Genomic DNA, 57671 nt, shown 5'->3' with positions numbered 1-57671 from the left:
ACACTCATCGTGTCAGTACAGAGCTGACCTTATCAGCAGATGATTTGGCTGATTTAATGACCATGACGCCCTATGCATACCGTGCCCGTAGCGAAAAAAGAAAAGCATTACTAGCAGCCGTTGAAACAGAAGCGTTCAATACTGAGGCAAAGTTTGTGGTTTATGTGTTGCGAAAATCGTCTGATAAATAGTTTCTTATAACGGTGTGTCTATATAGAGGTACTGTGCTGATGACGAGAATATAGCTAGCATCAATACTCTCCTAATAGCCAACCACTAACGAAAGCAAAATATTCACGAAACCAAGCATTATAGCGAATGGACAAAGGCGTAGAACTGGCGACGGTGATAGGCTGCTGATAGCCTTGATGCTTGGCGATACTGGCTGCGCGGACGGTATGAAAGTCGCTGGTCACGATAGCGATGGGATCAGTGATAGAGAGTCCTTTTTCTTCTAATATATCTCGGCTATTGGCTAAGTTCTCTTCGGTACTGGTACTTTTACCTTCTTGTAAAATACGCTCAAACGCGATGTCATGTGAATCGTGTAAGTACGTTGCCATAATATCAGCCTCGCTACGTGTACGCTGAAAGCCAACGCCACCACTGGTTATCACCAATGCACTAGGCTGTGATTTGATCAGTGGTACAGCGGTATCTAGACGCTTGGCGAGGGTCGGTGTGGGTTTGCCTGCCACTGTCCCCGAGCCCAATATAATAATCGCTGTTACAGTCGGTGCTGGCTGCATGCTAAGCGTAATTTGCTGCTGAAGTGACCAGATGAAAAGCCCAAAGCTGATGAGCCAAATTGTAAACACAGCCCACAGTCCATACCATAAACGATTTAACCAATGGTTTCGGCCAAAAAATCTGCGAATGGCATGCCAAAACAGCCCATGAGCGACAAAGATAATCCCCAATAGCAGTGGTACTACTGAGCCAAAATTAATTTTACCGATAGCCATTAATGCAACACAATCAACGATGATTACGATACCGATGGTGAATAAGATGACACGAGTGCTAGTAAGTAATGCTTTTGACATAGAAATAATACGCTTGTATGTAGATAACCAATATATTGGAGAATGGTTTTAAAAGTGCTGAGTCTAAGATTATCACAGGCGTACATTATGATAGATGGATAGGGTATGGATTTCTCAGACCCAATAAATCTTGTTTGTATAGAACCCTTGCGTATGTACCACCCTTTGAGTTTGCAAAGCAGTAAATGAGTTTTCGATACACTCGGGGAAATCCAGTTTTTTTCTTATTGTTTAAATAGTTAGCAAGGAAGGCTGAGTGCTAGCATTAGGAGTCTCTAATGGTAAGGAGCTAATAATGTACACAATCCTAGCGCTTTCATATCGATCCTTGTCAGTAGCTATCCTATTATTGACTGTTGTAAATTATCTTCTTAATACCGCTATCTGATAGGTAGGTGTCCATAAATTTACCACTCAATAGATCGCCTTGAGCATTGATTAGATGGCAGTCTGAGTTTTTGCTATGAGGATCTCGTGTTACTGGGTTAGCTAAAGTGCTTATACAGAACCATGCGGTATCTGTACTAGCGCGAGATAGTGACCAACTCTGGGTGTAGCTATCGACCAGTACATCTTGCTCGCTACTGTTATAGACATTCTCGGTAATGAGCTCGCTTGACGCTCCTATAGCAGCCATCTTGGGCATATCAGCGGTTTGCTCAGCGATTGAATACAGCCCTAGGCTGTCGGTAAAACCATAGAACTTTACAGGGTTTAGGGTGTAGTAATTGACCGATATGAGCTGCTGATCGATGATGCCATCTGACTTTATAGTATAAGTAGTTTCGGCACTTTGTACCTGATGATTGTTGAATATCATTGACCCTTTGGGAACGACTTTTATCTCAAGCACTGTATTTTGATTGTCATTGGCTGGTATCAGGGTATCAGCACGTGCTTTGGTATAGATATTCAGCAGGGCGGTCTCAACGGGGAATTCAGTCACAGTTTGACTGCCGTTATTACTCGTTATTCCCGTATTCATACTTGTGGCGCATGCTGTTAGCGTTAATGCTGCTGCTATGTATAATCCTAACGTTTTCACTTATGATTCCTTATCACAAAATTTTTGATGTTTGGTCTAGGGCGTGTCCTCATTTTAAAAATGGTAATAAAAATGAGATAAATCGCAGTCAAACAAGGAAAATAGCGCAGATAATATCGAGATATTAGTCAGCTATTTGACACCGTTTGGCAAGATTTAGCCATTTTTAACCCATTTAGATAACTATCGATTGAATTGAGGACACGCCCTAAATCCCTTTGCCACCAACGGTATCTATTGCGTACTGGCTAAAACTTTTACGTAATAATTTATGATCAAGCCCTTTCTCTTCTGCCAATAGTCTTATAACTTTATTTACAGAAGTAGATGATTTTAAAGACATAAAAATAGGATAGATTAAGACACACAGCAATAGTAAGCTTAATCCTATAAATAGTTCTTTGGTCTGCCATGAATTGAATAACGCTTGAGTAAGTCCATACCCTGCCATAACCGTAAATCCAACAATCCGCAGCTGTTTTTCTTTTTCTTGATAGTCTTGGTAGGTACTTAGCCAGACTTCTAACTCTTTTGCGGACATTAATTGTTCCACGTTTATCAGTTTTGCGTTATCTGTAATCATCAATGATCTTCTTTCTATTTTAAAATTATTAATCAACAAATGTTACACTATTTTAAGAAAACCTCATAATGAAATGCCCGCCCGCCACATCCATCAAGACGATATTGAAAGTATAAAAAGGATTGTTTTGATTTAATTGAGGGGGATAGGAGTAATAGACAATGGCGAATAGACCAACACAAGCCAGGGGATAGATGAGTTATGTTCGGATAGATTGGGAAAATAGCAGGCATAAAAAAAACGCTAGAAGCGTTATTTACAAAGGTTTTCAGAGGGGTATAGGAGTGTTTGGGACAAGGTAGGAAAACTAATGCTTTGATAAACAGAATAAGATTGGCGGTGAAGGAGGGATTCGAACCCTCGATACGCTATTAACGCATACACACTTTCCAGGCGTGCGGTTTCAGCCACTCACCCACTTCACCGTTTTTTGACTGGCTCAGTATAGCGGATGCCATTTAAAATGTCACGACTTGCGTGCTATCTTTATTTATTGGTAACCGCCTGCTAGGATAGCAGGTACGTAATGACAAGTATAAATGGTTGAAAGTTGAATGATACGTTTTAGCAGGCTCAAGTACCGATTTAACAATAGTATGCTGATGACAGTTTTGATTGTCACGATGGGCATCACCCAAGCATATGCTGATGACTTTACCCAATGTAGCGAGTCCTTTTATGGTGGTGTCTACCCTGAATTTACCAATACCAAACTAAATAAAGAGGCACAAGCACTGTGCATGGACGGTTTTGCCGTTATGTATTCTGGCGTGTCGCGTACACCGCTTTGGTCGGCAGAGTATTTGGATCGCAAGCGTTTGCAACAAGCCAAGCAAATCGATCGTGAAGACAGCTTTCATGAAGAAAGTAAGCTTCCAGAGTCCGCACGCGCCTCATTATCTGACTACTCAAAGTCTGGCTACGATCGAGGACATCTAGCACCCAATGCCAATATGGCCAATCGAAGCCAACAATATGATAGCTTTAGTCTGGCCAATATTGCCCCGCAGTCCCCTCGTAATAATCGCTATATTTGGCGTAATATCGAGTCTGCCACTCGGTATTTAACGCAGCAATATGGTGAAGTCTATACCATTACAGGGGTAGCATTTACCAATAAAAAACCCAAGCAGCTCGCCAACCGTGTGATTGTGCCTAGCCATTTTTTTAAGGCAGTGTATATCCCAGCGACCAATCAAGCAGGCGTATATTACGCACCAAATGATGAATCGGAACGCATCGACATTATTAGTATCGATGAGCTAACCACTGAGATAGGCATTGACGTCTTACCAATGCTAGATAATCAATCCAAGTCACAAGCCTTTGATTTACCACTAAAGGCGGGTGACAGCTCGGAGCTACCTGATGAGCCAGAAAAAGAGCCTGATTGGATGCTGTTTGTGTGGGCTATTTTGGAGTGGTTAATTGCACAGTTACAGGCATAAACTGTGACCATACCCTAGGACACAGCCTAGTTTTGGAAAAATAAGATGCTATTAATAATAAGGATAAACACATGATTGAACCATTCGCCAACGATCACCAAAGCATGCAGATAGGTGACCTTATTATTGAAAATCAGAAGGACAAAATCATTATATATGGTGATATTGATCTAATGCTGAGTGAATTGGGGTATAAGCAAGCCCAGCAGCTACATGAGCTGTCAGGCAAAATCATAAAAGCATTCGAAGACGAAAATATATATAGCAGCAATGAAGCTAAGTCAAAAGAAAATAATGACCAGCTGGATAAAAATATTGACAACCCTTTTTTGTAACTTATTGATATGGTTTTATTTTTCTAGCAATAAGAAAGTGTAAAAAAACTACTAGGCAAAACCCAAAAATTGCTTATAATGAATTATGACATCGCTTGTGTCGCTCGAATCTTTAATTAAAAGCTTATAAGCCGTTATGGTCGCTATCATTTAAAAGGTTGAAACTGTAAATCTTGTAGTAAAAGGTTCTAGCAAAGGATAAGCATAGGATATCAGAAACATAATGTTTCGAGTAATCATTGTATGAAGGGAGTCAATCTATGAAATTATTTACAAAGACCGCTGTAGCCGTTGCAGGTATTGGTATTGCTAGCATGGCATTCGCCGCTGACCCATTAGCCAATACCACTTGGCAGACATATGATGAAGGTAAGCCAAAAGGTACGGTAAGAATTACTGAGTCAAATGGTGTGCTAACAGGGACGCTTATCGCTACCAACTCATCAACAGGTAAAAAGCACGTTGGTATGAGAGTCATCAAAGGTCTAAAGTCTGACGGTGGTGGTAAATACAGTGGTGGTACGATTACGGATCCTGAGAAAGGTAAAGACTATCGCATGACAGCCAGCCTGAATGGCAGCACATTAAAATTAAAAGGCTATATTGGTCCATTCTCTCGTAGCCAAGAATGGAAAAAGAAATAAGCGATTAAAGCCGACTGAATATCAAGTTTGAATTTGATGCATTAAAATCCCGCACGACCGAAAGGTTGTGCGGGATTTTTATATTTTGGCGGCCAGTGCATATTTTTAAGAAGGGGTATTCTTTCATCACTAAAACCATAACGCTGATACTACAGTAGGTAGTATCAGCGTATTTGGCTAGGGCGTGTCATCAATTAGCACATTGATACATTTAGTGGCCTTAAAAAGGCTAAATTTTGTCAAATATCGTCAGAAATCTTGTCAATATATTCATATTTACGGCGAGTTCTTTCTTGTTTGACTGCAATTTTTCTCATTTTAAGCCCTACAATCTAAATGATGACACGCCCTAGGTCATTTGCTTATTGGCGCAGCGCTTATCTTATAAATTCTGGGTAAGCTTCCATACCACATTCTGCAATATCAGCACCTTCATACTCATCTTCTTCAGAGATACGGAGACCGATAACTACCTTGATAATAGACCAAACAACTAAACTGGCTATGAATACCCAAGCAAAGATTGTTGCAGCACCTACAATCTGGCCAATAAAGGTAGAGGCTGGTTGAGTGATGGGTACGATCAGAAGACCAAACAGACCAACCACGCCATGCACTGAGATTGCCCCAACTGGATCATCAATCTTGATTTTATCTAATGCTAAGATGGATAGCACCACGATGATACCAGCGATAAGACCAAAAATAGTGGCTTGTAATGCGGATGGTGTGGAAGGCTCTGCGGTAATAGCCACTAGACCTGCTAATGCACCGTTTAAGAGCATGGTCAAATCAGCTTTTCCAAAAATAATACGTGCTAGTAATAAAGCGCCTATTGCACCGCCAGCAGCGGCCGCATTGGTGTTTAGGAATACGATAGCAACAGAGTTGGCACTGGCGATGTCGCCCAATTTAAGTACTGAACCACCGTTAAATCCGAACCAACCCATCCATAGGATGAGTGTACCAAGTGCAGCAAGTGGCAGATTGGCACCAGGAATGGCACGTATCTCGCCATTAGGACCATATTTTCCTTTCCGTGACCCTAAGAGTAGCACGCCTGCTAAAGCTGCCGCAGCACCTGCCATATGGACAATGCCAGATCCTGCAAAGTCAGAAAAGCCCATGTCCTTTAGGTTAAACAAACCAAAGACATCATTGCCACCCCATGTCCAGCTGCCTTCTAATGGATAGATGACACCAGTCATAACGACCGCAAACAATAAAAAGGACCACAGTTTCATACGCTCAGCAACTGCCCCTGAGACGATAGACATACAGGTTGCGACAAAGACGACTTGGAAGAAAAAATCAGACGCTGCAGAGTAAACCGCATCGCCACCGAAGCCATTTTCAGCGGATGTTGCTAATGCATCTTCGACTAGCGTTTCACCGCTTGAGATACCGCTCAAGAATAGATCGCCGCCATACATGATGGCATAGCCGCATATCATGTACATAGTACAAGCAGTAGCAAATAGCGCGATATTTTTGGTTAAAATTTCGACAGTGTTTTTTGAACGAACCAGACCGGCTTCTAACATAGTGAAGCCTGCTGCCATCCACATGACTAGTGCCCCACACATCAAAAAATAAAATGTATCAAGTGCGTACTGAAGCTCGAAGATTTGATTTTGCATATTAATTCCCCCTTGAATTGATGCAATACAGCTATCGGTATGATCTATAAATCTGTGTCTATAAGCTGGCCTTGTGCGTTAGATAGCATCGGGGCCAGTCTCACCCGTACGGATACGAATGACTTGCTCAAGTGCAGTGACAAAGATTTTGCCATCACCAATCTTGCCAGTGCTCGCAATGCGAGTGATGGCTTCGATAGCAGGTTCGACCATCTCATCAATAACGGCCACTTCGACTTTTACTTTAGGCAAAAAATCCACCACGTATTCTGCGCCGCGATAGAGTTCTGTGTGACCTTTTTGGCGACCGAAACCTTTGACTTCAGTGACAGTGACACCTTTAACCCCGATGTCAGAAAGCGCTTCACGTACATCATCGAGCTTAAACGGTTTTAAGATCGCAGTGATTAGCTTCATAAAAAATTCCTTATTTGTGTGATGCTGCAGATTGATAGAGGTACTATGGTGCATCATCATATCTCTGCCTTGCTGATGGTAAGTTATTCAAGAACTGTGCCACTCTACTCAAGGGGGGAGGTAGCGTTGGGCGTGTTCATCCTAAAATAACGACAGTAGAGACATAGAATAAGAGCTCTAATGCAATGATTAGAGCCATCGTTACGAGCATAGTAAAAGTGAATCGATCTTTAGCGTTTGGTTAATGAAAACTTTATTATAACCAACTTTTTGAGTGCTTGGGGAGGCTATCCCTTTATTTCATGTGACGATTTGCTAACTTGAGTTTGGCAATCAATTTGGCGTTCTGATTAATAGTCTCTTGCAAAAAAGTAAACGAAAAATAGAAGTAAGCTGCAGAGGCTGACTTAGTAGCCATGACTCTGCGCTCAGTTGTAGATAAAGGTGTTATGGCGTATTCAACTGCGTGCCATTAGGCTTTTGGAAAGAGTAGGTAAGGCGTTTGGGTGCTGACCAGTAGCTTTTTGGTATCGCTACCTCGCAGTAATTCTCGCAGACGAGATTGGCCAAATGCCCCTGTCATGAGTAGACCAATATCATGCTGGTTTTGATAATAGTTCAAAGCTGCAGCGACATCACGGCAGTCCAAAAGTGTTTTTTTGGATTTAATACCCGCTTGCTTTAGTCTGGCATAAGCTTCACGCAGCGCATCGCAATTTTCAGAGGTTTCTTTGCCAACCATTACGATATGAACCGTTAGCGCGCGCACAAGAGGCGTTTTACACAACCAATTTAATAACTTATGACAAGTTGGACTGTTGTCAAAAGCAAATAACGCGCTAGTAGGGGGCAAAAATGGTGCATGTGTCACCAAAATGGGGCAGTGACTGACTCTGATGAGTTGACTCAGTGTGGATTTGCAGGTGACATGATGACCTATAACGATCAATTGTGCTTTATCATCGACATAATCAATACTTTGATTGAGATGCTCATGGCGATGCAAGGTATAGGTTTTCAGCTTATAGTGCTGTTGTTCACAATACGTCGTCGCTTGATGCAGCAATAATCTGCCCTGTGCTTTTAGCTCACAATTGCTTAGATGCTCTTTGGATGTGAATTGCTCAAGCAACGCGTTTTCGTCATCAATATTGAGACAGCCAGAATAATTGACAGCGGCTTTTTGCTGCAAGCTTGGCATTGAATGTAATAATCCAATCGGCGCTCTTAGGCGAATAGAAGCCCACATACTGGCCTCTAATACGGCTTGAACGTGATCAGGACAGTCCAAGCAAGCAATCACACTATCTGGTTTTAAGTTACTCATAAAACGACCACATCATTTCAATAATAAAAATCCGCTATCGCGGTTTAGGGTTAGCGTATAAAGAACCTAACCAACCCTTTTACCCATCCATCAACCATGCTCTAATCTAATAAGCCAATGTCTCGGCGGTCGTGAATAGAGAAGCGATCAATCAGTGTTCGGCTCGCGCTGTTGAGTCCAACCACTTTGACATCAATACCTTCACGTTGCAAGCGCATAACCAGCTTGTCCAAGGTATCTACCGCACTGACATCCCAAAAGTGAGCTTGGCTCACATCGATTTGAATGCTGTCCAAGGCTTCTTTGGTATCAAAGCTATTCAAAAACTGCGTTGTAGAAGCAAAGAATACTTGACCCTGAACATAGTAATAGCGGGTATTGCTGCTGTCGTCATATTCGCTGAATATGGTCAAGAATTGCCCGATTTTATTGGCAAACGCTAAGGCAGATAGCAGTACGCCAACACCAACGCCGTAAGCTAAGTTATGAGTAAAGACGGTGGTCAATACGGTGGCTAGCATCACGATATTAAATGACATGGGGTGTGTCTTGAACTCGCGAATAGATTGCCAATTAAAGGTGCCAATTGAGACCATAATCATTACTGCAACCAAGGCAGCCATAGGAATTTGGCTGACCCATTCGCTCAAGAATACCACCATAATGAGGAGCACAACCCCTGCCATTAAGGTAGATAGACGCGTACGCCCGCCAGATTTGACGTTAATCATCGACTGACCGATCATCGCACAGCCTGCCATACCACCAAAGAAACCTGACACCACATTGGCAATACCTTGACCGCGGCATTCTTTATTTTTATCACTTGGCGTATCAGTCAATTCATCGACAATCGTTGCAGTCATCATAGATTCTAAGAGGCCGACAATGGCAAGCGCAATAGAATAAGGTGCAATAATCAGCAACGTGTTTAGGTTTAATGGAATATCCGGTAATAAAAACATCGGCAATGAATCAGGCAAATCACCCATGCTGCCGACGTTACGAATATCGAGGTTCATGTACATCGCAACAGCCGTCAAGCCCACGATACAAATCAGTGGTGAAGGGATGATGCGACCGATTTTAGGGATAAGTGGAAACAGGTAAATAATCCCCAAGCCCGCTGCCGTCATGATATAAACGGTCATGCCGACACGCTCGGTCATAGGATTTAGTTCTGGTAATTGGGCGACGAAGATCAATATTGCGAGTGCGTTGACGAAGCCGATGACCACTGAACGGGAAACAAAGCGCATCAAATTACCAAGCTTTAGAATGCCCATCACGACCTGAATAGCACCACATAGTAAGGTCGCAGCCAGCAAATACTGCAAGCCATGATCGGCAACCAAATCGACCATGACCAGTGCCATAGCACCCGTCGCTGCCGAAATCATACCAGGGCGGCCACCGACAAAACTGATCACCACGGCGATACAAAATGAGGCATATAAGCCGACTTTTGGATCGACGCCTGCGATGATAGAAAAGGCAATGGCTTCTGGGATTAGGGCTAGTGCTACAACCAAGCCCGATAAAACGTCACCGCGAACATTGGAAAACCACTCGTCACGCAAGTTATCAATAAAAGATGTCATAAGTAAACTACATAGGGTTAGAGGCAAAAAAAGTAATCATTACTCATTTATAAAATGATCGCGTCGCTAATAATAGCTATTCATTTTTCTTTTACTTCAACATGCACTAAGTCATGTTGCTGTGTTGGATTGTTAAAGGTAAATAACACAAGTGTCTACTAATTTTTTTGGTATCAAAAGTACGCTCATCAATAATCAATACGATGATAAGGGCAGTAAAATTACCTAAAAATATTGTTTAAAAAGATTGCTTAAAATAGGCGACTAGATGGATGTACCTAAAATAATGTATAGAGTCAGCAATCACTTGCTGCAGTAGAAGGTGATATATCATTTATCAAACAGTCGCAATTGCCTGATGCACCGTTACGACAACCAGTATCGTTGTGAAAGAGGCGTGACAATAGCGCGATAAATGTGACAACATGCTAAACTAAAATGCTTGGGCGATGTGCCCAGCAAAATACTGATAAATATAATCAAGCTGACTATTATAGCATTAGCCACTTAATATAAAAACAGGCGAATAATAGCATAAAGTCATAAAAAATCAGTACCGAAATCTGAGCGATGGCGGTAAGATGCTTGCCACCTTAACTGCATCAGTTAGAGTCACTGTACATTCAGTTTGCTCGATGCAATTTTCTTGTCCAATAAAAGGAATAGATATGACCACTAATACTGCAACAGACGCCTTGCTTCATAAAGGTAGTGGTCTACAAGTCGTGGTTGGTTTGGGTCAATCTGGGCTGTCAGTCGCGCATTATCTGGCCAAGCAAGGCTATCAAGTCGCGGTGACAGATGCTCAAGTGGCACCTAAATTGGCCGATCAGTTGCCAGTCGCGATAGAGATTCGTCAATTTGGGGCGATTGATGCAGATCTATTGCAGCAAGCAGCACGTATTATTATTAGCCCAGGTATTTCACTCGATACTGCCGCTGTGGCCGCTGCTCGCCAAGCCAATATTCCTGTAGTCAGTGATATTCAGCTGTTTTGTGAAGCCTGTACCGTACCGATAGTGGCAATCACAGGCTCTAATGCCAAAAGTACCGTGACCACACTGGTCGGTCAAATGGCAGTAGAGGCTGGTGTCAATGTTGGCGTTGGTGGCAATATCGGTGTGCCAGCCCTAACGTTACTTGATAACCCTGATATGGAACTGGCAGTGCTCGAATTATCTAGCTTTCAACTAGAAACCGTCACCAATTTGGGTGCAAAAGTAGCGACTGTGCTCAATATGTCGCCTGACCACTTAGATCGTCATGGAGACATGCTTGGCTACCATCAAGCCAAGCATCGTATCTTCCAAGGTGCTAAGTCAGTGATGATTAATCGTGAAGACGCACTTACTCGTCCACTGGTCGCAGACAATCTCCCGAGGATAAGTACAGGCATTCATGCCCCTGATAAAGGCCAATATGGCCTCATTACAGACACAGAAGGCCAGACTTATCTTGCTCGTGGTACAGAACGATTACTGTCGGCAGACAAACTGTTGATTAAAGGACGTCATAATCTACTCAATGCGCAAGCGGCTTTGGCACTCGGTGAGCTTGCAGGATTGCCTCTAGAGAGTATGCTGACCACTTTGCAGCAGTTCACAGGGCTTGAACACCGCTGCCAATATGTGGCCAATGCTGCTGGTATTGATTATTTTAATGATTCTAAAGGCACCAATATTGGTTCGACCATGGCCGCTATCGAAGGCTTGGGCGCAGTCTATGCGCCGAAAGACGGTAAGCTATTATTGATTTTGGGCGGGCAAGGCAAAGGTCAGAAGTTTGGTGAATTGACTCCTTTTATCAATCAATATGTCAGCCAAGTATTGTTTATTGGTGAAGATGGTCGGCAGATAGAAAGTCATTTACGGGCCGCTAAATTGAGTGACGATGTGACATTGTATCAATGCCAAACTCTAGAAAACGCGTTTGCGACCATTCAGCAAGTCACTACCAGTAGTTTATCGCAAGTGCAAGCTGTATTGCTGTCACCCGCTTGTGCCAGCTTTGATCAATACAGTGGTTATGCGGCTCGCGGTGAGCACTTTAGCCAATTGGTCAACCAATTAGACACAGCACAACCAGATGTCTGATAGATAAGCAAACCTTTTAGTCAGCTGTATACGTTTGCATAACGCAGGCATGGTCTCTAGCAACAGACAGTATTTTCTTGATAAATGATTGTTTTGCTTATAGATTGCTGCTACTGTCAACCATATGACTGTGATGACTGAAATAGATGCTAGCCAAAGCGATTGCTGATGGCTAAAGGTTGTCTATTATTATCTATTTAGTACGATTTATTTTATGATTTTTTAAACGGTGGCGTTTCATAGACGCCGTGTTTTTTCGTTTGTTAGTGTATATAAAATTATGGCGCTCTCTTCTTTTTTTCGTTCCTCGCCCCAAACCAAGCAAACCTCTGGCTCAGATGGTGTTCTTTCTATGCCATCAGCGCGCGCAATTTTATTATCAAGCGTCGGCTGTATGATGGTGCTTAGTCTGCTGATGGTGGCATCTGCTTCTATTCCTTTTGCGCTGAGCCGCGGCATGACAGAGCTGTATTTTTTCAAAAATCAGCTGTTGTATATGACGATTGGTTTGATCGTCGCAATCATTCCTTATTATGGCGTGTCTTTACGCACGTTATATAAGACCGAAACCCAGTTTGTCTTATTGGGCATTACGGGGCTGTTGCTCGTTGCCACACTGTTTAGTACGCCTATCAACGGCTCCAAACGCTGGCTCACATTAGGCGGATTTAATTTTCAGGTGGCTGAGTTGGCCAAGCTGGTCATGATTGTGTTTGTATCTGACTTTGTGGTGCGCCGCTCTTTTGAAGTTCGTAATGGCTTAGATGGTTTTTTACGAATCATGCTGGTGGTTGCACTGATAACGATACTGCTATTGTCGCAGCCAGACTTTGGTTCTTTTGTCGTCATTATTGGTACGCTCTTCGCGATATTTTATATCGCTGGGGCACCTTATAAGCACTTCTTAGCATTGGGTGCGGCGGCGATCGGTGGGGCTGTCCTGATGGTTACCACGGCAGAGTACCGATTGGTGCGTGTGATGTCGTTTATGGACCCATTTGATGATGTGCAAGATACTGATTATCAGCTGGCACGCAGTTTAATTGCCTTTGGCCGTGGACAGTTCACGGGTGTTGGCTATGGCGAAAGTGTCCAGAAACTGTCGCATTTGCCTGAGGCGCATACGGATTTCTTATTAGCCATTACGGGTGAAGAGTTAGGGTTTGTCGGTGTCAGCATGGTATTGGTGCTTGAAGCGCTGATTATCGGTAGTGCGATGCGTATCAGTTACAACGCGCTAAAACGCCGCCAAATGCGCATGAGTTATACCGCTTTCGGTATCGGTGTGGTGTTTATTGCCCAGACGATTATCAATGCCGCGATGAATATGGGCGCCATTCCAACCAAAGGTTTGACCATGCCATTCTTTAGTTATGGCGGCTCTTCCATGTTAATTAGTTTGGTTATGGTGGCGCTGTTATTGAAGATATATAAAGAAAGCCCTGAGATAGAAAAAAGCCAATGTCGCTACTATTAATAGGCTCTGCCTATCATTGGCTGGGTGTCATGTAGCTTTAAGGTTTCGGTAAATCATGCCCAGTACGATTGGCATAAAAGCGTCACAAATGGTGGCGCTTTTTGCTATTTGATTTATGGCTTTTTACTGATTATTAAGGTCTGTTGAGCATTCAAATGTGGTTCCCTGAAAGGCTGATGCTAAAATCCCCTCAAACGTTGTTGAAAACCTAGCTAAGGTCTCGATATTATCGTCGGTTTGCGCCTAATTTGGTGCAATTTTAGCCATCAGTAGCCCTAATGTTTGAAGGTTCAACAGACCCTAGTAAGGCGAATTCAACTGCTGTTTACCTTGTAGCGGTATATTATCCCACTGAGCAATCGCTTGTTTGAGCATGTTTTCTGGTGTGTCGATATCGACTTTTGATTGCTGTAATAAGGCTAAAGCCTCAGCGATTAGCTCGCTTGGATTGGTCGTATCAATTGGCTGAGCAAGGTTTTGCTTAGAGAGTTTTTGGCCATCAACATTATTGATCAATGGCAGATGATACCATCGGTCGATAGTCGGTAGATGAGCGGCCTGCATAATAGCGATCTGCGCAGTCGTCATAGGCAAAATATCCAAACCACGCATGATATGAGTGACCTGCTGCAAACCATCATCGAGACTGGCTGCCAGTATATAATTGATCATACCATCTTGGCGACGAGCCACCATATCGCCTAACGTCTGCTGCGGATTGTCCCATTGCAACCCTTGGATACCATCATTAAAGCCAATCTGATAGTCTGGTAGTTGAATACGTAGCTTATGCTGCTGTCTATCAAAATTAGCTGCCACACAGCGACGTGGATAACGCTGTCGATTTGACTGTACTTGGTTGGCTGACGAGGCTAGGTTGGAATGACTGTGATGTTTGCTCAGTTCCTCTTGTGCCCAGTACTGCTCTAAGTCTTTGCGTGAGCATTGACAGCCATAAGTTAGTGGATGCAACGATGATGATAAATAATCATTATAGATATCAATACGTTCAGACTGATAAATGATATCACCATCCCAGTGCAATCCCATTGCTTCGAGATCTATCAAAATCTGCTCAGTAAACTGTCTGTCACAGCGTTCGGTGTCAGTGTCTTCGATCCGCAACAGCCATTGTCCACCCAGTGATTTGATATGGCAAAAGCTAGCAAGCGCAGTGGTTAGAGAGCCAAGGTGCAATTCGCCCGTTGGTGAAGGCGCGAATCGACCGATAGGCTGTGAAGGTACGGTTTGAGTTGGCATGTCGGTAAGAGTCGTCTTCAAAATAAATGGCTGTCTATAAGAGTATAGAGATAGAATAATAAATATGAGTATCAAAAGATATTTATTAAATGAGATTGTTTTGTGAGTTGTGTCACTACTTTACCGATTATATCTTTCGGAATAGAGCGATAGTCGGTGAACTACTAAACCGCTACGGCGTTACCCTCCTTAGATATACTACTTGTACAATCTGCAGTCGGCTGCCTTGTACCCATTTTAGAGTTCTTTGACTCTATTAGATTAGCAAAGTAATGAAAGTCTAAAATGCAAAAAGCGACCCATTATATGGTCGCTTCTGCCTACATTCATATTCGTGATATCTGATTTAAGCGCCTTGGTTTTGACGCTCTTTGATTTCAGACAAAGTCTTGCAGTCGATACATTGTGTGGCAGTTGGGCGTGCCTCAAGGCGACGTAAGCCAATCTCTACACCACAAGTCTCACAAAATCCATAGTCGTCATTTTCAATTTCTAGCATAGATTTGTCAATTTTGCGGATAAGTTTGCGTTCACGATCGCGAGTACGCAATGCCAATGCAAACTCTTCTTCTTGAGTGGCACGGTCATTGATGTCGGGCATGGCGCTTGATTCATCTTGGATGTAGTTTTTAGTACGATCCGCTTCGCCAATCAGTTGGTTTTTCCAATCCAATAAAATAGCCTTAAAGTGCTCCAACTGCGCATCAGACATATACTCTTCGTCTTTGGCCGGCACATAAGGAGTAAATTTAACTTCACTCGGATTCGTGGTCAGGGTGCTCATATGGGTATCCTACTTTTTCAAATTAATTCAATAAAACGACGTATCAAAAGACAAGACGTTACCAATGTTACAAACGCTACAATTTGTCCTTTTATCAAACGTTTCACCACTTGGTAATACAAGTAACACAGCTGATCAAATAATATTTAGACTTTATATACTGACAGTAACAGAGCTATCGTTAGAGATATTATGACGCAAATATCTGTTTAAATAGCACTGTCTAAAGCACGTTACCAGTCATTGATTGTGAAGACTGAGCTTGTGATTAATGGGCCATCCTAGCTATTATGCTGCCGCTTAATATCAGATATTAGGCCACCTTTGCTTCATTTCATAAGTTGTATCATTGTTTCTAACAATAATGAAGTGATTTTTTATGCTGAATGCATATTTTATTGATTAGTGATTCTATATTATATGAATAAATAGTGGCTAAGCCTATAAATATCAAGGGCTCAGGCATCCATCAGTGCCAATAATTCTGGGCATCAAGTATCCAGTCTTTCAACCCAGCTTGCAACCGTTCCATTGTTGGCTAATTGCAACCAGCGATAACCAGGTAAAGCACTTTCGTCATAAGCAAAATCGTATTCATAAGGTTTGAACTGATAGCAAGTAGATGGCGTGCTGTAAACGGTGACGCCTTGACGTTGCCGAACTTGCTCTTGGTGGGTATGCCCACTGATCACCACTTTCAAATGCTCAAAGGGCAGCATATGCTCCCAAAAGCGCTCAGTGTTTTTTGCCATATGGGTATCAATCCAGTCAGAATCTAACGGTATGATGTGATGGTGTAGGGCGATTAGTGCTGGCTTTTTACAGCGACTAAGTCTCTTACATAACCAATCGATATCGGTAGGTGTGATTTCGCCTGCGATTTTACCCGTAATAGATGAATCTAATAACAGCAGCTGCCAGTACTCAGTTTCAATCACATGACGGCTTAGTAAACGTGAGTCAGCAGGTCGAGCAATGAGCTTTCGCTGAGAAAACGGCAAGTCTTTACCACTCTCGTCAGTCACGTCATGGTTACCAGCAATACAAGCAAAAGGAATGTGTGTCGCTTGCAATACATCAAAGATATGATCGTAAATAGTCGATGTTACTTGACTGACCAAATCACCCGTCACAATAATCAAGTCACAGCGAATATCTTTACTAAGCGCTTGCTGAAGTATGCTTTCAAAACTACGTTGGCAAACCATACCATCGCTATACATGCTACTACTATCGTCAGCAGTGACAGGTGTTGATAAGTGTAAGTCAGTGATTTGTAATATATTTATTTGTTCATCGGGCGTATTGATTTTATTGGCAGGATAGCTTGGCATTGGGTCAGTCCCTTATCGAATCACAACAATGGGTATTGTCAGAGCGAGTATGGATAAATGAGCTACTATTTTTCACTGAGTATTTATAAACTATCGTCAATCCATTTGACAGCATAACAGCGTTAACCTTTTTTAAATTGAGTCAACGTTAAAGCAAGCCTATAGCATGTATTGAACTAAAACTTGAATACTATTGATAAAATAAAGTTGAGCAAAAAGGTCGCGAAAAACAGACATAATCTAGTTATTATAACGTAGTTCAGGGTGTGCTGACTAAAGTTTTATCTTTATTAACTTCGAAAAAATCAGCGCGGTAAAAAATAAAGCTGCTAATATCAAGACGATAGAGAGGCCAGTTTGAATGTCTAGCCAGATACTGCCCCACACGCCAAGCGTGACACCCAGTTGAGCGATGACCAACGCTATAATCACCATTTGTTTTGGCGATGCCGACCATAAGCGGGCGGTTAGTGCAGGCAGTACCAATAATCCGCTAATCAACAAGCTGCCGACGGCCTGTAGCGCAATTGCACAGAACCCTGCTAGCACACCCATGAAAAACAATCGCTGGCGTGTTGGGTTCATACCTTGAATACGGGCCAACGCCTCATGCGTCGCAAGCTTGATTTGAGCGGGCCAAATATAAATGAGCAACCCCAATCCAGCCAATACGCTACCAGCGAGCAAGGGCAAATCTGCCCAATCCAGATCTAGCAAATTTCCGAATAAAAATCCTAGCACATTGGCTTGCTGATCAGTCAGTTGAGTCAATGCCAGTAAACCTAAGCACAAGAGCGACACCGATACGACTGCCAATACGGCATCAACTGGTAGGCGCTCATCATCAATCAAGACCAGCCCTAACACGACCATGATACTAACCAATGCAATGCCGATACCCATTGGCAATTGCCACCACACCGCCAAAGCCACACCCAGTAAGGTGCCGTGAGCTAAGGCATCAGCAAAAAAAGCCATGCGCCGCCATAAGACCAAGCAACCCAATGGCGCGGACAATAACGCTAATATACTGCCAGCGATCCAAGCAGGTGCAATGATGGCTAACCAAGCGGTCATAATAAGTATCCGTAAAGTTTTTATAAAGAAGATAAAGCCATATCTATTTATGATTTTGGCTTCCATCAGTTTGATAGTGGTCATTTTGGGAGTGGTTGCCAACGTTACAGATCACTTGGTGCGTGGTGTTCACAGGCATGAGGCTGATGTACATAAGGCTGCTCATAGTGATGGCCAAACAACTTTTGAAACTCAGTGCTGATCGCCAGCTCGCTCGGTTGACCCTCACAGCAAATGTGCTTATTCAAACAAATCACGCGACGGCTGCCTTTCATGACCCAGTGTAAATCATGAGACACCACGAGCATCGCACAACGTAAAAAATCCGGTAGCTCATCGATGAATTGATATAGCCAAACTTCAGTATCAGGATCAAGCCCTTGCATTGGCTCATCCAAAATAAGCAGATTTGGCTTGTCTAATAAGGCTCGCGCCAACAGTACTCGTTGCGTCTCACCACCCGATAAGTGCAACATTTGTCGCGACAGTAAATGCGTCAATGACAAATTATCAAAGATAAACTGTCGTTGTTCCGCAGTGAGACGTCCTTTATTTGCTTGTGCTAATAAGTCGCAGACTCGCAACGGCAATATCGGCGGCACAGAAAATCGCTGCGGCACATAGCCAAGCTGTAAGGGCTGATGGGCAGTGATAGCACCTTCAGTTGATTCAATCAGACCTAAGATAAGTTTGACCAGTGTTGATTTACCAGCGCCATTGGGACCGATCAGACTGACGGTTTCATTGACCGCAATATCGATATCAATATGAGAGAGCAGACGTTGATGCCCAATATGGTAACTGACATTATTTAAGCTCAGTAATTTGTCAGTACCTTTTGTGGCACTGCTATTCGCAATAGTCGTAGTCGACTGATTAGAAGGTAAGGTGGGCAGGCTCATAGTATGACAACGAATAGGTGAATAGGTAATACAGATAGACAGTCAAAGCGCTATTATTCAGGCGCTAATAAGGACTGAATAGTCCTACTGGCAAACTTGGCAACGACCGCTAAGCTCAATAACACTACGCTTAACCACAAAACCAACATCTTGCTCAGCAAAGCTCATCATTTCTTGTACGGGCAGACTGCTGCATTCTTGAACTCGTTGGCACTGGTCACAGATCAAAAAAGCGGCCGTGTGCTGGGCGCGAGGATGACAGCAAGGAACATAAGCATTGATAGACGTTAATTGATGAATTAAGCCTTCACTTAATAAGAACTCTAAACTGCGATAAACCGTTGGTGGCGCAACGTTTTTTGATGCCCGTTTTTTGGCTGTTTTTGTTTCTGAGGGCTGTTTTTGTGAGTCAGACGCTGCTAGCGTATCGCTATCATCAGATGTGGATAATCGCACTTGCTGCAATTGAGTGATCAAATCATAAGCACCAACTGGTTGATCTGCCTCTAAGACCAGCTGATATATTTGCTGACGCAAAGGGGTAAATCGTGCCCCACTCAAATGACAATGCTCTTTTGCTGCGGCTAAGCGTTCAGTGACATCACGCGGAGTCAAATCTTGCACATCATGTAAATGTTCGCAGATTAATGAAGTAGTAGACATGGTACAAGCTCCTAAAAATAGCATGGTAATCGCATGACGTTTTTTATGATAGCGTTTTTTATTGTTATAGTATAACATACTAAAATAAAAACTGAATCACTTGCTACATGGTAGTCACGTATATTTGTCATTTTTATCAAAGACTGTGGCAAGGCGACCTACTTATATTTCATTATCTACTAATAAAAGAGCTTATTATGAACGCTGTTTTTAACGACTTTCTACGCTCACTCATCGCATTACCGCGCTTGCTAATCACAGGGCTGATAATGTTAGGGTCTGTTACATTGGGTGCACAAGCTGCAACAGTCAGTGTTAGCAATTACCCATTGTTTTTATTAAGTGAGGCAGTCACTGAAGGAGCACCTTCAGCCAATCGATTATTGCAAGCAGGGGAGGTGGGGCATCATGGTAGTATCAGCCCTGGTGATATCAAGGCGATCAAGGACAGTAAGTTTGTTGTATGGTTTGGTGAGCCGCTAGAAAACAACCTAGCAGCAAACTTAAAGACGGCGCCTAATGCCATTGCTTTATTTGAGTTCGATGCATTTAATCGCCATCCATTACGTGATGTACAGGGCGCTGCTATCGCGGATACTTTAGATCCGCATATTTGGTTAGATCCTGAGAATGCCAAAGCGATCACTCGTGCATTGGCCGTGATTCATAGTCATGCAAATCCACAGCATAAAGACCTCTATCAAGCCAATGCGAAAAAATTCGCGCAGCAATTAGATAAAGAAATTGCCGCATTCAAGCAACAATCTATCCAAAGTCAGCCGAAAATTCGACCTTACTGGGCTTACCACGATGCTTATCAATATATCGAAGACAGCTTAAATTTAACGCTTATCGGTAGCCTTAGCACGGATCATCATTTATCACCCAAAGCAAGTCAGTTACGCTGGCTTAACGAACAGCGCCCAGCCAAGCAAATGTGTCTAGTCAGCCCAAGCCAACCTGCAAAAGGTCTATTGGCCAAGTTGCAACCAGTAAAAACCACTGTCCAAGCTGAGGACATGAGTGCTAGCGATGATTTTATCAGTGGTTGGCAAAGTATGGCTCAACAGATATATCAATGTATCTCATAATGTCGGTAGGAGATAGCCATTCGCTAGGATTATACAAGTTGGTTGTATAGCTTTGCTTCAAATATTTATTACAGACCAAATAATATAATAATCCTAGCAGCATGCGTTAGGTGACTGATAAAAGTCATATTTTACTTGCTTAATAGTCACGGCCTACCTATAATAAGTAGCGTTTTATTTTGGCCGAAAGGTAATGCCTGTAGAGTAAGTCATTCACGGATAAAATTATCATAAGTATGATATATTGTCCCAATGCTGTAAGGGCTATAGGAATACCGATGACCAAGCCTGCCAAACGCACGCAAAAAGACAAGATTGGCATCTATATCAAACGACAAGCATGGATATTATTTATCCTAATTATCATTGCTTGGACAGTAGATACTATTTGGCTACGCAGTGAACTCACGATAGCAAAAAGCGCCGCCATTGGTGCGCTACTGAGTTTTGCGACCCAAGCAGTATTTGCTTTTTTTATCTTTTGGTATACCGGATATCGCGCGCGCCAACATATTGTTAGCCAGCTATATCGCGGTCAGATGGCAAAATGGTTATTGACTGTGTTTGGTTTTGCACTAATTTTTATTACCGTACAACCCCTATCTGCGCTGGCGCTGTTTATCGGTTTTATGGTAATGCAAATTAGTCACAGTTGGATGTTGTGGCATATACGCTAGCGCTAATAAATAATCGCTACACAGATAATTTATTAATAGTACTGGCACGTCACCCTGCCGTCCAGCTTCTCTATGACTAATTCGAAAAGTCGAAGCACAATGCTGTCTGAGGATAGCACCAGTGATTGTAAAGACCGTAGTATGAGTCTCTATATTAGAGGTAATATACAGTGAGAGGGTAGTGCTGATATGACTATCGATATTGCTGATGACGAAACTATTACAATATAACTGCGGATAGAAGTTATATTAACAAGTATTGCTGGTGGCTAACTTATTCATACAGTGGATAAAAAAATCACAATTGACTTTACACGAATACAACGCTGCATTAATATAGGCGGCTAAATATTTTGCTTATAAGCGCTACATTGAGCGCCGACCGTAAAGACACGGTCAGTAGGCAAGCACATATATAATAATTTTGCGTATACATGCAAGGGCTATTACTGAGTTATCATAAGCCCTTTTTTGCTAGCTAAAATTTATCTTAAGTTATCAAATTGCGCACTAGTAATAGAACTATGGGTTGGATGTTATTGATTACATGAGCGCTTTAGCATGGTTCATCGGCTTGCTAGCAGGTCAAATAGGATCGTTAAAACCTCATCAGATGACAACCATATTTTTGGTAGTTGATTAAATCGTTGATTAATAAGAAGCTGACATTATGGCAGGCGAGCAAACAACAACAGACTATATCTCTCACCACTTAACGAACTGGACGTACGGCTATCTGCCGGGCGAAGGCTGGAAAGTTGCCTATACTGCTGAAGAAGCTAGTGCAATGGGCTTTAAAGCCATCCACCTTGATTCTATGCTTTGGTCAATTGGTCTGGGCATTTTATTTTGCGCCATCTTCTGGATGGTCGCTAGAAAAGTCACTTCAGGCGTGCCGGGTAAAACTCAGGCTGCGGTTGAGATGATCGTTGAGTTCGTTGATAACAACGTTCGTGATTCGTATAGTGGTACCTCAAAGCTGATTGCGCCTTTGGCGTTGACTATCTTTGTATGGATATTCTTAATGAACTTGATGGATTTACTACCCGTTGACTTTATTCCTATGATTGCTGGCCAAATCGGCGCAATGATGGGACATGATCCACATCATGTGTTCTTTAAGATCGTTCCAACGACGGATCCTAATATTACGCTTGGCATGTCTTTTTCTGTCTTTATGCTGATTCTGTTTTATAGTATCAAAGAAAAAGGTTTGGGCGGCTTTGTTGGCGAGCTAACACTGCATCCGTTTAGTGCCAAAAACCCTATCGTACAAATTATTTTAATACCCATCAACTTTATCTTAGAGTTTGTTACTTTGATAGCGAAACCTATCTCTTTAGGTTTACGACTATTCGGTAACATGTATGCTGGTGAGTTGATTTTCATACTGATTGCTCTAATGCCGTTTTGGATTCAATGGGCGTTATCAGTACCGTGGGCTATTTTCCACATCTTAATTATTACACTTCAAGCGTTCGTATTTATGATGCTGACGATAGTTTATATGTCACTTGCATCATCAACTGAACATTAATTAGACATTCAATAGGTAAATGAGGATACATCCATGGATCCAGTATTAGGTGGTTACACAGTTATCGCAGTAGCACTACTTATCGGTTTAGGTGCACTAGGTACAGGTATTGGTTTTGCTATTCTAGGTGGTAAATTCCTAGAAGGCGTAGCACGTCAGCCAGAACTAGGCTCACAGCTACAAACTCGTATGTTCATCGTAGCAGGTCTTCTTGATGCTATTCCGATGATCGGTGTTGGTATTGCTATGCTATTGTTATTCGCTAACCCTCTAGCAGGTTAATCAGAAAGCTCAGTTGTAAATGTTTGGTAGTCAAAGTTTGTATCTTAACCATAGCCAAATTTTGGCTATCAAATATGATCAATGAAACTGATTTTTCATTAACAAAGAGGTGATCACGTGAATATCAATTCTACCCTCATCGGTCAAGCCATTGCTTTTGCAATCTTTGTGATGTTCTGCATGAAATTCGTGTGGCCACCACTTATTGGTGCCATCAATGAGCGTCAGCGTAAAATTGCTGAAGGCCTGAATGCCGCAGAAAAAGCAAAAGCAGATCTGGCGACCGCGGAGCAAGATGTCCAGCAGGAGCTTACTCTTGCAAAGACTAAAGCTGCTGCTCTAATCGAGCAAGCGAACAAGAGTGCCAACCAGCTTGTCGAAGATGCAAAAACGCAGGCCCAAGTGGAAGGCGAGCGCATTCGTCAACAAGCGCAAGCATCTATCGACCAAGAAATCAATCAGGCACGTGAGTCATTACGTGCTCAAGTTGCTGAACTGGCTGTACTTGGTGCAGAAAAGATTTTGCAAGACAAAGTCGATGTGCAAAAACATGCCAGTATGCTAGACCAACTGGCGGCGAAGCTGTAACTGTGAGGATATAATGGCTGACTTATCAACCTTAGCACGACCCTACGCTAGAGCCGCGTTTGACTATGCCAATGAAAACGGGGCCGTAGACGAGTGGGAAAATTTCTTGTTTATCGCTGGTGCAATTGTCAATGACAAAGCGTTCCGTACTTGGCTAGAAAATCCAGCCGTTACGGCTGAGCATAAGTCAGCTGCTTTGGTTGATTTTTATGACTCACAAGTGGCTGGTGATAACGACTCTGCTTTTAAACAGCTATTAGGTGAGAACAAAGGTTCTCGCTACGGTAATAGTATTAGCTATCCTAAAGTATCACCAGCGCTCAATAATTTTATTAAGCAGCTGGCAGAACAAGAGCGTCTGGCGCTGCTTCCTGAAGTTTATGAGCATTATCGTCATCACAAGGCAGTAAGCTTAAAGCAGCTTGACGCATATGTGACTTCTGCTTATCCATTAACGGATGACCAACGTCAAATGATTCAAACACGTCTCGCCGCTTCGCTAAATGCTAGTGTGGTGATTCACGAATCAGTTGATCCAAGTTTATTGGCAGGTGCTACGATCAAAGTCGGTGACAAAATCATTGATGATTCGATGCGCGGCAAGTTACAACAGTTAAAAACACAGCTAACTGCCTAATGCCATTCATCAACGCAGTCATTTAATATCTGCGTGATAGTAAGAGCATTTAAGTCAGTGGGCGGGTTATCATAAATTAAAGGAAACAAGGCAATGCAACAATTGAATCCAGCGGAAATCAGTAACCTGATTAAGCAGCGTATTCAAGACCTTGATGCGGGTGCAACTGCAAAGAATGAAGGCACGATTGTCAAAGTATCTGACGGTATCGTGCAGATTCATGGTCTTGAAGATGCCATGTACGGCGAAATGATTGAGTTTGAAGGTGAAGTCTATGGAATGGCGCTTAACTTAGAGCGTGATTCTGTTGGTGCGGTAGTACTAGGTGACTTCCTAAAGTTACAAGAAGGTCAAAAAGCCTATTGTACTGGTCGCATTCTTGAAGTACCCGTAGGTCCTGAGCTGCTAGGCCGTGTTGTTGATGCTTTGGGTAATCCTATCGATGGCAAAGGTCCTATCGATGCCAAGATGACTGACAAAGTCGAAAAGATCGCCCCAGGCGTTATCGATCGTCAGTCAGTAGATCAGCCAGTAATGACTGGTTATAAAGCCGTTGATACTATGATCCCAATTGGTCGTGGTCAGCGTGAGCTTATCATTGGTGACCGTCAGACGGGTAAAACCGCAATGGCTATCGATGCGATTATTGCACAGAAATCATCTGGCATTAAGTGTGTGTACGTAGCTATCGGTCAGAAACGTTCGACCATCGCCAACGTCGTACGTAAGCTTGAGCAAACTGGTGCATTAGAATATACCACGGTTGTGGTTGCATCAGCATCAGAGCCAGCAGCACTACAGTATATCGCACCGTACTCAGGTTGTACGATGGGCGAATATTTCCGTGATCGCGGCGAAGATGCTCTGATTGTCTTTGATGATTTATCAAAACAAGCTGTTGCTTATCGTCAGATTTCACTATTGCTACGTCGTCCGCCAGGCCGTGAAGCATATCCTGGTGACGTATTCTATTTACACTCACGTTTACTTGAGCGTGCATCACGTGTAAATGCTGCTTATGTAGAAAAGTTCACTAATGGTGAAGTTGTTGGTAAAACAGGTTCTTTAACTGCATTGCCAATCATTGAGACCCAAGCTGGTGACGTTTCTGCATTCGTACCGACTAACGTAATCTCAATTACTGATGGTCAGATCTTCCTAGAGTCTAGTTTATTCGCATCAGGTCTCCGTCCAGCAGTCAACGCTGGTATTTCGGTATCTCGTGTTGGTGGTGCTGCACAGACTAAGATCATTAAGAAACTGTCTGGTGGTATCCGTACCGCACTAGCTCAGTATCGTGAACTAGCAGCATTTGCTCAGTTTGCCTCAGATCTTGATGACGCAACTCGCGAACAGCTTGATCATGGTGAGCGTGTTACCGAATTGATGAAGCAGAAGCAGTATCAGCCAATGTCTATCTCTGAGCAAGCAGCCGTTATCTATGCTTCGAATGAAGGATTTTTATCTGACGTGCCTGTTGAAAAAATTGGTTCTTTCGAAGAAGCTTACTTACGCTATATGCATGATGAGCAGAGTGAATTGATGCGTGAGATTGATGACACTGCGAACTACAACGATGATATCGCAGGTCGTTTAAAGTCAGCTCTAGAGACATTTAAACAAAATCACAGTTATTAATTTAACGGGTTAAGCCGAATTTGGTTATGGCTATCTTTGATAGCTGATAAAGTGGCGCATTGTCTGATCAGATTTTTGCCAAGACAGAGCGCCACTGTTTTAACCATTGACGGTATTAGAACGCGTAATGCACAAGATATAAAATATTACTCTGTCAGATTAATGTTGTATATCAAATGATTGTCGCTTGCGCCAATGCTTTTTAACCCTCTTATATTGGAATCATTATGGCAAGCTTAAAAGAGATACGTGCCAAAGTCACCAGTATTAAAAGCACCCAAAAAATTACTCGTGCGATGCAAATGGTTGCAGCGAGTAAAATGCGCCGTGCACAAGAGCGCATGGAAGTGGGTCGCCCGTATGCTGATAGTATGCGCCGGGTTATCTCACATTTGGTGCATGCTTCATCAGACTACAAACATCCGTATATGGTATCGCGCCCAGTCAATAAGGTTGGCTATATTGTCATTACCTCTGACCGTGGTCTAGCGGGTGGTTTGAACGTCAACCTATTTAAAGCTTTAACTAAAAGTATCCAGCAATACCAAGACCAGTCTGTACAGACTGAGTTTGCAGCTATTGGCGCTAAAGGTGTGAGTTTTTTCAAAAACTTTGGTGGTAAAGTTACCTCGGCCGTGACCGATTATGGTGATAAGCCAACGTTTGAGCAATTGAATGCACCTGTTCAGGCGATGCTTGAGGACTATAGTAACGGTAATTTAGACCGTATCTATGTGGTATATAACCAGTTTATCAATGCCATGACTCAAAAGCCGACAGTTAGTCAGTTAGTACCTCTTCCAGAGGGATCGCTTATTGATGAAGACAGTGGTATGCAGACTGAGCTTAGCTGGGATTATATCTACGAGCCTGACATCAAGACTTTGATTGATGAATTGCTTGGCCGTTATATTGAGTCGATTGTTTATCAAGCAGTAATGGAAAACATTGCCTCTGAGCAGTCGTCGCGTATGGTTGCGATGAAAGCGGCTACAGATAATGCTGGTGACCTTATTAACGATTTACAGTTGGTTTATAACAAGCTGCGTCAAGCGGCGATTACTCGAGAAATCTCGGAAATCGTTGGCGGTGCTGCTGCTGTTTCATAATTGACTACACCTATATATAGAAGTTCAAGGAGAACGCAATGAGTAGCGGTCGTATTGTACAGATTATTGGCGCGGTTCTTGACGTTGAGTTCAACCGTAACGAAGTTCCTAAAATTTTTGATGCCTTGCAAGTAGACGGTACCGAAACCACCCTAGAAGTACAGCAACAGCTAGGTGATGGCATCGTACGTACTATCGCAATGGGTTCAACTGAAGGCCTAAAGCGTAACCTACCAGTTACTAACACTGGCGCACCTATTTCTGTACCTGTCGGTATTGGTACACTAGGTCGCATCATGGATGTTCTTGGTCGTCCTATCGATGAAGAAGGTCCTGTTGCTGCTGATGAAAAATGGTCTATCCATCGTGAAGCCCCAAGCTATGCAGAGCAGTCAAACAGTACTGAGCTATTAGAAACAGGCATCAAGGTTATTGATTTACTTTGCCCGTTTGCAAAAGGTGGTAAAGTTGGTCTGTTTGGTGGTGCTGGTGTTGGTAAAACCGTCAACATGATGGAATTGATCAACAACATCGCGCTTAAGCATGAAGGCTTGTCAGTATTTGCTGGTGTTGGTGAACGTACTCGTGAAGGTAACGATTTTTATCACGAAATGCAAGAAGCTGGCGTTGTAAACACTGAAGACTTTAGCAAATCTAAAGTAGCAATGGTATATGGCCAGATGAATGAGCCACCGGGTAACCGTTTACGTGTTGCACTGTCTGGTTTGACCATGGCTGAGTACTTCCGTGATACGAAAGATCCTGCTACTGGCAAAGGTCGTGACGTATTGCTGTTTGTTGATAACATCTATCGCTATACACTAGCTGGTACTGAAGTATCAGCACTACTAGGCCGTATGCCATCAGCAGTTGGTTATCAGCCAACACTAGCTGAAGAGATGGGTATGCTGCAAGAGCGTATCACGTCAACTCAGTCAGGCTCTATTACTTCAGTTCAAGCTGTTTACGTACCTGCGGATGATTTGACCGATCCATCACCTGCTACGACGTTTGCTCACTTGGATGCAACCGTTGTACTAAGCCGTGATATCGCTTCACAAGGTATCTATCCTGCGGTTGATCCATTGGATTCAACGTCACGTCAGCTAGATCCACAAGTGATCGGCGAAGAGCATTACAATGTTGCTCGTGGCGTACAGGAAATCCTACAGCGCTATAAAGAGCTTAAAGATATCATCGCAATTTTGGGTATGGATGAGTTATCAGAAGAAGATAAACTGGTTGTTTATCGCGCTCGTAAGATTCAGCGCTTCTTATCACAGCCATTCCACGTTGCTGAAATCTTTACTGGTGCACCTGGTAAATATGTACCACTACGCGATACCATTGCTAGCTTTAAAGCAATCATCGCTGGTGAATACGATGACTTGCCAGAGCAGGCATTCTATATGGCTGGTGGCATCGATGAAGTTGTTGCCAAAGCAGAAAAAATGAAATCTTCTGCAGCGTAAGTTGCTTAAGCATTGGCTAACGAGTAGATAGGCTATAATACGTTTATCTACTCATCAGTAACGCATCGCAGTTTTTGATCGCGTTTTGATAGTAAGGAGTTAAGTATGGCAACGTTACAATGTCGCGTCGTAAGTGCTCGTGAAGAGTTGTATTCAGGCGAAATTAGCATGTTAATAGCTACGGGTACCGAAGGCGAGATTGGTGTATTGCCAGGTCACACACCGCTTATTACTTTGTTAAAACCGGGTGCGATGCGAGTGCAAACACCAAACGGTGAAGAAGAAATAATTTATGTATCAGGCGGTGTATTAGAAGTACAGCCGAAGATGGTTACCGTATTGGCTGATATAGCCATGCGTGCACACAACCTTGATGAAAGCAAAATTGTTGAAGCCCGTAAAAAGGCTGAGCAAATGCTTGTCAATCAATCGGACACTGTACAGACTAATGCAGCTTTAGCATCATTAGCAGAGTCTGTGGCACAGCTACAGACTATCCGTAAGTACAAAAACCGTGCTTAAAATCTTTGTTTGAAAGGCTAGGCTTTGTTCTTAGTCTTTCGACGATAAAAAAACAGTCCATTATGGGCTGTTTTTTTATGCCTGTTTTTAGAGTGATCATACTAAATATATATGAATCAAAGAATATTAGACAATTTCTAAAAAGTCACTGGCGACAACAATAATATGTCGCTATATTATATGTCATAGAGAGTAAGTTTTGAGTGAGAGTAAAGCGATTAGAAGTTCCTTGAAAAGCTAATTTGGTTAGTTTACTTACCAATATTTAGACATTCAAAGAGTGATAAAACCAACTTGTCTGCTGTTATTTGCGTAAATCACGTATTTTTTGGACGTAAACTAACGTTTTAATAGGTGTAGTTTATAGGTTTTGTTAACGACTATAAGCTATAGTATAGGAAGCTGTATATTTAATAGTATACTGTGCTACCAAGTTTGTAACAGCTATACGAACATCAATTGTGCCATGTGATGGTGCTATTAATTTACCGCTCTTACTTTTACTACTTTTAAATTAGATGTATTAGAGGATATAACAATGACAACGAATGAAGAAGACAACACCCCCCGAATCTTGATTGTTGAAGATGATGAGCGTCTGGCCATGTTGACTCAAGATTACTTGGTCAAAAATGGTTTAGAAGTAGCGATTGAAACAGATGGTAACCGTGCTATTCGCCGTATCGTCAATGAACAACCAGATTTGGTTGTCCTTGATGTCATGCTGCCTGGTAGCGATGGCCTGACGGTATGCCGTGAAGTTCGCCCGCATTATCAAAACCCGATTTTGATGTTGACGGCGCGTACTGAAGATATGGATCAAGTACTAGGTCTTGAGATGGGCGCTGATGATTATGTTGCCAAGCCTGCTCAGCCACGTGTATTGCTTGCACGTATTCGTGCGCTACTGCGCCGCTCAGAAAATGCACCATCAGAAGATGTGCCACAGCGTCTAGAGTTTGGTGAGTTAGTCATCGACAACGGTGGCCGTTCAGTTAACTTAGGTGATGAGTTAGTTGATTTCACTAGTGCTGAATATGATCTACTATGGTTGCTTGCTTCTAATGCAGGTCGTATTTTATCTCGTGAAGATATCTTTGAGCGTCTACGCGGTATCGAGTATGACGGTCAGGATCGTTCAATCGATGTACGTATCTCACGTATTCGTCCAAAAATTGGTGATGATCCAGAAAATCCAAAGCGTATTAAAACAGTACGTAGTAAGGGCTATCTGTTTGTAAAAGAAGGCAACTAAGATCATCATGCCAATGCAATGATTGCTATTCGAAAAAAACCAGCAACGATGCTGGTTTTTTTGTGGCTAAATTTTAATTTTTGAACTTAAATATGGCGTTATGTGGTTTAATTAACGCATATTATAGACGCTAACTGGATACATGTACTTTACATAAGTCTTGGGATGATTGTTGTATATGAATTAAAATGTAGTGATTCACGTCTATCTCTATTCAATAACGCTCGATATCAGCGTATAGCATTACCTATATACTGAACAATATTAGCACTTTTTATTTACTAAGTTGGTCACGGCACCTATGTCATTAGTCTCTTCTCTAAAACACAGTATTTTTGTTCGTATCTATGCTGGACTACTCATAGTCTGTTTGTGTGTGGCGCTGTTTGCGCAGTTATTGATGGATACTATCAATAAAGAGCGTGTTCAGTCCTACCGTGAAAACATGGCAAAGGGCGCTTTCCATCTGGTGAGCGAAGGTATCTCTCATCAAGACAGTAAAGAAGGGCGCGAATATTGGTTGTCAGATGCCAGTAGCTTGTTTGGTGCTACTTTTAAGGTTTTGCCTATTGATAAAGTGGATTTTAGCGCCAGTGAGCTGCGCCGCTTTAAAAATGATAATACCGTTGTACGTTATGTCAGTCAGCCTGTTTATGCAGATGTCTATTACCGCCTACCCGATAATAAGAGTGTTTTAACAGCGAGGATCTCGCAGGTTACTGAGCAGCAAGTACGGGCGATTGCGGTCTTTTTGTTAGATGATTTGTCTTACCACATGACCCTATCGGACAAGCGAGCACGTTTGGCTGAATTGGAAGAAAAGTTTTCTTTCCCGCTTGCTTTTAAAGCAGTCAACACCCTTGAGTTGGATTCAGATCAGCTAGCACGTTTGCGCCGTGATGAAGTGGTCATCTCGTTGCAAGATACCAATAGTAGCAAAAGTAACTCTGCCATCAGGATAGTGGTTCCATCTGAAATCAATGATATGGCAATTTTGATTGGCCCTGTACCATTATTTAATTGGTTCCCGCTCAATTTGATTGTCAGTATGATTCTGATCAGTATGTTCTTGATCAGCTTGGGTGTGTATGCACTAATTTTCCCGCTTGAACGTAAACTTCAATTGATTCAAGTGGGTGTTAATGAGGTTAGTCAAGGTAACCTTGATATTCAAGTGCAGGTAATCGGTCAGGACGAAATAGCACGCCTGTCAGCAACTTTCAATGCGATGACCTCACATATAAAGCGTTTGATTGAGTCACAGCGAGAGCTGACACGGGCGGTATCACATGAACTCCGTACGCCAGTGGCGCGTATTCGATTTGCAGTAGATATGCTTGCTGATACTGATGACGAAGACTCTCGTTTTATGCAGCGGGACTATATTGATGAAGATATTGAATCGCTTAATGGTCTGATTGACGAGATTTTGACTTATGCCAAGCTCGAAGAAGGTTCACCAAAGTTAGATTTAGAGCCAGTCAATCTAAGAGAGTTGTTGGAACAAATCGAACGTGAGACCAATGCGCTCGGCAAACCTATTAAAATAGTGACCAGTTTGCCAAATGCAAAAGTGACCGCAGTCGCAGATAGACGTTACTTGCATCGCGTGATTCAGAATCTTGCAGGCAATGCATTACGCTATGCAGAGACGACCATTATCATTAGTGCTGGCGTCAAAAAAGGCAATGCTTTCGTCAGTGTTGAAGATGATGGACATGGTATTCCAGAAGCTGATCGCGAAAAAGTCTTTATACCCTTTTCACGTTTGGATGACAGTCGCACGCGTGCATCAGGCGGCTATGGTCTAGGCTTATCTATTGTATCGCGCATCGCTTTTTGGTTTAATGGTAGTATGAAGGTCGATGAAAGCCGAGAGCTTGGTGGCGCACGATTTGTCATGACATGGCCTATTAAGCCACTGACTCAAATTCTTGCCGCTGATGAATTGACGCAAGAGAAAAGTGAACGTGATTTTGATACCAAATCATGACAATGAGGCATAATACTAGGGTCTGTTGAACATCCAAATATTAGGGCTGTTGATTGCTAAAATTGCACCAAATTTGAATGTTCAACAGACCCTAAACACGATAAATATCATTGTTAATCGCACAAAGTTATACAGTCTTTATGATTAGATGCTGCACTTGTGGTAGCTGTTTTTAAAATAGTTTGACAATATTATAGGAGAGCAGGGGATGCCGTATTTATTTGGTGGTTTGGTCGTGTTAAATGCGATCACGCTGGGCTATTATTTATTTTTGCAGCAGCCATCGACCACGCAGACGCTAAAAACAGCGAAAGAAAGTATTACTCAGCCATTAACTTTCACCAATAGCGCTAAATATATTCCGCCAATTATTGGTAGCAAAGATTAGAGCTAGAGTCTGTCATTAGTTAAAACAGTGATGCATTTTATGGCCTTAAAATGGCGAAATCTTGCCAAACATCGTCAAATAACTGATTAATATCCCGATATTATCTGCGCTATTTTTCTTGTTTGACGGCAATTTTTCTCATGTTTAGCCTCACAATCTAAATGTTGTGACATATCTCAGATTTTATATAAATACGTCAAATGATGAAAAAGTATTTAACGTATTTAACGTATTTATAGTTCTGGTTAAGTGCTGTGCCGCTGTTATCAGGCTTTTTTATGCTATGGCAGGTTATCAGAATCGGGTGTTTTTTCTGTGTCAGCGGCCAATGTTGTATCTCCCGCTACTTTAGAGAGTAGGGGAATACGTACGCATACTTGCAGTCCGCCCTCAGGATGATTGATGGCTTCGACGGTGCCATGATGTAATCGTGCAATACGGTCTACGATGGCCAACCCTAACCCGCTACCTTGCGTGGTTCGTGCTGTCTCTCCACGTTCAAACGGCTGCATGATTCGCTCCAACTGATCGTCAGCGACCCCATCACCGCAGTCTCGCACGCAAATCATTAATTGCTCCTGTGCTTCTTTGTTGACCACATTTTCACTCACCACATCAGTATCTTCGTCTTCAATGGTTTCGAGGAATGTCGGTATCACCGTTGCCGATAAATAAATGGGGGGCTTTCCATAACGATTGGCATTATTCACCAAGTTAATAACCAAACGTTTGATAGACAATGGACGTACTGGAACCACCTTGTTGCATTCTGACTCATACACAAACTTCATGGGGGCAAATTGCACCATGATTTCATTAAATATCGTATCTAAATTGGTCAGACTGACTGGCTCATCAGAACCGTCTTTCATAAACGAGATGAACTGCTCCAAAATAGCATCCATATCTTCAATATCATAAATCAGTCCTTCACGAAAAAAATCTTCTGGCAGCATCTCAGCAGTCAATCGCATACGAGTCAGCGGTGTTCGTAGGTCATGTGAGATGCCTGCGAGCATAATCGTGCGCTCTTTTTGGGCTTGGTTTAATGTCGTGAATAGGCGGTTGAATGCCATATTAACCTGACGTATCTCTGTAGGGCCTTTTTGTGTGGGTAGTGTGGTTGCGTGACCAAGACGAATATAATTGGTGGCGGCACGCTGCAAATAGCGTAGGGGGCGGTTCAATTGACGCGCTAATAGAATAATCGTGAGTAGCGATAGGATAGGCAGTCCAATCAAGAACAATATCAATAGTGTTGGGCTATATTGTGAGTAATAAACCACAGGCTCACGAACCCAAAAGCTATGATCACGGCTGTCTTGTACCCATAACTGAGGCGTTGGTTTAAATTTGAAATAAACCTCAACAGGACGACCCAACTGTGCGCCTATTTCACGTTGTAATACATCGGTAAAGAGACTGACAAAGGCCTTGTCGGCAACTTCAGGGAAATCATTAGGGTTATTCACCACCACCACATGTGAGTGCTGATAAATCCATAGACGTATTTCGGGACGATCTTGCCAGTCTTTATTGACACTATTGATCAATTGCAGCTCGCTCGTCAAATAGCGCGCATGGTTTTTTAGCTCTGGTAGATAAAGGCTGCGCCAAAAGAACAAAATTGACAAACTCACACTGATAAGCACGATAAACGCCACCATCAAGGTCGTCAGCCAAGTATTGGAATAAGAACGTGGTAGCCAACCTTTACGACGTGGCTTCGGGTTTGGAGAGATCATATGAATCCAACAGAGCAAAAGAAAAGTTATTATGATATAGCGCTTAGTTTTCTAAACATAGTCGTCTTAAGGCTAGTACGTGCATCAATCTACTGCGGTATATCATAGAATAGCATAATCAATAAAGAGTACTGATACAGTATGCAATTGATGAATGGGCTATATCGTGATTGGTATATCAAATCAAGCTTGGGATGAGTATGTTCTGTGGAAGCCAAAATAATATGATGGAAAATAGCTGATTTTCATCAGTTATATTTTACATAGACTGACATTTAAGCTATTGTTAATAAATAATTAAATATGCACAGTTTATGTTTTCAATAAATCAAGACTGTGATATAATTATGCCCTTTTTGGTATACCTGCGAAAGAGAGAATTCACATGGTTGTTATTCGTTTAGCACGGGGCGGTGCCAAGAAACGCCCATTTTATCAAGTAGTTGTTGCTGATCAACGCCGCGCGCGTGACGGTCGCTATATTGAAAACATCGGCTTTTTTAACCCACTCGCAAAAGAGTCTGAAGAAGCAGTACGCCTAAACATGGAAGCGTACAACGCGTGGATCGCAAAAGGTGCACAACCTTCAGATCGCGTTGCTTCATTAGTAAAATCTTACAACAAGTCTGCAGCTCAAACTGAAGCAACTGCTTAAGTTTTTGTTGTTACTGAGCCGATCATAGCAAAACCATGATATGACTCAGTAGACTTTAGAATACATAGCGTAACTGGTCTGACCAGGGTGCGCCATTAACTGTTTATCGCTTTTGACACAATTGTTTTTGCAATTGCTGTTTTAATCATTGTTAGGTTAGCTGCTATGTCATCTGTTCCAAACGCTAGTGCCCTTATGAAAATTGGTCAGCTTAAGAAGCCTTACGGTATCAAAGGTTGGCTTTGGGTATTCAGTGAGACGGATGATCGTACAGCGATATTCGATATGAAGCCGTGGTGGATGAAAACTGCTACTGGCATGCAACCTTTGACTGTGAAGGCTTGGCGTGAGCAAGGAACAGGAATTGTGGCTCAGTTTGAGCAGATTCCTGATCGTAACGTTGCTGAGACCATGAACGGTGTAACCGTTTGGGTCGAACAAAACATCCTGCCTGAAACAGCTGAAGACGAGTATTATTGGTCGGATTTGGTCAGTCTGCGCGTGATGAACGAGCAGAATGAGTATCTAGGTAATATCACCGAAATGTTTGAAACCGGTGCCCATGACATCATGCGTGTAGCGACAAATTCAGACAGTTTGGATAATGAAGAGCGCCTGATTCCATGGCATAAAGACACTGTGCTAGAGGTCAATATGACTGAAAAAACAGTGCTTGTGGCATGGCCAAGTGATTATTGATAGCGTTTCTGGCTTTTTAGTCAAACGTTATTCGTATTTACACCGATTGTTTTAGCCTCAATGTAAGTAGACATCAGATGTATTTTGCCGTAATTAGTATTTTCCCTGAGATGTTTGCCACGATTCGTGAGTTTGGAATCACGGGACGGGCAGTCACTCAAGGGCAAGTTACGATTGAATGCATTAATCCACGTGATTATACCACTGATAACTATCGCCGTATTGATGAGCGCCCTTATGGTGGCGGTCCTGGGATGGTGATGATGGCTGAGCCATTGTCGAAAGCCATTGAGGATGCACGCTTGCGTGCCAGTCAGCACGGCTGCCGTGTCGATAGTGAGCATTGTCCGGTGATTTATATGTCACCGCAAGGACAGACGCTTAGTGAGAGTAGTGTGGTCAATATGACGGATTACGATGGCATGATTTTATTATGCGGTCGTTATGAAGGCATTGATGAGCGCTTACTGTCACAGTATGTCGATAGGGAAGTATCACTGGGTGATTATGTGTTGACTGGTGGTGAGCTACCAGCAATGGTGCTGATGGATAGTGTGATACGTCGTTTGCCTGATATTATGGGTGATGACAAGTCAGCGGAGCAAGACTCTTTTGTCGATGGCTTGCTTGACTGTCCACACTATACTAAGCCGCATGAGTTTGCGGGTATGGCGGTTCCTGAGGTATTACTTTCAGGCCATCATGCCAATATCGCCAAGTGGCGCTTTAGTCAACAAGTCAGTCGTACGCAAACGCGTCGTCCAGACTTATGGCAAGCGTTCACACCAACGGTAGAGCAAGCGAAGTGGCTAAAAGCACTGGCAAAAGCAGATAAAAAATAGATTGTTAAAATCGAACTTTATTATCATCAAATTTGATAAACCGTTAAGAAACAGAATTTTGAGCAATAATAAAACGAGTCATCGCATAGTGGCCGTTGGTTATAACCCATTTACGTTGTGTCTCACTATAAAGAGATGCGATTAATTATTACAAACAGGTGATATGCGTTAAGCCTCTATTATCTAATGTGAGGAGATAACTCTCATGAGCAACAAGCATCCATTGGTTCAGGTCATCGAAAACGCTCAATTGCTTGAGCGCCCAAGCTTTGCACCCGGCGATACCGTTGTGGTACAAGTAAAAGTACGTGAAGGTGAGCGTGAGCGTTTACAGGCTTTTGAAGGCGTTGTAATTGCTAAGCGTAACCGCGGTCTAAACTCAGCGTTTACCGTACGTAAAATCTCAAGCGGCGTTGGCGTTGAGCGTGCATTCCAGTTGCACTCACCAATCATCGAGAGCATCGAAGTGAAACGTCGCGGTGCTGTTCGCCGTGCGAAACTATACTACTTACGTGAGCGCTCTGGTAAATCAGCACGTATCCGCGAAAAACTTGCTCCGCGTGCAGCTGCTCCAAAGAAAACTGTCGCTAAAGCATAAGTTTGAGCATATGCTTAAACTTGCTGAGCTGCTAATTAAGTGGCAAAGCAACTAAGTAAAAGTAGATACAAGCCCTTATTCATAGGTTTATCATATAAATAAGCGGGCCATACCAAAAAAGACGAAACCCCAATCTATGCGAATGCTGGATTGGGGTTTTTGTATGTGTGCCTTTATAAATTTGAGTCTCGTGAGCTCTATCACCCGTTAAAAACCAAAGCTTATTAAGTATCAGGTGTGTCAATTCGGCTAGCTTGTTTCTTAGATTTACTATGCTTGCGTAGTCTAATGTACAAGGTCTTGGTGACGGTGGCGATTAGCTTTTGCTGTTCATCAACGATGTCGACTTTGTATTCACGAAATACGGCTTCACCGTCTTTGGCCAGTTCTTGGATAGTGATAATTTCAGAACTGGGTATTTTCATGCGTGCGGTGACTTTGCTATCACCAGGCGCAACAAAGTCAATTTGCGAGCTTTTGTCCCACACCACATAATTGCTACCCAATTGATGCATCAGCATGAGCATGTAAAAAGGGTCAACCATTGAGTATAAGCTACCACCAAACTGAGTACCGACGATATTTTTGTTTAAAGTGTTTAGTCCCATGCTTACCACGCACAAACCCTGATCGAGACTGATATGGTCGATTTTGATGCCTGCACCGATATATGGTGCATAGGTGTTGAGACGCAGTTTCAGCAGATGTGGTGTCAGTAATGGCATGAGGCTCTGCTTGGCCCGACGCTTTAAGGTCTCAAAGTTGGTAGGTAATACACTCATAAACTTGTCCTGTTGCCTTTTCTTAATCTTTTGATTGTATCAATAATATATATTTCAAATAGTGTTGCTGAGGAATCAATCGGTAAAAAGTATTTATCATAATTAAAAATCACCCAGCTCGCTAGCTTTAAAGCGTAACCGAAATAGAGGTGCTATAGTCACTGAAAAGCAACAGTCACTATTTATTATAACTATCTTCGCTATTCAGCTGTGTAATAAAAAATGCACAGATATAAACAATTATCAAGAAAAATGTCATTTATTCTCCTTTAAAGCTCATATTAGAGCCATTTTTTACTGATAGTTTCCTATTAAGTTTGATTTTTTTATAAAAACAAACTTTAAGTTATATAGTATAACGATATACATAGTATCTTTAAAAGGCTTTAAGGTCGCATTCAATCACCTCATAACATACAATGGTTTGCCGTTTATAATGACCGCTTGGGTTTTGAGCTAGGGCATCTCATCCAAGCAAGTAGGAAATTGCCGTAAATATGAATATATTGACAACATTTCTGAGGATATTTGACACAATTTAGTCATTTTGAGACCACTAAATGTATCAATGTGCTAATTGATGACACGCCCTAATAGCAAATCAAAAAGTGATCAGTTAATCAAAGACGTAATCGACACAAGGAAATGTGATGAGTAATTCTCAGATCCCCTCTTCAGGGTCTAATCCGCCGCCATCGAATCTATCTAGTCATGACAGTCACCCACAGGGTAGTTATGTAGATTTACATAAACCAAGCTCAAGTTTTGACAGTCGTGATGCTTATCTAAACCATGAACTACAAATCATGCAGCCCAAACGCTGGCGTCCCAATTTGCCGTTTCGTGATTATCGCTTTGAGTATGAAGACACCATTCCAGCAATGGCCGCCACCATCGGTAAAGTGGTTATGGTGGGTGCGATTGCTGCAACATTTGCAGGTCCACTTGGTTTGGGCGATGCGTTTGTTTTAGAAAACGTTCGTTATGAGCTATTAATCGTTTCATTCTTCATCATCTTATTTTCAGGATTGCTACTCCCGACAGCCAACCTTGCAGGTACTCACGGCCCCCTTATTCCCCTTATTCCTATTGTTGTAGCCGCTGGTGGCCATCCAATGGCGTTTGGTCTGCTCATCGGTGCCTTTGGCTTGCTATTGGCAATCAGTAAAGGAGGCAGTCTGCTGGCAAATCTGACCAGTAAAGGTGTGTGCGGTGGCCTCTTGATTTACTTAGGGTTTATCGGTACGACCTCACAGGTCAAAAACCTCTTTGCTTGGGCAGAAGGTATTGGCATGTCGCATATTGCCTTTTTTATTATTTTGGCAACTATCCTGCTATATGCATTACTTGAGCACTGGCAAAAACGCTGGCTTGCGGTGCCGCTAAGCTGTGTATTAGGTGGCGGTCTCGCTTTTGCATTAGGCGCTCCTTTTGAGTTCAAAACCGCACCAGGCTTGCCGAATATGAACCCGATGTATTGGTGGGGTGAAAATACTGGTTGGATGCTAGGATTACCTACGGTTGAAAGCTTTATTGTCGTACTGCCATTTGCTATTTTGGCGGTTGCGATGTGGTCACCAGATTTCTTGGGTCATCAGGTCTTTCAAAAAATCAGCTATCCTAAACGTACTGAAAAGGTACTCATGGATATCGATGACACAATGACCAGCGCTTCGTTTCGTCAGGTAGTAGGCTCTGTATTGGGCGGTGCTAACTTTGCGTCATCGTGGGGCACCTATATTGTGCCAGCAGCGATTGCCAAACGTCCGATTCCTGCCGGTGCCTTATTGACGGCATTGTTTTGTATTATCGCAGGGGTTTGGGGCTATCCAATGGATTTGGCTATCTGGCAGCCAGTGATGTGTGTGGCATTGATCGTTGGGGTGTTTATTCCACTGCTTGAAGCTGGCATGGAGATGACTCGCGAAGGAAAAACGACCCAGTCTGCTGCGATTGTGGTGTTTGCCTCTGCATTGGTAAACCCTGCCTTTGGTTGGTCACTCACGCTATTACTGGATAATCTAGGCTTGATTGGCTCTAAAGAACGTAGTGCCAATTTGACTAAGATGAGCCGCTGGATCATACCAGGTATTATGTTTGTGGTACTGACAGGCGTGATGGCTATCGTTGGTATGCTGCCAGGCATCCCAGCATTGATGGCAAACTTCCGTCATTAGTAGTAGGTTGCTGAATAAACGATAATAGAACAAACTAAGTCAGCGAAAGCTGGCTTTTTTATGGGTGAAGCTATGATAATAATTAGCTTGTAAAACAATGACTCCCGCCCCATAACTAGCAGTATTATAAGACTTTTAAGAGCAGTAAATTCTATGGTTCATGTCTCAGAATCTAGCCCTATCGATGATAAAAAAGCCCGTCTTAAGCATTTAATTCAGCGCTTACCCAATTTGCCTGGTGTGTATAAAATGCTGGGTAAAAACGGTGATATCTTATACGTTGGCAAGGCTAAGTCCTTTAAAAGTCGTGTAAACAGCTACTTCGCAAAGACGATCGATCATCCAAAAACTCGAGCGTTAGTGGCGCGTATCCATGATATCGAAACCATTATCACGCGTAGTGAGACTGAAGCCCTGCTGCTTGAGCAAAATCTGATTAAAGAATATCGTCCTCCCTATAACGTGCTGCTACGGGATGATAAATCTTACCTCTATGTGTTTATCTCAGCCGACAAGCCTTATCCAAGATTGGCGTATGGTCGTGGTAAAGGCAATCATCAAAAAGGTCGATTCTTTGGACCGTTTCCATCTGCTCATGCGGCAAAAGAAACGCTAGTGCTGATGCAAAAAATGTTTCAAATGCGCCAATGTACCAATACCTTCTTCAATCAACGTAAGCGCCCATGTCTTGAGTATCAAATCAAACGCTGCCGTGCACCCTGTGTTGGCTTGGTGTCAGCAGAAGAGTATGCAGAGGACGTCAACAATACCATTCGTTTTTTAAAGGGTGACTCTAGTGATATTCATACCACGCTGATTGAAAAAATGGAAGCATCAGCTGAAGCGTTAGATTTTGAGAAAGCAGTATTTTATCGCGATCAGCTTTCTATGCTGCGTGAAGTGCAAGCCAAGCAAGCGGTCTATACTGTGCAAGGTGAGGCCGATGTGATTGCTATTGCCAGTCAGGCAGGCATGACGTGTGTCAACGTACTGACTGTCCGTGGCGGTCGTGTGCTGGGTGGTAAGAACTATTTCCCTGACGTCGACAGCAGCGAATCGCTCGCGGATAATTTATCTGCTTTTATTACTTCTTTCTATTTTCAGGTGACGGATGATCTGCCTGCAGAAATCATGCTAACTCATGAGCTTCCTGATCAGCTGGCAGTGAGTGAGGCATTGGCGACGCACTTTGGTAGCAAAGTCGTTATCAAAACCAATGTACGTGAACATCGTGCAGAGTGGCTAGATTTGGCAAAACTGAACACCAATAACGCGCTAAAAACCAAGCTGGGCGATTATTTAGAATTGCATGCGCGTTTTGGTGCATTAAAAGATGTATTGGCCGATGTCACCGAGCGAACCATTGATCGGATTGAGTGTTTTGATATCTCACATACGATGGGTGAAGCGACCATTGGTAGCTGTGTAGTATTTGACCAAGGTGGCTCGCGTCGCCGTGATTATCGTCAGTATGCTATCCATGACATCGTAGGCGGTGATGACTATGCGGCGATGAAGCAAGTGCTGACACGGCGTTATAAGAAGCAGCCGCTGCCTGATTTACTACTGATTGATGGTGGTAAAGGTCAGCTTGGTATTGCTAAAGAAGTATTGACTGAGTTGGGTATTCTTGGTGATACTTTGCTCATTAGTGTGGCGAAAGGGGAAGGGCGCAAGGCTGGGCTTGAAGTATTGCATTTTATTGACCATGAGCCGCTAGATCTACCGATGGATAGTAAAGCGCTGCATTTATTGATGCATATTCGAGATGAGGCACATCGTTTTGCGATTACGGCGCACCGTAAAAAACGTGACAAGCGCCGTTCATCGTCAGTACTAGAAGTCATACCGGGGCTGGGCGAAAAACGCCGCCGTGACCTGCTGAATCACTTTGGTGGTATGCAGCAACTGCTTGGCGCATCGCAGCAAGAGCTGGCAGGCGTGCAAGGTATTGGGCCTGTGCTTGCGAAAACCGTTTATAAGGTTTTGCATGAGTAAACAGCTATAGTTTAGCGGTACCTAACATCTTCAGGTATTTCGTAAGTAATAGGTAGGGTGGCGGTTGATTTTACAAATTTACCGTCTTCAGTGGCCGCATGAAATATGATTCTTTGGGCTCTTCTTGTGCTATGTTTATCTAGAAGTTCGTTACCTGATGACTCTTTAATACGAATATTGTCAACTTTGCCGTATTTATCAATATTCAGGTATAAAGATACTTGATAAGTTCCTGCGGGCTCAATTTTCTTTAATGTGCGACTACTTGGCTTGAAACTTACGGATCGCATAACTTTAGGAGGAACTATAACAGGCTCTCGTTGAGGCAGACTTTGGCAGCCTGTCATAAATGCGAAGAGAAGTACGAGTAGTAAATTTCTTTTCGCCATTTTTTAGTTCGCTATACTTTTATAAGTCACAAATTTAAAATCTAATGCACTCTTTTCATCGTGCATCTGCTCAGATTCTTCTGCCACTTCAAATTCACTTGGCAATTCAGGGTAGAATGCATCACCATCGGTAATTTCGGTGTCTACATGGGTCAGCTCAATACGGTCGGTGTACAGTAAGGCATCGCTAAAGACGCGCTCGCCACCAATCACCCAAATGGTATCTAGATGCGCGCCATGTGCCAGACTGGCTGCTTGTGTCAAAGCATCGTCTAGGTTGTGTACTACGTAAGCATTGTCTTTTCCAACGAGGCCTTTTTGCTCAGCATAATCCAATTGGCTGCTGATGATAAAGCTAACGCGCTTTGGCAAAGGCTTACTGCCCATCGATTCAAACGTCTTACGACCCATAATGACGATGCCTTGTATGCCACCATTATTTTGTTTGGTCGTCATCTTTTTGAAGTGCTGCAAGTCTGCTGAGATATGCCACGGCAGCTCATTATCCTTACCGATACAACGGTTGCTACTGATAGCAGCGATTTGGGCAACTTCGGTGTGGGCATAACTCATAATCTATCCTTTTTATTATCTTTTACAATTTTAAGCTTATTTAAATCAGTCAATCAGACCAATGCTATACCGCAACCTTGGCTTTGATAGCGGGATGTGATTCGTAACCTTCAACGCTAATATCGTCGTAATTGAAGGCAAAAATGTCATTAACATCAGGGTTAAGTGTCAACGTTGGCAGTGTATATAGCGAACGCGTCAACTGTAACTCAACTTGCTCACGATGGTTTTGATAAATATGGCAATCACCACCTGTCCAGATGAATTCACCCACTTCTAGACCACAAATTTGCGCAACCATATGGGTAAGCAGGGCATAGCTGGCAATGTTAAACGGCACACCTAGAAATAAATCTGCTGAACGCTGATAGAGCTGGCATGACAGTTTATTGTCCGCGACGAAGAATTGAAACATGGTATGACAAGGCGGTAAGGCAACTTGATCTGCTTCGCCAGGATTCCAACCAGACACGATCAAACGGCGTGAATTAGGATTGGTCTTTATCTGTTCGATGACTTGGGTGATTTGATCGACGCCATCAGCATGGTAATTGTCGTCTTCATCTTTGGTTGCGCCATAATTGCGCCATTGATGACCATAGACAGGGCCCAAATCGCCAGCAGGTCGATTAAAGCGCGCCGTCTGCTCTGCAGTAGCCCATTCGTTCCAAATTCGTACGCCATTGGCTTGCAAATAATCAACGTGAGTACTACCACTTAAAAACCAAAATAGCTCATAGGCGATGGATTTAAAATGGACTTTTTTGGTGGTCAATAGCGGAAACCCTGACGCTAAGTCAAAACGCAGCTGCGCGCCAAAGTGGCTGAGCGTACCAGTGCCAGTACGATCGCCTTTTTCAGTACCTGTGGTCAAAACGTGTTTGAGCAAGTCTAAATAGCCCTGCTCGTTATTGCTGTTAATCATAAAAATGCTCGTCGGTATTGTTTAGTACACTGATGGATATATGGCTTAATAAGCAGCTTGCTTACCCCAGTCATAGATGCCGCGTTTGTAAGCATAGACTAGTAGAATAAAGCCAATAATAATCATTGGGGCGCTGAGTATTTGCCCTTTGGTCATCCAGCCTAATAGGATGAATCCTTGGTCGACGTCTGGCTGACGGAAGAACTCAATGATAAAGCGGCTGATACCGTATCCTAATAAAAACACAGCGGATGCTGCCATACGCGGGCGCGGTTTTGATGAATACCACCATAGGAAAAGGAATAGCAATAAACCTTCAGCAAGCGCTTCATACAATTGTGAAGGATGACGAGGTAGCAAATACTGCCCATTCACTTCGACCATCAACTCTTGTAGCTCAGGGTTGGTTTGCAATTGTTGCATATCAAACCCAGCTGCTTGCGGAAAGTAAGTGAGCCAATTGTAGCCACCGTCAGAGACACGGCCCCATAGCTCACCATTGATATAATTGCCAATACGACCAAATAACAAGCCCGTTGGGACACAGGGAACGACAAAATCCAGCACTTGAAACGCGGTTTTTTTGTACTTACGGGCAAAATATAACATGCCAAGTAAGACGCCAATCATGCCGCCATGGAAAGACATACCACCTTCCCAGACTTTAAAGAGATAGGCTGGATTTTGTAAAAATTCACCGAATTGATAAAACAACACATAGCCGACACGGCCACCTAAAATAACGCCCAGTGCACCAAAAAACACCAAGTCGGACACCATGTCAGTGGTCCAATTGTCGCGTTTGGTGCTGCGATACCACGCTAGGCCATAAGCGGCGGCGAATGCCAACAAATACATCAGCCCATACCAATGGACTTCGACGGGTCCAAGTGCTAATGCTACAGGATCGTACTGAGGATGAATCATCATAAGGGCATCATAAATTTGGTAATAGAATGCCGCTCATAATAGCAAATTTCATTCGTCGAGCATACACAATTGCTATGATGCCAATCAGTTAGCATCGAGAAGTTGAACGGTTGATACAGTGCGGAACACATAGGGTAGGAAGTAGGTAAGATGCTGAATGAAACAGAACTAGGGCGTGTCATCATGAAAATATTTCATGATGACACGCCCTAGTTCTGACAGAGACATTTGTTGCTAAAAAGTTTCAAAAACGCTACGGTAATATCTTTGAGAGATACTATTTTTGATAAAAATTGTCTGGCGCGCTGATCTGATAGCCAAGCTGATAGAAAGGGTGCGCTGCTGCCATGATGGATTTTACTTCTAAGGAATGATGTATGAACGCACATGTAATACAGTCGTCTGTTTCAACAGACCATGGCAGCGCATTACCGCCGCTTAATAAAATGACTAGATGTCTTGCTTTGCCGCTTATGTTTGGTGGTAGTGCCATATTGGGGCTGTCTTCCGCGCAAGCGGCAACGAGCAGTGTCGAGCAAGTGACCATCTATCAAGGATTGGCAAGCGTGACACGGGCGCTGCCCATCGCAGGTAACGGTGAGCAAACCGTTGTATTTTCGTGCTTGTCACCTCAAACGGACAAAGAGAGCTTGAGTGTACAAGCGGTGGGTAACGTCAACGTCGGTGAAATCAGTATTGAAGAATTGACTGGAGAGCAAGCAGCGCAATGCCAATATCAAGGTGATGCTAAGGTACAGACGCAGCAACATACGTTAGCCAATATCAATGCAGAATTGGAAGCAGCACGCTTAGCAAAAGCATACTTGCAGAATTTGACCAAAGCCACGCAGGTTAATACGGATAGTACGATTGCCAATAATGCGCGCGATATAGAGACCCAAGCGACCAGTATTAACCAAAGAATTTTAGAGATTCAGCAACGTCAGGCACGTGCTCAAGACGCACTTAATCAGCTTATGTCAGGCAGCGCGACATCAACCTTTAATAATGTGACACAGGTGAGTGTACGTGCCGCCAGTAGCTCGCCAAGTAATATTAAGTTGCACTACCAAGTGCGCGGCGCAGGTTGGGAGCCGGCGTATCAAGCCCGCCTAAATACGACTAGTGAGCAGTTAAGTATCACCGCCTCTGCGATTATCGCTCAGCAAACCGGTGAGAATTGGACAAACGTACCGGTGACCCTCAGTACCGTTAATCCCAATCAAAGTACGACAGGGCAACTGCCTTATGTGCAGCGTCTGTCATTATATGAAGAGAATCAAGATGCTAAGGTTAGGCGTGAGTCACCTATGATGGATGCTGCTCCTGTGATGGCGGCAGGAATGGCTTACATCAAAAGATCAAGAGTCAGTAAGGCACCGCTACCTAATTTCAGCGTGAGTAGTCAAAACAAAAACGGTATCATCGAGTATCGTTTACCGCAGTTAGTGAGCATTCCTAGCGATGGCCGACGGGTACGTACAGTGATTGGAGAGCAGGTTGGTAGCAGTAAGCTATGGGTTCGCAGCACACCAAGCGTTGAGACTGCCGCCTATTGGTATGCCTCAGCGCCATTTCTAACACCAGACTGGGTCGATGGGTCGCTACAGCTGTACCGTGATGACAACTATGTGGGTCAATCACGTTATAGCTACCAAATGCTAAAAGAGCAAGGCATTGGCTTTGGTAGTGATCCAAATATGAAGGTCAAAGAGCTGACCAATGAAGACAAGCAAGGCGAGAAAGGCGTGCTGAACCGTACGCAATCTATAACGACCACCAACGCCTATCAATTTACCAATCAGCATAATCGCAGTGTACGCTTGCAGGTACTGGGCAGTGAGCCTATCAGCCGTGATGACAGTCTAAAGGTTACGGTCACTCATACGCCGCCTGTAACCGAACGAGATTGGAATGACAATCAAGGCATAGTAGCATGGGAGTTTGACTTACCAAGTAAGCAGTCACAAGTAATACGCTCAACGTCTCAGGTTAGCTATCCCGCCAATAAACTGTTGGCTGGCAATCAATAAGTAAAACCTTAGACTGTGCTCTTTATTTTTGCTAAAAAGCATTGGTATAACAGAAAATTATTATAAAAGGAATGCTATGTGTATCGTCGCCATTGCTTGGCAGTTATTTGATGAGCTGCCATTGGTATTATTGTCCAATCGTGATGAGTTTCTAGAGCGTCCAACTGAGTCGTTAAATCAGTGGTCTGATCAGCCTATTTATGCTGGACGTGATAAGCAAAGCGGTGGCACGTGGTTAGGCATTCATCAAGAAAAACAGACAGGTTTTTTTGAGCAGAATGGTCGTTGGGCTGCGGTACTAAACTTTCGTGATGGCGTGCAGGCAGGGACGGACGAGCGTTCACGCGGTGCGCTCGTGACTGACTTTTTGACAAGTATTATTAGCCCGATGAATTTTGCCCGAAAGATTAATCTGCAAGATTATGCTGGGTTTAATCTTATTATTGGCGATACAGCACAAGCCGTCATCGTTAATAATCGCGGTCATGCGCCAACGCCATTATATGCAGGTTTGCATGTGCTCTCTAACGGTCAGCCAGAGGACAGTTGGTTTAAGACGGAACGTTTACGTGGCAGGTTACGGCAAGAAGTATTGCCGCTCATTGCTGAAGACAGCTCGCCTGAGTACTGGCACGAGGCAGCTTTCGATGTGTTATCTGACAATACGCCAGCGCCAGCAGATAAGCTGCCTGATACTGGCGTGGCGTTTGAGGTGGAGCAGATGCTGTCTTCTGTTTATATTGAGCCAGTGGCTTTTGGCAATACAGAAAAAAATGTACCCACTTATGGGACTCGTACCCAAAGTATTTTGACGTTGCGCAAAGAGGGCGATACGGGCGAAAAATTCACCGCGAATATTATCAGTCGAGAGTTTGATCATCACTCAAAATAACTGAAAACAATAGCTGGAAACCAATAGCTGGAAACCAATAGCTGGAAAACAATAAAAAACACCCTCGGTAATTGCTAGAACTTTAGCCATTACCGAGGGTGTTTTTTATTACACTATCAAATGATTTTCTTGTTCGGGGATAATCAGTTCTTGCTTTAAGGGAAGCTCGCGCACCAGTTCTTGCAAGGCACGGCGATAAACGCCTCGTTTAAAATGAATCACTTGTCCGAGTGGATACCAGTAACTGACCCATTGCCAATGGTCAAATTCTGGTTTTCCTTCATCAAAGCGAATATGTTGAGTGTTTGCCTCATCTAAGCGCAGCAAAAACCATTTTTGTTTTTGCCCAATACACAAAGGGTGTTGTCCATGTCGCACATAGCGTTTTGGCAGTCGATAACGCAACCAATCTTGCGTCACTGCCAACAAGTCTACATGACGCGGATGTAGGCCGACCTCTTCCCAGAGCTCGCGATACATCGCATCCATCGGCGTCTCTCCGCGGTCGATACCGCCTTGCGGAAACTGCCAAGCGTTGTGACCAATACGTTTTGCCCACAGAACCTGCCCTTGTGTATTTGCCAAGATGATGCCGACATTGGCGCGAAAGCCGTCTGCATCTATCATGACTAAACCTTTTTAATTTATTTAAAATAGCTCATTTCGACTTAATGTTGTGACAACAATCATAATTATTATAGGGTGACTGTCGTCGATATTAAGTCAAAATAAGATTCATTACCGTTATTAAACCAAGAAACAAGCAAAATGTGTAACAGTATTTTGCTATAAAATGTTTCACGAGTTTAGCTGTTTAAAATCAAGTAGTTATAAATAGACTTTTGTAGGTTTTTCAGACAAGGTTTTAATGAATATAGCGATGAGTCCTGACAGTCATTCTGCTGCATACTTATTAAGTAGTAGATCGGGGATCGTAAATAGACAAAATGCCTTTGCTTTTTATGGCACGATATCAAAACAATGGCTCTATAAAATCTCGCTTTGGCTTATGCTACACTAGCAATATGAGTAACTGCCAATACGGTATTAAGGTATTAAAGCAACGTGTATTTTTAAAAATAAAAAGCAGAGAACCTGCTCATTGAAATCTAATAATTGAAATAAGGAATAGGTAAAATGTCAGAATCAAAAGCAAGTGTTACGTGGCAAGAAAACAAAGCATTTATGGGGGTGTCACCGTCAGGACATAACGTACAGATCGATGCAGACAAAGAAAAAGGCGCCAGTCCAATGGAGCTGATTCTATTAGGGCTTGGTGGTTGCGCTAGCTATGATGTCGTAGAGATTTTACAAAAATCACGCCAAGCAGTGACAGATGTACGTTGTGAGCTAACCGCACAACGTGCTGAAACCGTACCAGCGGTATATACCGATATCCATATGCATTTCGTGGTGACGGGTCAAGATGTCAAAGAAAAACAAGTTGAAAAAGCTATTCACTTGTCAGCAGAAAAATACTGCTCAGCCAGTAGAATGTTGGTACAAGGCGGCGTGAATGTCACTCATGATTTTGAAGTTATAGCAGGGTAGAGGCGAATATATTAATGAATGCACTTTTGGAGTTGGTCTCTAATACCGCAGCATCTGCCATTTCGGCAATGGTGGTGGCAAGCTTACTACCATGGTTAGTATCAATCGTTGCAAAAGCATCTGGCGGTTTTAAGCTCAGAAATAACGCACATCCTCGCGATTTTTTTCAAAATGCGACAGGAATGGCAGCACGTGCTAATGCGGCACAGCAAAACAGCTATGAGACGTTGCCTATATTTTTGGCGGCCGTCCTGACGGCGATGCTGTTCTTCGTTCCACAGGCGATTATCAATGTATTGGCTTGGCTATATGTGCTGATTCGTATTGGCTTTTGTGTGGCTTATATCACCAATTTGTCAGCTTTTCGCTCGATACTTTGGGCGTTATCGATGGCTTGTTCTTTGATGCTATTTTATTTAGCGATTCGAGTGAGTGTATAACGCTTGGCGTTAATTTTTATAGGGTCTAGATCAACCAAATATGAGCAGGTGATTATTGTTGTATGCTAGATTGTAGCGCACTGATAATCACTGCTTTGTTTTTTTCTCGTTTGATACGGTCCCATAATACCTGCGCCTCAGCATAGCCTTTGGTGAGCATCGCGAGCCACTGCTTATAACGACCGATCAATATCACTTCAGTTTTAGCCTGACCTTCCAAAAATTTTATCTGATGGGTGACCATCGCTTTCCACGACAACGTTGCCGCACTTAGCATGGCATCATCTGAACCGCAATCCACACGAGCAACTAAATCTGGACGGGTAACCGCACCGCGACCTAACATTAAATGTTCTGTACCAGCTTGCGTCATGCAGTTCTGTGCATGTTCTGCGTTCCATATTTCACCATTGGCAATGACTGGAATATCGAGCGCGTTAAAACTTTGAATCTTGTCCCAGTAGGCGGGTGGCTTATAGCCTTGGGTTTTGGTTCGAGCATGAATGGTCAGCCAATCAGTACCACTGTCATTAATCGCGCCACGAATATCATCCATTCTACTGGTGTCGGTATAGCCTAAACGTATCTTGGCCGAGACTGGAATGTCGGCAGGTACTGCTTGACGCACCGCGCTGATAATCTGATACATGGTTTCGGGTTCATCCAATAAGACCGAACCACCACGATGGCTGTTTACCGTTTTAGCAGGGCAACCAAAATTGATATCAATGGCAGGTGCACCAAGCTCGGCAGCATATGCTGCGTTATCTGCCATCAGCTGCGCTTCGCTGCCTAAAAGTTGCAAATGAATCGGTGTGCCACAGGCAGTCTTGGCATCATGACGCAATTCTGGAACGTATTTATAAAATACATGCGCGGGTAAGACATGCTGGGTCACGCGAATAAACTCGCTAACTGACCAGTCATAGGGACGACCTAAATCTGCCGCAATTTGCGTGAGAATTTGTCGCATCAATGGATCGGTCAAGCCTTCCATTGGCGCAAGTAAGCGGACGGGGTTGGCAAATAACTGACGGATGGTGTTTTGACGTGCTTGAAGTTGCTGACTATTATTCATGCTTGTTGTTCACTGCTAAAAGGTTGCTATAACGAAAGATAGAATGAAACTTGAGATTGGCAGAGATAGAGGATGATTAAGTCTTACCAAAAATAACTTTCTTGCCTGTCTGCAATCCTGATATCAAGTCTTTAATATTATGAATGTCTAAGTTAGTCTGGGCACGCGTGCAAGCGACATATAGTAAGCGCAACTCTTCTGGACTTATCTTGACCGCGTTGGTAGTGACATCATAATAAAAGTCATCATCTAACTGTACCTTTCCCCATTCAAGCCCTTTGGCTTTGTGAGCAGTTGAGATGACATAGTCGGCATTTTCGATACTGGTCAAACTATTGACCGCTTGACTCAATACGTTGGTACCATGATCGTCGACCAATTTCACCAGAGTTTTGAGATCGCTGCCTTCATTGGTTTCGGCGTATTCTTGCACATCGCCCCAATTATAAAAATATGCCAGCTCGGGCACGCCATAAGCAGACTTACCATTTTTTAAGTTTTCGGCGGCCTGACAGAATTTAAGCATACGATCAGTATCGGCTTGCAGTGCCACTCTATGACCGAGTTTAAGTCCAGTCAATAGTTGCGACATCGCAGCGGCATTGGTGCGACATAGGATAGCGTCTTTTTTACTGTGTACCATGCCTTTGTCGGTAGAGGATTGTTTATTAGGATTGCCCTTGAGCGGTACGTCTTCTTGCAGTGCTTTCAGCAGTGTATTGGCAACTTCTGCAATTGGCTCGCCAAAACGAAAAGACTGCGTCAATAAGGTTTGCGGCAGTGGTAATTTTTTCATGGCATTGACCGCACCGCGCCACTCGTAAATCTGCTGATGCGCATCGCCCACATAGATGACCTGTCTCGGTTGCTGAGTCAAAATCCCCATCATCAATGGATCTGCATCTTGTGCTTCATCAAATAAGATAAAATCCGCTGGAATGCTTGGCTTAGACAATGCCCAAAGCTTCAGATAAATATCATGCCCGATGCCAGCAGGATGACGCGCATCAATCGACTGTAACCAACGATGTTCTACGGCAGGGTAGAGCATCTCACGTAATTGCTCTGCATCTGACTCATCGAGCCAACTTGGAAATAATATATGTCTGGGTGCAGGGTAGCTGGCATGAGTACTACAAAAATTGCTCACGGCGTCACTAACGAAACGTGATAATCGAGCTGGCGTGAGCGTAATATATTTGTTTATGCCATCCATTTGCCGACGCACTTGGACAGGTTGCAAGCCCAAATCATCGCCAAGCCGCTTGGGTGAAAAGCGTGGCAAGGATAGTTTGGCCGTGATATCACGTGCGACATGACGATAGGCAAGTGAGTGAAAGGTGCGACATTCCACATGCGGTGGAAACTTTGAACGAGCATCATTGGCAATCGTTTTATTAAAGGCTAAATATAAGCCGCGTCCGCGCAGGCGCTCACCGATGAGCTTTAACGTCGTGGTTTTACCAGCACCCGCATAAGCCACCACTTTGAATGACTTGTGATCCATCGCCATATTGAGCGCATTTAATTGCTCGTCAGTGGGATCGCTCATATAAGCTGGCATAGATGCGGACATAACAAAGTTACCTAAAAGAGTAAAACATGGTCAAAAATGATGGGGGTAAAAAAAGCCACTGCATAGACAATGGCTGATTAGTGATAATATAGTCAAAAGAGGTATCGACGATTACTTGAGGCTTAAGTAACCATATTAACAGATTAGCGCGTTGGCCTGTTTTGAATTAACTGGTAAGTTTATTCTTTGTGCGAGGCCGTCTTAGTAGCTAAAGCAGCACGAGGCTCTTCTTTAATTAAAATTTTGGCTAAAAATAAACCAAGCTCAAACAATAACCACATCGGAATGGCAAGCATCAGCATCGATACCCCATCAGGCGGTGTGACGACTGCCGCCACGGCAAAACAGCCGACAATGATATAGCGGCGCTTATCTTCTAGACTTTTAATGGAGACAATGCCAGTCAATATCAATAGCAAGGTGACGACTGGAATCTCAAAGGTCAGTCCAAATACCATAAACAGTTTGAGTGCAAAGCTTAGATAACTGTCAATATCTGTCATTGGTAGGACGTTTTGCGGGGCAAACATGATAAAGAATTTTAGAACCCCTTTGAGCACAATAAAGTAAGCAAACGCTACGCCAGAATAAAATAAGAATATCGAAGATAGTAGTACTGGAATCGCGATTTTCTTCTCTTTCTTATATAAGCCTGGGGCAACAAATGACCAGATTTGATACAAAATATAAGGCATGGCAAAGAATGCAGCGACAAAAACGGTCAGGCGTATCGGTGCCATAAAGTTGGAGGTGATGTCTGTCGCAATCATGGTTGAATTGGCTGGCAGTTGTGCAACCAGTGGGTCAGACAACAAGTTATATAGCTCGCGCGAATAGCCTACCAAAGCCAAAAATATGACCAGTACCGCAACACATATTTTGATCAAGTGTCTACGTAGCTCGATTAAATGCTCAGTGATGGGCATATCGGCTAATGAGCTTAAAACATCCGCTGACGCTTCGTTTTGAGTGGCATTTGTCGTTGCTTTTATAGTTGGGTCAGCGCTATCTGAAACAGCGAGTTTTTCTTGACGGCTTTTTTTGCGTTTGAATAATTGCATCAATCAGTCTCCTGCTTATTGACAGAAGTCTGGGTGCTTACAGGGCTGTTTAGTAAGACATCGGCTTGATAGTTTGGTACGTACGGTGGCATAGGCAGACGGCGAGCTTTGTCATAAGCACCAAGACGGAACCACATATTTTCCCAAGGTTTGGTTGTGAGGGTTTGAGTAACGATGTTTGGACTGTCATTAGATACAGCAGGCACGTTATTTATACTGCTACCGTCACAGTCTGCTGCCGAGTCTTGCTGCGAATCATTTGGATTGTCAGTAGTATCATAGGCGTAATCAAACTCTTTTGGAGCAGGGGCTTGGTTACTGTTTACTCTGCTATCAACTTCGTTGTTTACAGTATTTTTATGACCATCGACGGTCTCACGGCTCGCTCTCAGCGTTTGGTTTTGTGAAGACTCAAATTCTTTCATATTACCGCGCATCTCTGCCATCTCGCGCCTCATATCCGCCTCGGTCTGACGAATTTTGGCAAGCTCTTTTTGCATTTGCTGCCGTGTTTCAGCCAAGTCTAGCTCTGCCTCTATTTCGGACTGCAACGTTGAGACCGTACGGCGAATTTTGGCATACCATTGCCCAGCCGTACGCGCTGCCTGTGGCAGTTTTTCTGGTCCCAAAACAATGAGGGCGATAACGCCAAAAAGGAGTAATTCAGAAAACCCAATATCAAACATAATGGTTGAGTGTCACTATCTAGATGCTATACATTGTGCGTATCATCAACCTTGGTGGTTGCTGGGCGTTCTTCGGTATGAGCTGTGCCATCATGATCAAGCACCGCATGTTTTTTGGCATGTTCTGTATTTTCATCTTTGACGGCTTCTTTAAAACCTTTGACCGCACCGCCCAAATCTTTACCAGCATTTCTCAGTTTGGAGGTGCCAAATACGACCACTACCACCACCAATAATATCAGCCAATGCGTAATAGAAAAACTGCCCATAAAGCTATCCTTATGTCTTGGTTTTCAGTCTGTACATGAGTAATACTTTTCATTTCTAAAAGGCTTGTACATGAGACAACCTGAAATAAAAAGTATCGACATATAATGCGACGTTAAAAGAGCTGCCATTATAACCTGCACTTATGACAAAAAGGTGAAAGCAACAATAATCAAACAGGGCAACGGTCTGGCTTATAAAAGCTATCGAGGCTGCCAAGTGATGTCATCATTGTAGGATATGGTATTGAGTGGCGATGTTAAGGCGTGTTATGGCCTCTATCGAGCAGCCTTTTCATCAATACCAGATAACCCAAAACGTCTTCCTAGTTCATTCAACACGGCCTCTGACTCTATGTCAAACCATGCCAGTCCGACCAATGTATGAAACCAAACATCCGCGACTTCATAGATGAGTTCACGACGTGCGTCATCATAATGTGCTTTGTCTTTATTTTCATCACAATTAGCAAAATCTTTGGCTGCGATAATACTTTCTGTACTCTCTTCACCGACTTTTTCTAATATTTTATTTAACCCTTTAGCATACAAGCTGGCTACATAAGAGCTATCGGCGTCGGCGTTTTTGCGTTCGGCCAGCACTTGATCGAGCTGCTGCAAAATAGAGGCGTTCTCTTTTTGGCTGTCATTGTTTGAGGTATTCTCATCGACAGCATTATCATCTACAACAATGTCATCTACAGTAATGTCATGTGTATCAGCTTCATTATCTTGATGAGTAGAAATCGCTGCATCTGAATGGTAGATATCAGCAGGATCTTTTAGCACCTTATCCACGGTTTCCCACTCAGGTGTTTGTCCAGATAAATCTAAACGCTGATAAAAACAAGACTCTCGGCCAGTATGGCAAGCAATGCCGCCAGCCTGAGTCACACTAAGTACAATCACATCTGCGTCACAGTCCAAGCGAATATCGTGCACGGTTTGCGTATGACCTGACGACTCGCCTTTGTGCCACAGTTTGGCACGTGAGCGCGAAAAATAAACCGCTGTTTGGGTTTGCGCGGTTAGCTGCAATGCTTCTGCATTCATCCAAGCCATCATTAAAATTCGACCTGACTGATGATCTTGAGCAATTGCAGGAATCAAACCATCAGTATTGAAATTTACGGCAGTCAGCCAAGCAGGTAAAGTCATCATGTATCTATCGTCTTATAAGTAGAAAGTAAAAAGGGTCAGTAAGTAATGATACTACTTACGATTCAATCAAGTTGTGATTTGAGCGAGATAGTTGTTTGAAGTGCTATGTCAGCTGATAGGCTATTTACGACCAGCTATTTTACAGCCTAAATAAATGCGGATATAGAGCTTCTTTGATTGTATTATCAAGCTTGGTCACTTTATTAAGGTGAAAGTCATAATTCACAAAATGCTGCCGTGATTTTGCCACCGTTTCACCAGTGTGTATACGTATGACTTTGATCACTATATTGCCGCCATTATCGTATATTGGCTCAACACCGACTTCTATCAACAGCTCTTCACGTACTCGTATACGGCTAATAATATCCAATTGTAATGTATCAACAATCAAGCCTTGATGGTCTGCATTAATATGTTTAATGCCTTTCGAAAATAAAAATCTTAACCGCGCTTCAGACAGTAGGGATGTCAAAGCCTCTATGGTTATGTGTTGCCCTGTATCGGCTTCAGTATGGCGCACCCGCATCACTGTCTCAAAAACAAATAAGTTGTCGTCAAATACTAACGCTTGTTTTGACACACTATCTCCTAGAGTGAGAGCGATTGTTTTGCTTACTATGGTGTGGGCTGGTAGCAATCATAACGATTATAAACACAGCGTAAGGCTGAATACATGTGGTGAATAGTCTTGTGCTATGGGCGCTTATATTGTGATGATGTTAAGTATCTACTTAAGCACAGCTTACGCTGACATTCAATCTATTTGGCAAAAAATACGCCATTTTATGAAGGTTCTCAGAGGCCACGCTGTCACGTAATTTATGCCACTTGTTGCAGGATATTGTCTACCAAAGGCCAGCCAAAACTTTTCTTGGCAAAACAGCGCACTATCTGCTAAAATACGGCCTCCCACCTCAAGGCAAATAGAGGTTTAGTGGTTGTTTTTAAAGCCACTATTCGTTATGTACTATTTGACGACCAGGTTCTATCAAAGACAAAGAGGCAAATCATCATGAAAGTTAAGATGAAAACCAGAAGCGGTGCAGCTAAACGCTTCAAAAAAACAGCAAACGGCTTCAAGCGTAAGCAAGCAAACAAAAGCCATATCTTGACCAAGAAATCAGCTAAGCGTATTCGCCAGTTGCGCGGTCTTAAGATGGTGGACAAGTCTGACGAAGCAGCAGTTCGTCGTATGTGCCCATACATCTAATAGCCTATCGTCATATGCATTTAATCAAGCGCTGTTTAATTAATAGCCACTTAATTAAAAATATTTGACCTTGCAATCTGATAACGATGTCTACTATTCGATGACATCGTGATTCGTTTAATAATGATTTAAAATATCTTGGAGTAATTTATGGCCCGTGTAAAACGTGGTGTACAGGCGAATCGTCGTCACAAAAAAATCCTAAAACGCGCAAAAGGCTACTACGGTGCCCGTTCACGTGTTTACCGTGTAGCGGTACAAGCAGTGACCAAAGCTGGTCAATATGCTTATCGTGACCGTCGCAACAAAAAACGTACTTTCCGTCGTCTTTGGATTGCACGTATCAATGCTGGTGCACGCTTAAACGGCTTAAGCTATAGCCGCTTTATCAATGGCATGAAAAAAGCTAACATCGCAATCGATCGTCGCGTACTTGCTGACATCGCTATGCATGATGCAGCGACTTTCACAGCATTGGTCGAAAAAGCAAAAGCGGAACTAGCATAAATATTAGCTACTCTTTAGATATTAAGTAG

58 protein-coding genes and 1 tRNA gene (1 of these 59 running past the window's edge) are annotated in these 57671 nt (G+C 43.1%); 31 read left to right on the top strand and 28 right to left on the bottom strand.

Features of this window, described 5'->3' with window-relative positions; all coding sequences use genetic code 11:
• Nucleotides 1-191, top strand: partial view of a putative RNA methyltransferase gene (locus QL982_RS03640; protein WP_290164116.1) — the 3' portion only. It extends 760 nt beyond the left edge of the window; 191 of the gene's 951 nt are visible here — the last part of the coding sequence; its start codon lies beyond the left edge, outside the window; it ends in the stop codon at nt 189-191.
• 60 nt (nt 192-251) lie between these two features.
• Here QL982_RS03640 and QL982_RS03635 read toward each other — a convergent pair whose 3' ends face one another.
• From QL982_RS03635 to QL982_RS03620, 4 genes are all read right to left on the bottom strand, one after another.
• Nucleotides 252-1046, bottom strand: coding sequence for an ElyC/SanA/YdcF family protein (locus QL982_RS03635; RefSeq protein ID WP_290164117.1), 795 nt, complete (start codon nt 1044-1046; stop codon nt 252-254).
• 346 nt (nt 1047-1392) lie between these two features.
• Complete coding sequence (locus QL982_RS03630; RefSeq protein WP_290164118.1) at nt 1393-2091, bottom strand: hypothetical protein; 699 nt, start codon at nt 2089-2091, stop codon at nt 1393-1395.
• 208 nt (nt 2092-2299) lie between these two features.
• Nucleotides 2300-2674 carry a hypothetical protein gene (locus tag QL982_RS03625; protein ID WP_290164870.1) on the bottom strand — a complete coding sequence of 125 codons (375 nt, stop codon included), beginning with the start codon at nt 2672-2674 and terminating at the stop codon, nt 2300-2302.
• Between the two features lie 334 nt (nt 2675-3008).
• Nucleotides 3009-3099: transfer RNA gene (locus QL982_RS03620), tRNA-Ser, on the bottom strand.
• A gap of 177 nt (nt 3100-3276) precedes the next feature.
• Here QL982_RS03620 and QL982_RS03615 point away from each other — a divergent pair.
• The 3 genes from QL982_RS03615 (at nt 3277) to QL982_RS03605 (ending at nt 5101) form a co-directional block, all read left to right on the top strand.
• Nucleotides 3277-4122 (top strand): DNA/RNA non-specific endonuclease, encoded by an 846-nt coding sequence (locus tag QL982_RS03615; protein ID WP_290164869.1) that lies wholly within the window; start codon nt 3277-3279, stop codon nt 4120-4122.
• Nucleotides 4123-4193: 71 nt separating this feature from the next.
• Nucleotides 4194-4457: a hypothetical protein gene (locus tag QL982_RS03610; protein WP_290164868.1), complete on the top strand. Its 264-nt coding sequence runs from the start codon at nt 4194-4196 to the stop codon at nt 4455-4457.
• A 260-nt stretch (nt 4458-4717) separates the two neighbouring features.
• Complete coding sequence (locus QL982_RS03605; protein WP_290164866.1) at nt 4718-5101, top strand: DUF2147 domain-containing protein; 384 nt, start codon at nt 4718-4720, stop codon at nt 5099-5101.
• Between the two features lie 377 nt (nt 5102-5478).
• Here QL982_RS03605 and QL982_RS03600 read toward each other — a convergent pair whose 3' ends face one another.
• The 4 genes from QL982_RS03600 to QL982_RS03585 all read right to left on the bottom strand — a co-directional run bounded on the left by QL982_RS03600 (nt 5479) and on the right by QL982_RS03585 (nt 10086).
• Nucleotides 5479-6741, bottom strand: a complete 1263-nt coding sequence (locus QL982_RS03600; RefSeq protein ID WP_290164865.1) for an ammonium transporter — start codon at nt 6739-6741, stop codon at nt 5479-5481.
• 78 nt (nt 6742-6819) lie between these two features.
• Entirely contained in the window at nt 6820-7158 is a 339-nt protein-coding gene (locus QL982_RS03595; RefSeq protein WP_010197981.1) for a P-II family nitrogen regulator, read from the bottom strand.
• A 472-nt stretch (nt 7159-7630) separates the two neighbouring features.
• The gene (locus QL982_RS03590) at nt 7631-8485 is read right to left on the bottom strand and encodes a universal stress protein (RefSeq protein WP_290164864.1); all 855 of its coding nucleotides are present in this window, start codon (nt 8483-8485) and stop codon (nt 7631-7633) included.
• Nucleotides 8486-8586: 101 nt separating this feature from the next.
• Nucleotides 8587-10086, bottom strand: a complete 1500-nt coding sequence (locus QL982_RS03585; protein ID WP_290164863.1) for a SulP family inorganic anion transporter — start codon at nt 10084-10086, stop codon at nt 8587-8589.
• Between the two features lie 668 nt (nt 10087-10754).
• On the opposite strand from QL982_RS03585, the gene murD reads away from it, so the two are divergent.
• Nucleotides 10755-12179: a UDP-N-acetylmuramoyl-L-alanine--D-glutamate ligase gene (gene murD, locus QL982_RS03580; protein WP_290164862.1), complete on the top strand. Its 1425-nt coding sequence runs from the start codon at nt 10755-10757 to the stop codon at nt 12177-12179.
• Between the two features lie 352 nt (nt 12180-12531).
• Nucleotides 12532-13656 carry a putative lipid II flippase FtsW gene (ftsW, locus tag QL982_RS03575; protein ID WP_290164871.1) on the top strand — a complete coding sequence of 375 codons (1125 nt, stop codon included), beginning with the start codon at nt 12532-12534 and terminating at the stop codon, nt 13654-13656.
• 300 nt (nt 13657-13956) lie between these two features.
• On the opposite strand, the gene gluQRS is transcribed toward ftsW, so the two are convergent.
• The 6 genes from gluQRS to QL982_RS03545 form a co-directional block, all read right to left on the bottom strand.
• Complete coding sequence (gluQRS, locus tag QL982_RS03570; protein WP_290164861.1) at nt 13957-14916, bottom strand: tRNA glutamyl-Q(34) synthetase GluQRS; 960 nt, start codon at nt 14914-14916, stop codon at nt 13957-13959.
• Between the two features lie 346 nt (nt 14917-15262).
• Complete coding sequence (gene dksA / locus QL982_RS03565) at nt 15263-15700, bottom strand: RNA polymerase-binding protein DksA (protein ID WP_057762021.1); 438 nt, start codon at nt 15698-15700, stop codon at nt 15263-15265.
• Between the two features lie 491 nt (nt 15701-16191).
• The gene (locus QL982_RS03560; RefSeq protein WP_290164169.1) at nt 16192-17034 is read right to left on the bottom strand and encodes a metallophosphoesterase; all 843 of its coding nucleotides are present in this window, start codon (nt 17032-17034) and stop codon (nt 16192-16194) included.
• A 273-nt stretch (nt 17035-17307) separates the two neighbouring features.
• Nucleotides 17308-18111 (bottom strand): metal ABC transporter permease, encoded by an 804-nt coding sequence (locus QL982_RS03555; RefSeq protein ID WP_290164168.1) that lies wholly within the window; start codon nt 18109-18111, stop codon nt 17308-17310.
• 104 nt (nt 18112-18215) lie between these two features.
• Nucleotides 18216-19013 (bottom strand): metal ABC transporter ATP-binding protein, encoded by a 798-nt coding sequence (locus QL982_RS03550; protein ID WP_290164167.1) that lies wholly within the window; start codon nt 19011-19013, stop codon nt 18216-18218.
• 84 nt (nt 19014-19097) lie between these two features.
• Nucleotides 19098-19676 carry a transcriptional repressor gene (locus QL982_RS03545; RefSeq protein ID WP_290164166.1) on the bottom strand — a complete coding sequence of 193 codons (579 nt, stop codon included), beginning with the start codon at nt 19674-19676 and terminating at the stop codon, nt 19098-19100.
• Between the two features lie 197 nt (nt 19677-19873).
• Between QL982_RS03545 and QL982_RS03540 the strand changes: the two genes are divergently transcribed.
• From QL982_RS03540 to QL982_RS03480, 13 genes are all read left to right on the top strand, one after another.
• Nucleotides 19874-20767: a metal ABC transporter substrate-binding protein gene (locus QL982_RS03540; RefSeq protein ID WP_290164165.1), complete on the top strand. Its 894-nt coding sequence runs from the start codon at nt 19874-19876 to the stop codon at nt 20765-20767.
• 278 nt (nt 20768-21045) lie between these two features.
• Nucleotides 21046-21444: an ATP synthase subunit I gene (locus QL982_RS03535; protein WP_290164164.1), complete on the top strand. Its 399-nt coding sequence runs from the start codon at nt 21046-21048 to the stop codon at nt 21442-21444.
• A gap of 670 nt (nt 21445-22114) precedes the next feature.
• Nucleotides 22115-22981, top strand: a complete 867-nt coding sequence (gene atpB, locus QL982_RS03530; protein ID WP_290164163.1) for a F0F1 ATP synthase subunit A — start codon at nt 22115-22117, stop codon at nt 22979-22981.
• Nucleotides 22982-23014: 33 nt separating this feature from the next.
• Nucleotides 23015-23263, top strand: coding sequence for a F0F1 ATP synthase subunit C (gene atpE / locus QL982_RS03525; protein WP_010197960.1), 249 nt, complete (start codon nt 23015-23017; stop codon nt 23261-23263).
• A 117-nt stretch (nt 23264-23380) separates the two neighbouring features.
• A complete protein-coding gene (locus tag QL982_RS03520) occupies nt 23381-23851 on the top strand; it encodes a F0F1 ATP synthase subunit B (RefSeq protein ID WP_194197915.1) in 471 nt (156 codons plus the stop codon).
• A 13-nt stretch (nt 23852-23864) separates the two neighbouring features.
• Nucleotides 23865-24488, top strand: coding sequence for a F0F1 ATP synthase subunit delta (locus QL982_RS03515; protein ID WP_290190166.1), 624 nt, complete (start codon nt 23865-23867; stop codon nt 24486-24488).
• Nucleotides 24489-24581: 93 nt separating this feature from the next.
• The gene (gene atpA, locus QL982_RS03510) at nt 24582-26126 is read left to right on the top strand and encodes a F0F1 ATP synthase subunit alpha (RefSeq protein ID WP_110923628.1); all 1545 of its coding nucleotides are present in this window, start codon (nt 24582-24584) and stop codon (nt 26124-26126) included.
• Nucleotides 26127-26353: 227 nt separating this feature from the next.
• Nucleotides 26354-27235, top strand: a complete 882-nt coding sequence (gene atpG, locus QL982_RS03505) for a F0F1 ATP synthase subunit gamma (protein WP_110923627.1) — start codon at nt 26354-26356, stop codon at nt 27233-27235.
• 38 nt (nt 27236-27273) lie between these two features.
• Nucleotides 27274-28707: a F0F1 ATP synthase subunit beta gene (gene atpD, locus QL982_RS03500; RefSeq protein WP_110923626.1), complete on the top strand. Its 1434-nt coding sequence runs from the start codon at nt 27274-27276 to the stop codon at nt 28705-28707.
• 105 nt (nt 28708-28812) lie between these two features.
• Complete coding sequence (locus QL982_RS03495) at nt 28813-29229, top strand: F0F1 ATP synthase subunit epsilon (RefSeq protein WP_290164161.1); 417 nt, start codon at nt 28813-28815, stop codon at nt 29227-29229.
• 538 nt (nt 29230-29767) lie between these two features.
• Complete coding sequence (locus tag QL982_RS03490) at nt 29768-30484, top strand: response regulator (protein WP_021812806.1); 717 nt, start codon at nt 29768-29770, stop codon at nt 30482-30484.
• A 301-nt stretch (nt 30485-30785) separates the two neighbouring features.
• Nucleotides 30786-32477, top strand: coding sequence for an ATP-binding protein (locus QL982_RS03485; protein WP_290164160.1), 1692 nt, complete (start codon nt 30786-30788; stop codon nt 32475-32477).
• A gap of 208 nt (nt 32478-32685) precedes the next feature.
• Nucleotides 32686-32865, top strand: coding sequence for a hypothetical protein (locus QL982_RS03480; RefSeq protein ID WP_290164159.1), 180 nt, complete (start codon nt 32686-32688; stop codon nt 32863-32865).
• 281 nt (nt 32866-33146) lie between these two features.
• Here QL982_RS03480 and QL982_RS03475 read toward each other — a convergent pair whose 3' ends face one another.
• The gene (locus QL982_RS03475; RefSeq protein WP_290164158.1) at nt 33147-34610 is read right to left on the bottom strand and encodes an ATP-binding protein; all 1464 of its coding nucleotides are present in this window, start codon (nt 34608-34610) and stop codon (nt 33147-33149) included.
• Between the two features lie 385 nt (nt 34611-34995).
• Here QL982_RS03475 and rpsP point away from each other — a divergent pair, with 385 nt between their 5' ends.
• From rpsP to rplS, 4 genes are all read left to right on the top strand, one after another.
• Complete coding sequence (gene rpsP, locus QL982_RS03470; RefSeq protein WP_193005559.1) at nt 34996-35265, top strand: 30S ribosomal protein S16; 270 nt, start codon at nt 34996-34998, stop codon at nt 35263-35265.
• A 165-nt stretch (nt 35266-35430) separates the two neighbouring features.
• Nucleotides 35431-35964, top strand: coding sequence for a ribosome maturation factor RimM (gene rimM, locus QL982_RS03465; RefSeq protein ID WP_290164157.1), 534 nt, complete (start codon nt 35431-35433; stop codon nt 35962-35964).
• A gap of 77 nt (nt 35965-36041) precedes the next feature.
• Complete coding sequence (trmD, locus tag QL982_RS03460; protein WP_290164156.1) at nt 36042-36806, top strand: tRNA (guanosine(37)-N1)-methyltransferase TrmD; 765 nt, start codon at nt 36042-36044, stop codon at nt 36804-36806.
• Between the two features lie 205 nt (nt 36807-37011).
• On the top strand, nt 37012-37404 hold the full coding sequence (gene rplS, locus QL982_RS03455) for a 50S ribosomal protein L19 (protein ID WP_290164155.1): 393 nt from the start codon (nt 37012-37014) through the stop codon (nt 37402-37404).
• A 224-nt stretch (nt 37405-37628) separates the two neighbouring features.
• Here rplS and QL982_RS03450 read toward each other — a convergent pair whose 3' ends face one another.
• Nucleotides 37629-38186 carry a DUF4442 domain-containing protein gene (locus QL982_RS03450; protein WP_290164154.1) on the bottom strand — a complete coding sequence of 186 codons (558 nt, stop codon included), beginning with the start codon at nt 38184-38186 and terminating at the stop codon, nt 37629-37631.
• A 650-nt stretch (nt 38187-38836) separates the two neighbouring features.
• Here QL982_RS03450 and QL982_RS03445 point away from each other — a divergent pair.
• Nucleotides 38837-40363 carry a DUF3360 family protein gene (locus QL982_RS03445; protein ID WP_290164136.1) on the top strand — a complete coding sequence of 509 codons (1527 nt, stop codon included), beginning with the start codon at nt 38837-38839 and terminating at the stop codon, nt 40361-40363.
• Nucleotides 40364-40516: 153 nt separating this feature from the next.
• Nucleotides 40517-42361 carry an excinuclease ABC subunit UvrC gene (uvrC, locus tag QL982_RS03440; protein WP_290164135.1) on the top strand — a complete coding sequence of 615 codons (1845 nt, stop codon included), beginning with the start codon at nt 40517-40519 and terminating at the stop codon, nt 42359-42361.
• Between the two features lie 11 nt (nt 42362-42372).
• On the opposite strand, the gene QL982_RS03435 is transcribed toward uvrC, so the two are convergent.
• The 4 genes from QL982_RS03435 to lgt form a co-directional block, all read right to left on the bottom strand.
• On the bottom strand, nt 42373-42750 hold the full coding sequence (locus tag QL982_RS03435; protein WP_290164134.1) for a TonB family protein: 378 nt from the start codon (nt 42748-42750) through the stop codon (nt 42373-42375).
• 3 nt (nt 42751-42753) lie between these two features.
• Complete coding sequence (locus QL982_RS03430) at nt 42754-43323, bottom strand: dihydrofolate reductase (protein ID WP_290164133.1); 570 nt, start codon at nt 43321-43323, stop codon at nt 42754-42756.
• Nucleotides 43324-43387: 64 nt separating this feature from the next.
• Complete coding sequence (locus QL982_RS03425; protein ID WP_290164132.1) at nt 43388-44248, bottom strand: thymidylate synthase; 861 nt, start codon at nt 44246-44248, stop codon at nt 43388-43390.
• Nucleotides 44249-44293: 45 nt separating this feature from the next.
• Complete coding sequence (gene lgt, locus QL982_RS03420) at nt 44294-45178, bottom strand: prolipoprotein diacylglyceryl transferase (RefSeq protein ID WP_290164131.1); 885 nt, start codon at nt 45176-45178, stop codon at nt 44294-44296.
• Nucleotides 45179-45555: 377 nt separating this feature from the next.
• Here lgt and QL982_RS03415 point away from each other — a divergent pair, with 377 nt between their 5' ends.
• Both QL982_RS03415 and QL982_RS03410 read left to right on the top strand, forming a co-directional pair.
• Entirely contained in the window at nt 45556-47211 is a 1656-nt protein-coding gene (locus tag QL982_RS03415) for a DUF4139 domain-containing protein (protein ID WP_290164130.1), read from the top strand.
• A 76-nt stretch (nt 47212-47287) separates the two neighbouring features.
• Entirely contained in the window at nt 47288-48103 is an 816-nt protein-coding gene (locus QL982_RS03410) for an NRDE family protein (RefSeq protein ID WP_290164129.1), read from the top strand.
• 108 nt (nt 48104-48211) lie between these two features.
• Here the strand turns inward: QL982_RS03410 and QL982_RS03405 are convergent, their stop codons facing one another.
• The gene (locus QL982_RS03405; RefSeq protein WP_110923585.1) at nt 48212-48730 is read right to left on the bottom strand and encodes an RNA pyrophosphohydrolase; all 519 of its coding nucleotides are present in this window, start codon (nt 48728-48730) and stop codon (nt 48212-48214) included.
• 510 nt (nt 48731-49240) lie between these two features.
• Here QL982_RS03405 and QL982_RS03400 point away from each other — a divergent pair.
• Together QL982_RS03400 and QL982_RS03395 are read left to right on the top strand one after the other, a co-directional pair.
• Nucleotides 49241-49654, top strand: coding sequence for an OsmC family protein (locus QL982_RS03400; protein ID WP_110923584.1), 414 nt, complete (start codon nt 49241-49243; stop codon nt 49652-49654).
• A gap of 14 nt (nt 49655-49668) precedes the next feature.
• Nucleotides 49669-50094, top strand: coding sequence for an MAPEG family protein (locus QL982_RS03395; RefSeq protein ID WP_290164128.1), 426 nt, complete (start codon nt 49669-49671; stop codon nt 50092-50094).
• Nucleotides 50095-50146: 52 nt separating this feature from the next.
• Here QL982_RS03395 and QL982_RS03390 read toward each other — a convergent pair whose 3' ends face one another.
• The 7 genes from QL982_RS03390 to QL982_RS03360 form a co-directional block, all read right to left on the bottom strand.
• Nucleotides 50147-51172: a tRNA-dihydrouridine synthase gene (locus tag QL982_RS03390; protein WP_290190165.1), complete on the bottom strand. Its 1026-nt coding sequence runs from the start codon at nt 51170-51172 to the stop codon at nt 50147-50149.
• Nucleotides 51173-51248: 76 nt separating this feature from the next.
• A complete protein-coding gene (locus QL982_RS03385) occupies nt 51249-52748 on the bottom strand; it encodes a UvrD-helicase domain-containing protein (RefSeq protein WP_197218081.1) in 1500 nt (499 codons plus the stop codon).
• 179 nt (nt 52749-52927) lie between these two features.
• Nucleotides 52928-53809 carry a twin-arginine translocase subunit TatC gene (tatC, locus tag QL982_RS03380; RefSeq protein WP_290164126.1) on the bottom strand — a complete coding sequence of 294 codons (882 nt, stop codon included), beginning with the start codon at nt 53807-53809 and terminating at the stop codon, nt 52928-52930.
• On the bottom strand, nt 53809-54495 hold the full coding sequence (gene tatB, locus QL982_RS03375; RefSeq protein ID WP_290164125.1) for a Sec-independent protein translocase protein TatB: 687 nt from the start codon (nt 54493-54495) through the stop codon (nt 53809-53811). The genes tatC and tatB overlap by 1 nt, the downstream gene beginning before the upstream one ends.
• Nucleotides 54496-54521: 26 nt before the next feature.
• On the bottom strand, nt 54522-54764 hold the full coding sequence (gene tatA / locus QL982_RS03370; protein WP_290164124.1) for a Sec-independent protein translocase subunit TatA: 243 nt from the start codon (nt 54762-54764) through the stop codon (nt 54522-54524).
• Nucleotides 54765-55040: 276 nt separating this feature from the next.
• The gene (hisI, locus tag QL982_RS03365; protein ID WP_290164137.1) at nt 55041-55919 is read right to left on the bottom strand and encodes a phosphoribosyl-AMP cyclohydrolase; all 879 of its coding nucleotides are present in this window, start codon (nt 55917-55919) and stop codon (nt 55041-55043) included.
• Between the two features lie 142 nt (nt 55920-56061).
• Complete coding sequence (locus QL982_RS03360) at nt 56062-56505, bottom strand: thioesterase family protein (protein ID WP_290164123.1); 444 nt, start codon at nt 56503-56505, stop codon at nt 56062-56064.
• Nucleotides 56506-56937: 432 nt separating this feature from the next.
• On the opposite strand from QL982_RS03360, the gene rpmI reads away from it, so the two are divergent.
• Complete coding sequence (gene rpmI, locus QL982_RS03355) at nt 56938-57135, top strand: 50S ribosomal protein L35 (protein WP_010197866.1); 198 nt, start codon at nt 56938-56940, stop codon at nt 57133-57135.
• Nucleotides 57136-57285: 150 nt separating this feature from the next.
• Nucleotides 57286-57642 carry a 50S ribosomal protein L20 gene (gene rplT / locus QL982_RS03350; RefSeq protein ID WP_011281252.1) on the top strand — a complete coding sequence of 119 codons (357 nt, stop codon included), beginning with the start codon at nt 57286-57288 and terminating at the stop codon, nt 57640-57642.
• Nucleotides 57643-57671: the final 29 nt, after the last annotated feature.

The organism is Psychrobacter sp. 5A.1 (assembly GCF_030407455.1).
Classification (GTDB): Bacteria; Pseudomonadota; Gammaproteobacteria; order Pseudomonadales; family Moraxellaceae; genus Psychrobacter.
This window is presented reverse-complemented; position numbering and strand designations above follow the sequence as displayed.

What these genes read in the sequence shown, in the direction of transcription:
- QL982_RS03635 (WP_290164117.1), bottom strand. Translation starts at nt 1,046, where the DNA reads ATGTCAAAAGCATTACTTACTAGCACTCGTGTCATCTTATTCACCATC.
- QL982_RS03625 (WP_290164870.1), bottom strand. Translation starts at nt 2,674, where the DNA reads ATGATTACAGATAACGCAAAACTGATAAACGTGGAACAATTAATGTCC.
- QL982_RS03615 (WP_290164869.1), top strand. Translation starts at nt 3,277, where the DNA reads ATGACAGTTTTGATTGTCACGATGGGCATCACCCAAGCATATGCTGAT.
- QL982_RS03610 (WP_290164868.1), top strand. Translation starts at nt 4,194, where the DNA reads ATGATTGAACCATTCGCCAACGATCACCAAAGCATGCAGATAGGTGAC.
- QL982_RS03605 (WP_290164866.1), top strand. Translation starts at nt 4,718, where the DNA reads ATGAAATTATTTACAAAGACCGCTGTAGCCGTTGCAGGTATTGGTATT.
- QL982_RS03600 (WP_290164865.1), bottom strand. Translation starts at nt 6,741, where the DNA reads ATGCAAAATCAAATCTTCGAGCTTCAGTACGCACTTGATACATTTTAT.
- QL982_RS03595 (WP_010197981.1), bottom strand. Translation starts at nt 7,158, where the DNA reads ATGAAGCTAATCACTGCGATCTTAAAACCGTTTAAGCTCGATGATGTA.
- QL982_RS03590 (WP_290164864.1), bottom strand. Translation starts at nt 8,485, where the DNA reads ATGAGTAACTTAAAACCAGATAGTGTGATTGCTTGCTTGGACTGTCCT.
- QL982_RS03585 (WP_290164863.1), bottom strand. Translation starts at nt 10,086, where the DNA reads ATGACATCTTTTATTGATAACTTGCGTGACGAGTGGTTTTCCAATGTT.
- murD (WP_290164862.1), top strand. Translation starts at nt 10,755, where the DNA reads ATGACCACTAATACTGCAACAGACGCCTTGCTTCATAAAGGTAGTGGT.
- ftsW (WP_290164871.1), top strand. Translation starts at nt 12,532, where the DNA reads ATGCCATCAGCGCGCGCAATTTTATTATCAAGCGTCGGCTGTATGATG.
- gluQRS (WP_290164861.1), bottom strand. Translation starts at nt 14,916, where the DNA reads ATGCCAACTCAAACCGTACCTTCACAGCCTATCGGTCGATTCGCGCCT.
- dksA (WP_057762021.1), bottom strand. Translation starts at nt 15,700, where the DNA reads ATGAGCACCCTGACCACGAATCCGAGTGAAGTTAAATTTACTCCTTAT.
- QL982_RS03560 (WP_290164169.1), bottom strand. Translation starts at nt 17,034, where the DNA reads ATGCCAAGCTATCCTGCCAATAAAATCAATACGCCCGATGAACAAATA.
- QL982_RS03555 (WP_290164168.1), bottom strand. Translation starts at nt 18,111, where the DNA reads ATGACCGCTTGGTTAGCCATCATTGCACCTGCTTGGATCGCTGGCAGT.
- QL982_RS03550 (WP_290164167.1), bottom strand. Translation starts at nt 19,013, where the DNA reads ATGAGCCTGCCCACCTTACCTTCTAATCAGTCGACTACGACTATTGCG.
- QL982_RS03545 (WP_290164166.1), bottom strand. Translation starts at nt 19,676, where the DNA reads ATGTCTACTACTTCATTAATCTGCGAACATTTACATGATGTGCAAGAT.
- QL982_RS03540 (WP_290164165.1), top strand. Translation starts at nt 19,874, where the DNA reads ATGAACGCTGTTTTTAACGACTTTCTACGCTCACTCATCGCATTACCG.
- QL982_RS03535 (WP_290164164.1), top strand. Translation starts at nt 21,046, where the DNA reads ATGACCAAGCCTGCCAAACGCACGCAAAAAGACAAGATTGGCATCTAT.
- atpB (WP_290164163.1), top strand. Translation starts at nt 22,115, where the DNA reads ATGGCAGGCGAGCAAACAACAACAGACTATATCTCTCACCACTTAACG.
- atpE (WP_010197960.1), top strand. Translation starts at nt 23,015, where the DNA reads ATGGATCCAGTATTAGGTGGTTACACAGTTATCGCAGTAGCACTACTT.
- QL982_RS03515 (WP_290190166.1), top strand. Translation starts at nt 23,865, where the DNA reads ATGGCTGACTTATCAACCTTAGCACGACCCTACGCTAGAGCCGCGTTT.
- atpA (WP_110923628.1), top strand. Translation starts at nt 24,582, where the DNA reads ATGCAACAATTGAATCCAGCGGAAATCAGTAACCTGATTAAGCAGCGT.
- atpG (WP_110923627.1), top strand. Translation starts at nt 26,354, where the DNA reads ATGGCAAGCTTAAAAGAGATACGTGCCAAAGTCACCAGTATTAAAAGC.
- atpD (WP_110923626.1), top strand. Translation starts at nt 27,274, where the DNA reads ATGAGTAGCGGTCGTATTGTACAGATTATTGGCGCGGTTCTTGACGTT.
- QL982_RS03495 (WP_290164161.1), top strand. Translation starts at nt 28,813, where the DNA reads ATGGCAACGTTACAATGTCGCGTCGTAAGTGCTCGTGAAGAGTTGTAT.
- QL982_RS03490 (WP_021812806.1), top strand. Translation starts at nt 29,768, where the DNA reads ATGACAACGAATGAAGAAGACAACACCCCCCGAATCTTGATTGTTGAA.
- QL982_RS03485 (WP_290164160.1), top strand. Translation starts at nt 30,786, where the DNA reads ATGTCATTAGTCTCTTCTCTAAAACACAGTATTTTTGTTCGTATCTAT.
- QL982_RS03480 (WP_290164159.1), top strand. Translation starts at nt 32,686, where the DNA reads ATGCCGTATTTATTTGGTGGTTTGGTCGTGTTAAATGCGATCACGCTG.
- QL982_RS03475 (WP_290164158.1), bottom strand. Translation starts at nt 34,610, where the DNA reads ATGATCTCTCCAAACCCGAAGCCACGTCGTAAAGGTTGGCTACCACGT.
- rpsP (WP_193005559.1), top strand. Translation starts at nt 34,996, where the DNA reads ATGGTTGTTATTCGTTTAGCACGGGGCGGTGCCAAGAAACGCCCATTT.
- rimM (WP_290164157.1), top strand. Translation starts at nt 35,431, where the DNA reads ATGTCATCTGTTCCAAACGCTAGTGCCCTTATGAAAATTGGTCAGCTT.
- trmD (WP_290164156.1), top strand. Translation starts at nt 36,042, where the DNA reads ATGTATTTTGCCGTAATTAGTATTTTCCCTGAGATGTTTGCCACGATT.
- rplS (WP_290164155.1), top strand. Translation starts at nt 37,012, where the DNA reads ATGAGCAACAAGCATCCATTGGTTCAGGTCATCGAAAACGCTCAATTG.
- QL982_RS03450 (WP_290164154.1), bottom strand. Translation starts at nt 38,186, where the DNA reads ATGAGTGTATTACCTACCAACTTTGAGACCTTAAAGCGTCGGGCCAAG.
- QL982_RS03445 (WP_290164136.1), top strand. Translation starts at nt 38,837, where the DNA reads ATGAGTAATTCTCAGATCCCCTCTTCAGGGTCTAATCCGCCGCCATCG.
- uvrC (WP_290164135.1), top strand. Translation starts at nt 40,517, where the DNA reads ATGGTTCATGTCTCAGAATCTAGCCCTATCGATGATAAAAAAGCCCGT.
- QL982_RS03435 (WP_290164134.1), bottom strand. Translation starts at nt 42,750, where the DNA reads ATGGCGAAAAGAAATTTACTACTCGTACTTCTCTTCGCATTTATGACA.
- QL982_RS03430 (WP_290164133.1), bottom strand. Translation starts at nt 43,323, where the DNA reads ATGAGTTATGCCCACACCGAAGTTGCCCAAATCGCTGCTATCAGTAGC.
- QL982_RS03425 (WP_290164132.1), bottom strand. Translation starts at nt 44,248, where the DNA reads ATGATTAACAGCAATAACGAGCAGGGCTATTTAGACTTGCTCAAACAC.
- lgt (WP_290164131.1), bottom strand. Translation starts at nt 45,178, where the DNA reads ATGATGATTCATCCTCAGTACGATCCTGTAGCATTAGCACTTGGACCC.
- QL982_RS03415 (WP_290164130.1), top strand. Translation starts at nt 45,556, where the DNA reads ATGAACGCACATGTAATACAGTCGTCTGTTTCAACAGACCATGGCAGC.
- QL982_RS03410 (WP_290164129.1), top strand. Translation starts at nt 47,288, where the DNA reads ATGTGTATCGTCGCCATTGCTTGGCAGTTATTTGATGAGCTGCCATTG.
- QL982_RS03405 (WP_110923585.1), bottom strand. Translation starts at nt 48,730, where the DNA reads ATGATAGATGCAGACGGCTTTCGCGCCAATGTCGGCATCATCTTGGCA.
- QL982_RS03400 (WP_110923584.1), top strand. Translation starts at nt 49,241, where the DNA reads ATGTCAGAATCAAAAGCAAGTGTTACGTGGCAAGAAAACAAAGCATTT.
- QL982_RS03395 (WP_290164128.1), top strand. Translation starts at nt 49,669, where the DNA reads ATGAATGCACTTTTGGAGTTGGTCTCTAATACCGCAGCATCTGCCATT.
- QL982_RS03390 (WP_290190165.1), bottom strand. Translation starts at nt 51,172, where the DNA reads ATGAATAATAGTCAGCAACTTCAAGCACGTCAAAACACCATCCGTCAG.
- QL982_RS03385 (WP_197218081.1), bottom strand. Translation starts at nt 52,748, where the DNA reads ATGTCCGCATCTATGCCAGCTTATATGAGCGATCCCACTGACGAGCAA.
- tatC (WP_290164126.1), bottom strand. Translation starts at nt 53,809, where the DNA reads ATGCAATTATTCAAACGCAAAAAAAGCCGTCAAGAAAAACTCGCTGTT.
- tatB (WP_290164125.1), bottom strand. Translation starts at nt 54,495, where the DNA reads ATGTTTGATATTGGGTTTTCTGAATTACTCCTTTTTGGCGTTATCGCC.
- tatA (WP_290164124.1), bottom strand. Translation starts at nt 54,764, where the DNA reads ATGGGCAGTTTTTCTATTACGCATTGGCTGATATTATTGGTGGTGGTA.
- hisI (WP_290164137.1), bottom strand. Translation starts at nt 55,919, where the DNA reads ATGACTTTACCTGCTTGGCTGACTGCCGTAAATTTCAATACTGATGGT.
- rpmI (WP_010197866.1), top strand. Translation starts at nt 56,938, where the DNA reads ATGAAAGTTAAGATGAAAACCAGAAGCGGTGCAGCTAAACGCTTCAAA.
- rplT (WP_011281252.1), top strand. Translation starts at nt 57,286, where the DNA reads ATGGCCCGTGTAAAACGTGGTGTACAGGCGAATCGTCGTCACAAAAAA.